Genomic DNA, 57,671 nt, shown 5'->3' with positions numbered 1-57,671 from the left:
GCTACCGCTCGATCCACCTGGCCCGTATATATCGTGTCCAACCCGAATGCCGCCGCCAGACCAGACAGCTCCTCCTGCGCCACAAGCACCTTACTGCCACTATCCGCCAACATAACTTGTATACGCTCCCACGGGTATTCCGGGTCCAAAGCAAGATAAGCAGCACCAGCCCGCAATACCGCCAGGATAGCAATGACCATATCAAACGATGGCAGCGCCAATATACCGGCAACATCGCCTGCCCCCAGCCCACCATTGCGTAAAACACTGGCCAGCGAAGCTACCCGCTCACCCACCTCCGCATAAGTCAGCTGCTCACCACAATATACCAGCGCAGGATGCATGGGCTGCCGCCTCACCTGCATATCAAAAAGGGTGGTGATACTTTCTTGTGGGTAGGAGGTGATAACCCCCTCTCCAGCCGCCAATACCGCCAACTGCACCTCCCCCGGAAGCAGGGGAATAGCCCCAATCCGTATCTCCACATCACGACTGATCACTTCCAATATCTGTAGGAAATGTTGACCCATATCCGCAATAGCAGATGCATCAAACAATCCGGCATAATACTCGATCGAAAAACTCAATACCCCATCCCGCTCAATAATACCAAATGTCAGGTCCACCTCCGCCTTATGATGTACAAACGCCATGGGCGATATCACCAACGCACCAATATGATAGGTCTGCTGACGCTGGTAGAAAAATAACACGTCATAAAGTGGGTTCCTGCTCACATCCCTATGCGGACAATAAGTTTCCACTAACTGACCCACGTCATGATAATAGTATCGCCGGACCGCACGTACAGTCTCCGTTACATTGGCCAGCAATTGACCGAATGTACTGCTCCTCCGCGGATAAGACCTGACAGGCAGCGTATTGATAAACAAACCTACTAAACGGTCCAGCCGGAGATCTGACCTGATCTCATGCGGCAGCCCGATAATAATATCCTCCTGGTAACTGTACTTACTGAGTAACACATAGACCGCACTGAGCAACACCTCGTATAAAGAAACCTGCTGTCGATCGGCCAACGCCTGCAACATACCGGTCAGCTGGCCCGTAATCGGAAAATGAAGGATACTACCCCTGAAATCAAAAACCGCCGGACGCGCACGTTGCGTAGGCATTTCCAGCAATGGCAGTTGCTCACTCAATTGTGTATCCCAGAAACTAACCGCCGCAACGCCGTCTTCAACGGCCCGCCTATGCAACGTTTCCACATATGATCGGTAAGTAACCGGCACCGATGGCAGCACCGCCTGATCATACAATTGAAAAAGATCGTAAACAATCACCTCTTCAGACCTGAGATCAGATATGATATGATGCATATCTACGATCAGCACATGCCCCCCTTCGCCTCTCAGGCTAAATAATCCCACACGTATCAATGGGCCATGCTCCAGCGTAAATGGTCGGATAAAGTCAGCCACCAACTCGCTGATCTCTTCTTCACTAACATCTTCCCGGTGAATAAAGGGAATATGACTGTCCTCCTGTATATACAACATAGGTCGTTCTCCGGCTAACCGGAATACCGCGCGCAATTGCTCGTGGCGCCCCAATAACTGGTGCAACGCCCGCTTCAGAACAGACACCTGTATCAGACCATCGACCTTCCGGACCACAGGAGAATTATAAGCAGTACTATCACGGTTTAATTGGTAAATGACCCACATCCGCTCTTGAGAGGGGGTCAGGGCATATACGTCCGCTTGCCTGTCTGTCGGCGACAACACAGGTGGCGTAAAAATAGAATGGAACATGGATGTCGGTTAAATTATATGAACAATGGATACTATTCGGTTATTCAATGATTTCCTTTACTACGTCGTAGAACAGTCCGCGTAGCATGTCAATATCTACAAGATAGCTGGTACGAAAAGTGTATATGAGTTGATCGCCGGCAGATACCGCAATACAATTTAAAAGGCTTTGAATGGGTAACGGATTAGGTTGAATAGATACCTCCGTCGTAACAGGCGCAACAGGCCCGTCCGCATTACCCAGGAAATTAAACATCAATAAGTCAAATGCATGATATCCCTCCCCTCCGTCTATCAGCCCCCACAATGTCGGCCACTTGGTCTTATACTTAGGGTCGTGCTGCAAATGAAGAAAATTCAGGTTATGCCGCTTCAGCCCCTCCAGGCGTGTTACAACAACATGCCCAATCTCCTCCGCACTACTCCGCGCATCTATCACCATAGGTACCATATCCGTGAACTCCCCCACCGTATTATAAAAGCGTACGTCTTCATACTGACGACCCTCACATACAAATAACAAAGGCACAGCTCCAACGTCCAGGTAGCGTTGCAACACCCTCCCGTAAATAAGCAATGCCGTCCCAAGCGCCCGATCACTATCATGACGAAATGCCGGCACCACAATATTAAACTGGTAACTCAACGGCGAAGCCTTACCTGCCAACCCTTGCAGTATATACTGCCTGCTGGCATAAAAGCGGTGTAAGTCAAACATCGTCATCACCGCAACCTCATCGATCGCTTGCGGACCCTTATACAGCTGACGTACATACATATCAAACGATACCGGCTGCTCCTCTGCCAACAGTTGCCCCGATCGCAGCGCCGTATAGTAACGCAATAACTGGCTCCGCAGGATCTCCGCCGTTACACGGTCAAAAATGACATGACTGATGATCACCGCCAGGTAACGCTCCGCAGCAGATCGCCGGAAATAGACCAATTGGTGCAGAACAGTATCGTTGTCATATACCCGGCTGGTCAATGCCCCCATCAGCGACAGTAACTCCTCCGCTGTCCCCGCTCCATCGCTGAAGTCAAGCACAGGAATAACAGGCTGCAACAATGGTTGTTTCCCATATTCCTGCCAGCAATACGATCCGGCCTCCCGCACAGGAATACTCCTCAACAATCCATGCTCGCAGATCAACATACCATATGCCCGCTCCAACAATGTCACATCCAACTCCTCATCTAATGGCAATAAGTCTACACTGGCCGGCGTACGGAAAGACAACTGCAACTGCTGCATACCTGGCAAGGCATATCGCGGCATAACAGCAGCCCCGCGGATCAATGCATCATTGTGCAATAACGCCTTCGTAAGTAAACGCTGACAAGCGCCCACATCCACCGCAGACAAATCACCGGATGCTACCTTCAGATGCCAGCCGCCGACAGCAACCGATAATACCGGCGAACAAAACGGCACAGCGGCCACCAGCAATACCTGCTTCACGATCTGCTCAATGGATTGATAGTGCATGATATCCCGCAACGTAACCGGGAATCCTGCCTTCTTCATTTTAAACATCAAGGGAATCGCCTTGATAGAATTCCCTCCAAGTGCCGTAAATCCTTTTGTAACATCAATGGTGGATAGTGCCAGTACATCCTTCCAGATAGTAGCAACTTGATGCATGATCGCAGCAGCCGATGGGTCAGATCCACCGCCTTGATCTAAAGCGTTGACATTGGTTTTCATAAAGTGTCTTTTTGCAGATTATTGACGATTCAATGGTTAAAAGTGAACAGTTTTCAATAAATACTAATGGATAACTAAATACAAAAGAACCGGGTAAAGTACCCGAATGATCTAAAAGCGTATTATGCTACTATTCCAAACAATAATTAGGTGTAACTACTAGCGACTTAAAACATAGGACGCTTAAGCATGGTTCCAACGGTATCATCTCAAGGTAAAAAATGTCACCGCTCCCATATTGCATTCTAATATTACCGTCATCTTACCCATTAACTAGCGCAATCGAACAAACGAAAAAATCAGCAATTATATATACCAGAAATAGAGAGGGAATAAAAATACAGGCGTCTGTCACCAAATACTTTTGGCATAGTCAACCGTTTCAGCTAACTTAATAAGAAACAACATCCCCATGGCCAGGCAAACAGGATGGCTCACATTCACGGGCAGACTAGGTAACCATATCGGCTATCGCCGCAATGGCACCTATTTTCTCCGTAGCATGCCCTCCTCCGTTCACCAAACCACCGCCACCAAACAGGCCGCCCGCCGATTCGGTATCGCCAGCAGAAAAGCCCGGCTCATCCGGCAAGCCTGCATACCTGCCATCAATATTCCACAAGATGGCCACATCGTCAATCACCTCAATAAACATTGCCTCCGGGCTGGCTCAGATATCACCGCCCTCAATGGCTTCCGGTTCAATAAACATAACGGTCTCGATAAGTATTGCATCGCCATCCCCCAGCTCCTACCACACCACCAGCTGTTGATCCCTCCGGGAGCTTTCCATACCAACACTCCCTCCCTGCAACTAAAACTGGTAGCCGTACGACTCAACTTTAATACCTTACGGATCACCGCATCCCGCACCTCCATCATCCACATAAACACACAACAGCCCTTCCATGGCCTCCTGCTCGACTGCTCCCTCCCAGGCCATGGCTCCCTACTGCTCATCCTGCAAATAACCCCCTCTTCCCCCCAACGCAGGAAGACAAGCAAGCGCGCCATAGTAGCAGATATCATCGCCGTCATTCCTCCAAGCCAACCTATCAGCCCCTCCACCTACATACCTCGCACACAACAGGAACACCCCACCGCTCAACAGCTTGTTGAACTCCCCAAAAGTGGCTTCCACCGAACGCTAGCCGTTCCCAGGGAATGAAATAACAACACCTCCCCCCCTCCTGACATGGTTGAATAAATGCCCGGCCCCCTTACCGGCTCCCCTACCCATTCCCTCATCGACATTAATACTCCTTTTCACAGGCAACGCATGCCCTCACATCCGCGCGCAATGACGATCCTCCCATAAAACAACTCCGGTTTTACGCCAACCTCCTTCCATTCCCCTCCCAACTCCAGCTAATTGATCAAGTCCACCTCTCCCGTAGCTCTCCTATATCATGGCTGTATTATTCCTATAACCCGCATATATCTCCTGACTCACCCGTTTCGTCATTTATAACTTAGCAACGCCACATTTCTTTGTAAGTTCGCCGCGTTATATCACAACCAACACCCAACAATGACCAACAAAATGGAACAGACCTATTTGATGCCCTCGCAAGAATCAGGAAGAGACTTTATTGCCAGGAAGATACCGGGCAACGTTATCATGCTGAATCTCCTCCGGTTCCGCAAATGGGCAAATTATACCCATAGCCCCGAACTGGCGCCCGCTACACCCATCACAGGAAAAGAAGCCTATCAGCGATATATAGACCACACGCTGCCCTTCCTCCGGCAATCCGGTGGTGAAATATTATTTATGGGAGAAGGTGGCAACTTCCTCATAGGCCCCGCCACAGAAAAATGGGATGCCGTATTACTCATCCGGCAAAATAGCGTGAACAGCTTCCTCGCCTTCGAATCAAATGAAGAATATATGAAAGGAATAGGCCACAGGACCGCAGCAATAGAAGATGCCCGCCTGCTACCCATAGAAGAAACACTACAGAATAAATAACATATGTATATACCACCCGGTTACAGACAACACATCGTTGCCCGTAATCGGGAATATCTCGCCTACCGTTCTACTTACCTTGCACTAACTTACGGTGCGCCTTCCCCCACTTTATCATCGCCAGGATAATATGGCCAAATGTCTTACAATAAGCCGTCGACTCGTATTCCACCAACGCCGAATCCTCATACGTCTTCCGCACAATCAGCTTGTTCAACTCCATCTCCTTCAACTCACGCGATAACATCCGAGTCGTAATCCCCGGAATACTCCGCTCTATCTCGCGGAATCGCTTATTCCCGTTACAGATAGAATTGATAATAGGCAACTTCCACTTCCCCCCGATCACATAGATCGTGTCCTGCAATGCCTGCACTTCCTCCGCTTGATTTCGCTTCATAAATAACACTTCCCTTTTTTGGTATACTCCATGATACTGGTTACAAAGTTATACCATTCCGGATTTACTTTTGTAACACAAAATTCAAATCATCATGAAAAGAACAATATTGATCACAGGAGCCAGCTCCGGTCTGGGAAAAGTGACCGCAAAATATTTCGCCGGACAGGGCTGGAACGTCGCCGCTACCATGCGCTCCCCCGAAAATGAAACTGACCTCACCCAATACGATAATATCAGCATCTTCCGCCTCGATGTAACCAATCCCGCCCAGATCCGGGAAGCCTTACATGCCGCCATCAACACCTTCGGTAAGATCGATGTCGTACTCAACAACGCCGGAATGGGCGTATATGGCGCACTCGAACTGGCCAGCGAATCAGATATCGACCAGCAATTCACCGTCAACGTAAGAGGCGTCATCAATGTCATCCGGGCAGTCCTGCCGCATTTCCGCGCCAACAGAAACGGAAAGTTCATCAACGTCAGCTCCTTCATGGGCATCACCACCGCCGTCCCGCTGGGATCACTCTATAATATGTCCAAGTTCGCACTGGAAGGCCTCACAGAAGGTCTCTACTACGAACTGAAACCGCTCAACATCTCCCTCCATCTTATCGAACCGGGAGGTTTCACCGGCAACAACTTCACACAAAACATGATATGGAACGATAATGACGAGATCATAGACTATAACAGCATCTCCCAAAAAGTACAACACCTCTTCAATACCGCAGACCGCAGCCAGATTGATGATGTCATGGTACTAGTCAATAACATCGAAGACATCGCAACAGGCAAAAACAACCAATTCAGGACCGTTATCGGCCAGGCCGGCAACCAATTGATGAATATGCGCAACAGCATGCCCATCGAAGAATACCTCGACAAAATTGCCGCTTCCTTCTCCTGATACACAACAACACCTCCCCCTAAACGACAACAGGTAAGTGAATGACTTCACTTACCTGTTGCTGATAATACGATGATATAACAGCCGATACGCCTAATCCCTTACTTCACAAGCTTGCCATTCAAATACCGGTAATATGGACTATCTGGCTAACACTAACGGGGAGAAAATCACAAATAAAGCCACCATCGCCAGTAATAATAAAATCGTATACCAATGCCGCCGCTTCCAGGGCTTTAAGTCTACCACATTGTTCCACTGCTGCACAAATGGTTCCTTACGGGGATATAGCGCGCCTATCCCTAACATCAGCAATACCGTCACGACAAACAATATCGCCAGCACATGCAGGAAATGTAAACTCGTATCCACCACCAGCTGGGAAAGAGCATAAGTAATAATGAAAAAGGTCAACCCTATTTTCGCCGCAATAGCAGGCATACGTTTATGCAACAACCCCACCACCAGTATCGTAAAGATCGGCACACTGAACAGGCCGCTTACCATCTGAATATAAGTATACAAACCCTTCGGCGCAAACGCAATAAAAGGAGCAATGATCATCGCCAACAGGCAAACCAACATCTCAAACCGCTTCCCCACCCGGATCAGCTGCCGCTCACTCACCGCCCGCTGCCGCCATTCATGAAAAGGTTTATAGAGGTTAAGCACAAATAGTGTACTCGTACTATTAAGTCCGGCATTGAAAGTAGTAAGCGCCGCCCCAAAAGCAATAGCTGCCATAAAACCCGTCAGCATCGGCGAACATACATCACTCACGATCCGCGGAAATACCTCCGCCGTGTTCTGCAAATGAGGATACAACTGCACCGCAATTAACCCCGGAATATTCAACAACAAGGGAGAAATAATCTTACCCACACAAGCTACCGCTATCCCCTTCTGACTCTCCGCCAGACTACGCGATGCCAGCGCCTGCTGCACAATATACTGCTCCGTACCCCAGTAATAAAGATTGACCAGGAACATACCAGTAAAAATAGTACCAAAGGGCACCGAATCCTCAACACCCCCAATCGCATTGAAATGATCCCGACGCGAAGCCAGCAAAATCTCAAGCCCATCCCCAGCAGACCCCTGTCCTAAATACTTCAACGCCGCATACGGCAACAAAATTCCTCCCGCAAACATACCCACCCCCAACACCGTATCCGAAATAGCCACCGCCTTCAATCCCCCCAATACCGTATACAAACAACCTATCAACCCGATCAGCCACACCAGCATCCAGATCGAGACCCAATGATCAATATGCAATAACTCCGATACATGAAACAGTCCGTTAAAAGTAACAGCACCGCTATACAGCACCGAAGGCAACATATTCACAATATAACTCAACAGGAAAATAGCAGAAACAAATCGTTTCGTACCCGTATCATAACGCTCCTCCAGGAAATCCGGAGTAGTAGAGATCCCACTTCGCAGATACACCGGCATAATAAACTCCGACACCAGCAACATCGCAAACACAGACGATAACCCCCATGCCATCACACTCATGTTATTCGTATACACAAGCTCATTCTCCCCGACAAATTGTACCGCACTGATGTTCGTAAAAAATAAAGCGCCCCCCACTACCAGGAAACCCAGGTTGCGGTTGGCAAAAAATAAACCCGCAGCAGTCTGCAGGTTCTCCTTCCGGGTCTTATACCAGGAGATCCAGGCCACCAGCAAGGTAACTAACAGAAAACTCAGTAAAGCACCAACATTCATAAGATCAAAGCGAATTACGTCTGATCAGCCGCGTAGGCAACACCTCCTGCACCGGCTCCCGGCGAAGCACTGCCTGCGCCGCCCGCTTACCCATCTCACTAAAACTAACCGAATAAGTCGTAATACCATTACCCACAAGCTCCTTCACCGGCTCGTCATTATGGGAAAGGATACCAATATCCTTTCCCGGTTTTATCTTTTGAGCAATACAATCCCTTAACAAGTTCCATAACTCCGCATTCTCATTCACATAATACACCACCCCCTTCTCTACCGACCCAGGCTCATACTCCCGCAATACCTCCCCCTTGATCTTATGCTTTTGAATAAATCGCTTGAAAGACCGCACAATCTCCGGCGGAAACAACGAATCAGGATTATGGAAGAACATCATCTTGTCAAACTGTTTGATCACACCCGCCAGCTGCTCAAACACAGCATACGAAGATTTCTCAAACTCCTGCACCACATAATTAAACGCCCCCTCCAACGGCTCATATCGGTCAAACATCAGCAACTTCTGCTGCGGGATCGTCTGCAACAACTGCCGCGTACGGGGATGATGGATCGGAGATATCACATACATACCATAATGACGGTTCTTCACCAACGAAAACATCGTCTCGAATACTTCAATGTTACCGTGATGAAAAAACACATCCAGGTGCACATCTGGCCCCAGCTCATTACGAAAACTACGGTAAAACTGCTCCTGGAAAGTATCTATAGTATACATCAGCAACGCCACCTTCAGCGACTGACGCGTATTATCATCCGAAACAAAATAACCCAACCGGTTCTTTGACTCGATCAATCCCCGGCTCTGCAACTCCCGGTAGCCCTTCATCACCGTCTCACGCGCATACCCCAACCCCGATATCATAGCATTCACAGATGGCAATGGATCACCCACCCCAATGAGCTTCTCATTGATAGCGTTCACAATACCCTCCACAAATCGCTCATGCTTAGAATAAGAGGGCACCTCCTCCAACTCCTGTATCTTTTCAAAAATTGCTTCCATTCCTGCTTATTGATCTGTTAAATAGCTACTTCACTACCTCCAGCTCCAGTACACGGCTATGCAGCTTCTTGGTCGTAAACACTTCCAGCCCCACCTTCATCAGGTAATCTCCCGAATACACCTTGCTGCCATTAAATGCCTCCTCCGGCTGTACACCAGGCATCAGATTAATCTCCTTCACACGGTACTTTTGCCGCGGATCTAACCCCTGGCAACGCACCGCTAAAAGCATCTCTCCAAAACGGGGATAAACATCATAAGCATACAAAAGCGCCTGCTCCCGCGACTCACTCACATACATCAACGCAGTATGATTACCTTCATATGGAGAAACAAGCCGGTACTGATCACCGTTGAAGTTAGTATTTTTCACCCGATTGTAAGTAGCCACCGCCGACCGGCAGAATGCCTGCTCCTCCGGACGCAACTCCTTCACATTAATATCAAATCCCAACTTACACTGCATAGCCACATCCACACGGAATTTGATGCTAGCATCATGATTCCAGCTCGTCACATGCGCCGCCATAGACTTAGAGGGGAAAAACTGGGAATACCCCCACTGAATAAACAACCGCTCCACCGGATCAGTATTATCACTACACCAGAATTCGGTAAAGTAACGCAACCCCTCATAATCCGTACGTCCACCGCCACCAGAACAAAGCATCATAGGCAGATCAGGATACTTCACCTTGATCCGGTCCAACACCTTGTACAAACCACGCACATACTCCACATAGAAATTGTTCTGACGGTCCTTCAGATATGGCGAATAAATATTGGTCAACGGACTGTTACAATCCCACTTCAAATAAGCCAACTGCGGATTTTCCGTCATCAGGTGATCCACCACCCCAAATACATGATCCTGCACCGCCGGATTACTCAAATCCAGTACCAGCTGGTTACGGAAGTAATAATGCTCCCGGTTCGGCAACAATACCACCCAGTCAGGATGCTGCTCAAACAACTCACTCTTCGGACTCACCATCTCCGGCTCTATCCAGATACCAAACTTCACACCATTACGGGTAGCCGCCTTTACCAACGCAGGCACACCATTCGGCAACTTATCCTTGGTAGGCGCCCAGTCTCCCAACCCCTGCGTATCACTATGACGGGGATACTTATTGCCAAACCAACCGTCATCCAACAGGAACATATCTACGCCGAGATACTTAGCCTCCGCCGTCAACGAATCCAGACTGGTCTCGTTAAAATTAAAAGCCGTAGACTCCCAGTTGTTCAACAGCGTCAACCGGTCTCCCTTACCGTCCTTCAGCTGATAACTGCGTGCCCATCTATGCAGATCCCGGCTGCCCTTACCGACCCCCTCGTTACTGAGCGTAAATATAAAAGCCGGAGTCGTAAACACCTTACCTGGCTCCAGCGTATAATCAGATGCATAAGGATTAATACCCGAAACCACCCGCAGGTTATGCTCATTATCTACCTCAAACGTAAAACTGAAATTACCGGTCCACCCCAGCGTACCCATCAGCACCTGGCCCTCCTGCTCACGGGGCGTATCCCCCAATCCCACCGTAAAGAAAGGCGACACATGCATGTTAGCCCTCGCTCCCAACTTCGTATCCACTACCTTCTTACCAAAACTCAATGGCGTAGTACTCATATTCGCCTCCTTCGCCCAGTCACCGCTAAACTCCGTCAGGAAATAACTGGACCGCTTCCAGTACAATATCGAAGAGGCATAACGGTTAATATTCACCGCCCGCTTTTCCTTATGGCTGATCTCCGTCCAGGACTCAATAACATTATCCCTCGAATAAGCACGGTAATACAACTTCACCTGCACCGGGTACAACACATCCTTCATCGTAATCACCGTCTCCGTCACATCATCCGATATCTTTCGCTGATCATGCGACACATACGTTAATACCGTCGCCGGATTACCGTCATTATGCCGTATCCCGAAGGCCGGCTCAAAATAAGTCTCCGTACCCGACACCGGATACACCTCCCAGGCCTGACCATCACTACGCGCCTTCATCGTAGCCGTCAGGTTAGCATACTCCTCTGGCTTAGATAAACGAGCCCCTAGATAAAGCTGATAAAGACGCCCGTTCTGAGCCGTCTGCAACACCAACTCAGTCTCACGGGTAGATACATGGATAGTCTCCGATTTAACCGCTGTTTGCAACACAGCAATCAGGAATAACAAAATGGATAGTGTCTTTTTGATCATGGCTATAATTTATTGCTAGCTATTTGCTGCTGATTTTTAAAAAAAGAACGTCCTTCGCCGGCACTTGCAACGGCTGCGCCGCATCAATATCCGCATGCGCCCATAAATTACGCAACTGGTAACGTTTACGTACATCCAATCCCAACCGCGCCAAAGAAAGCTTCACAGATCGCAACTCCTCCGTATAATTGAAAATGGCATAGTAAATATTTCCTTTCCCGTCTTCCAACACAAACTGATCCTCAGATCGCTCACCCGTACCTTCCACCGGACGGAAACTACGCCCCATCGCCGCTGCATTCACTTCCGCATTCGTCAGGAACTGCTTCGCCCTCACCTTACCTTCCTCACTTCCCTCCTTACTGAAATCATCCCCAGAAATAAAAAGCCCCGTAACAACCGCCGACGTAACACGGGCCCGGTTTTCCCCTTCCGATGCCTGCTGCAATACCACATGGTCCGCATCATTGTACCGGTAGATCTTGTCAATCCACCAGCCATACGATACCGCGTTCAGCGTATACTCCGTATCCTTGATCTTATTCCACGCATCACAGGCAATACGGCGCGACTGTGCATACTGCGCCGGGAAAATAGGCGCAATAGACAGGTTGATATACATATCTCCAAAATACTTGTCCAGCAACTGCATACCATAGTTATAAGCAGCAATACCAGATCTCACCCCAGTATTATACCACTTATCACCGTTGATAGCGCCGTGCGCCATAAAGTCTACCTTCACATACTGGAAACCACATCTGCGAAAGAGCGCAGATACCTCCTTCATTCGCTGCTCAATAGCCGGATGAGTAGGGTCTATGGCATAAGCACCATCCAGCTCCTGGGGTTGGCCGTTAGCATAAATATAAACATCTTTAAATCTATATTGCGGCGCTTCTTTAATAGCAGCATCCGGTCGCTTACCCCAGTCCGTAAATGGCGTCCAGTAAATACCGGCCATCTGCCCGTTCGCCTTACAGTGGCGTACAAAATCCTTCAGCTGCTCCTCCGTAAAACGATCCCACCCGGAATCCAAACCAATCACCACCTCACCGTCACCATTCACAAAATGATGCGGCTGCAACTCCTCATGGAAAAAATCAGATACCTCCAACGCCTTCTGATAACTGATATTGAACTGCAACACCCCCCAACTATTCCACCCCATCGGCATAGCCTTCTTCCAGGCCCGCGGCGGAGCAACGATCGCATTAGCAGCCCCATACGCTTCCATACCTACCCGCCAGTCACTAAACACGCCCAATAGCACCTTCGGCGATTTGATCACCTTCCCCTCCCTGGCGCCGTGAGGCAATAGATCACGGGTAGTAGAATCCGCCACACCGCCATAACAGGTAAGTGTATACGCACCCCCTGCCTTATCCATGAGCACCGCCGACTTCCAAAAATCATGCTCCACCGAGCCTACCACCAGCCCCTTACGGCTGTCACCGTCAAAAACAGCAGTCGTCTCATAACTGGTAAGCGTAGTAAAATCCAATGGGTGCGACTGGAAACGGATCCATTTGTCATTGTCAAATGGCACAAAAAGCGCACGCCCACGTCCCTCCCCCACCACAGGTGTAATATCTGCCAGGTTCACCGGCGCCATATAATTGGAAGCAATACTACCACCAGCACCTTCCAGCGTAAAATCAGTCAACAGGTAATCCTTCCCCGCATACTGATAAAATGACTGCACCAGCGTAGGCAACTGCCCATCCCGGTAAGTCACCTGCAACAGGCTGCCCCTGCCAAAAGCATCACGCACCGCCTTCACCGCCACCGTATGCCTCGCATAATCCTTCGCCGTCACCAACCGTCCATTCCACTTATACGAAGCATACAACTGCAAATCCACCTTGGAAGCCCCACTCGTAATCCGCAATGCCTTGCTCCCCTTGTCGTATACGATCTTCCAATCACCGGGCACCGCCGCCTGAACCGTACATACCAATAATAACATAGCCACCGCTGTCATAATACGCGGGGCAATCCGTAGTATCTTTCTCATAATAATGGTAAAAGCAGGCCGCCGCTTACGCAACGACCTGCTCGGTTTTACAATAATGATCAATTATATCCAGGATTCTGATCCGAAGGTTTAATGTCCTGGTTCAGCTTTATTTCCGTTTCAGGAATAGGGAATATTATCTGGAATGCCTGAATAGTACCAGATTGTCTGGCCCACTTATTACGGGCTTTCACATACTCCACAAACTTACCCGTACGGATCAGGTCTATACGACGCCAGTCCTCCGCAAACAACTCGCGCATACGCTCATCCATAATATCCCTGCGGAAGTTCTCCTGCGAAGTCACCTTCCATCGCTTATCATCCGGTAAATTACCTCCCCAGGCACGCGTACGAACCTCATTCACCACATTCACCGCCTCACCCGTACGGTTCAGCTCATTCAAACATTCCGCATAACTGAGCTTAACATCCGCCAACCGCAATACCGGTATGTTCTTACCAGAGTTCCACATATTATCGATCTTGTTGCCGGAATGTTTATCCGTACGGAAATCCTCATACTTCTTAACATGCGGCAACAACTCGTCATGATCAGGACCCAGATCCTCCCATTTAATAGGGTCCAGCGTAGGCGTCTGACCATAGTAAGTAAAATCATAACGGATACTCTCCTCCTTACGCAGATCCCCGGCTTCCCAAATACCACCATTATCCACAGTAGCATAAGCATACTGGGTCGGCACGATCTTGTCATATCCCGAATAATAACAGCCGTCCCCAAAAAAAGCCTGCACCGCACGGGAGCCTATCTGGAACTGTATCTTATTATTGTTAGGATAATTGAAATCAAATTGGAACTCCAGAATAGACTCCGGCGTATTAGGCTTGTTATAATCCCACAGATCCTTGTATGGTACCAACGAATAATTACCCATCATCTTCTCAAAACAGGCAGCTGCCTTGGAAAAATCACGTAGCCCGGTAGACACAGGCGCACACATATATGCCTTGCCCAACATCGCCCATGCCGCACCTGCCGTCGCACGGCCCGGCGTATTGCTCTTCGGACAGTTATCCGCCGCCCGCTGCAAATCCGCAATGATATACGCCCATACATCTTTCAAAGGCTGCCGGCGAAATCCCAACTCCGCCTCCCGGTTCAGATCACGGATAGGAATTTCCCCCCAATACATCGCCAACTGCAAATCCACAAAACCGCGGATAAAGGAAGCCTCCCCTACCAGCTTCGCCTCACGGGAATCAGGTACCAGCGTACCCGAACCTAACCCCTTTACGATCTTCGCAGCCTCATTCACAATCAACCAACGAAGATTCCATTGATTCGTAAGATGATTCAAAGTAGCATTCAGGTTACCGTCAAAACGGTCCAGCCCACCCTTATTCGCATCCCCCTTCATCTGGAAAGCTCCTTGCTGGATCTCATCCGTACCCATCATCATAATCAGGCCTTGCTCATCCGTACGGATAGCCTTCCAGCTGGCATACAGCCCCTTCAAACTGGTCTCCACCAGGTTCACATCGGAATACACCTGGCTCTCATCAAGTTTGGTCTGACTCCGCTCATCAAGGAATTTATTACAGGAGGTAGTGAACAGTGCAAATCCCACTACCAGTGTCCATTTTATTGTGCGTTTCATAATAAGCTAGTTGTTGATGTTAAAAACCTACATTCAGTCCGAATACAAACGATTTAATAGGAGGATATCCATAATCACCGGTCTCCGGGTCCATACCCTTATATGGCGTAATACAGAACAGGTTAGAACCAGTAACATACAATCGCAGATTGTTCAGCTTCCAGGCACTCAACAAACGCGCTGGTAAATTATACGAAAGCGTAACCGCCGACAACCGCAGGAAAGAGGCGTCCTGCAACGCATAATCAAGATCAGATGGATTATACCGGTTGTAGCTCGTGTTCGCTATCACACGGGGAATATTCGTATTCGGATGCTCCGGCGTCCAACGCTTCAACAGATCCACAGAGGCCATACTCTCCCCTACACTATTGATCAGCGTCTCATAATAACTACTGGTCTTCTTCGCACCGTAAGAATAAGTGAACATCGCGTTCAACCCGAAAGATTTATAATTGAGATTAGTCGAGAATCCGCCGTAGAACTTCGGATCCGTCTTCGCAACCACCGTCCTGTCATATTGATCCACAACACCGTCAGGCACCCCGTTAGGACCAGAAATATCCCGGGCAAACAAATCACCCAATCCTACCGTCTTACCATTATAGTTCAATCCTTCCCACTCCTTACGGTTCCACTCCTGCGCTATACCACCGGATACCAGCGTATAAATAGTATGCAGCGACTGCCCCAGGAACACGTTACCTTCCCGCTGGATCGAATTTTCGTTTAAGTTGTAGATCGCCGTCAGGTCACCATACAACCGCGTCACCCTGTTCTTATCAAAAGAGATATTACCGGATACCGTCCAGTTAAGATCTTTCTTCTGAATGATATCACCTGTCACGGAAAACTCCATACCCCTGTTGTTCACACGGCCAATATTCTCCCATTGCTGATTATAACCGGTAGTGCTGGCTAGCGAACGGTTCAGCAACAGGTTATCATTGTTGATATCAAAGAAGTCAGCAGTGATCGTCAACCTGGATTTGAGTAGGCTCATGTTCAAACCGATATTGCTCTGCTTCTGTTTCTCCCAGGTAATATTCGGATTCCCACGACGACCGTCATTAGAGATCAACGCATTGCCGTTATCTATCTTCGAACCATACAAGGTCTGGAAAGCGTAGTTGTTGATATCCTGGTTACCTACCACACCATAGCCTACACGTAGCTTCAACTGGCTGAACAATGTCACATCCCGCATAAAATCCTCCTTCGTCACATCCCAGGCCGCAGACACAGAGGGGAATATACCCCAGCGATTTCCTTCAGAAAAACGGGATGACCCATCGTAACGGGCAGTCGCCGTTAGGAAATACTTATCCTTATAGCTGTAGTTAGCACGGCCAATAAAAGACATCAAAGTATAGGCATAAAAATCAGACCCGATCACCGTCTTCGGAATCGCCGCAGCGCCGCCCAGATCGTGATAAGATAGATCATCGCTGGCAAAACGGTCCCCTTGCGCTTTCGTATAGTTAGACTGACGTTTGCTCGTACTCGTTCCCGCCAACACCGTCAACCGGTGATCATTCGCAATAGTAGTATTGTACGTAACCGTATTGTCCCATTGCCAGTAAGTATCACTCCACCTTTCATGTTTGGCACGGGCATCCCCGTTATAATGACGTACCGCCTCCTGGATATTATGCGGCGTGAACTCAAACCAATCCTGCGCACCGTAGTCAAGAGAATAGCTGGAACGGATATCCAACCCTTTAATAGGCGTAATGTCTATATAGTTAGAGGTGGTAAGACGGTTGCGGGAACGGTCACGCTGGATCAATAATGAGTTAAATGGATTGAAGTCATTATTGTTCTGCTCCCCGTGAGAACGGTAATAAATAGTCAGATAATTCGGCGTAAACCGCGTCGCCGGATCACGATATCCGTCGTAACTGAGCAGCGGATTAGCATTCAGCGCCTTGCCATATACATCGTCAGAAGGGATGCCGTCATTCGTACGGGTAAAGCCCGTATTAGTACCAACCTTCAACCACTTCTTCACATTGTACTCCGCATTAAAACGTCCGGTATATTTATCCTGCTTGGTATGCTCCACCACACCCTTATTACCGGCATATCCAACACTTAGATAAAATATCCCCCGCTCAGAACCGCCGGAAAAACTCAGCGCATGATTCTGCTGAAAACCGGTACGTGTCACCTGGTCCAGCCAGTTATAACTTTTCCTCTTATTATACGTATCAAACTCCTGCTCAGAAAAAGCAATATTCGATTTCAAGAGCGTATTGTCAATGTAATCCTGGCGATTGGCTGTCGGATGATCCTTCATATAACCGTTCGCATAAGCATCCAGACGCAACGCAAACAAATCCTGCGCATTCAGCGTCTTAGGTATCCGCGTAAAATCAGATACCCCCGCCCAGCTATCATACGTCACCAACCCGTCACCTCCACGGCGCTGCCCCCTCTTCGTCGTCACCACGATCACTCCGTTCGCACCCCGGGAGCCATAAAGCGCCGTAGCAGAGGCGTCTTTAAGCACCTCTATCGATGCGACATCGTTTACGTTAATAGCGTTAAAACCGCCCTGGTTATTCTCCATAATCACCCCGTCCACCACATAAATAGGTGAAGAGCCGGCATTGATCGTATTGATACCGCGGATCCTGATAGAAGCATCATCGCTGGGACGCGTACCATTACTCACAAAAACACCGGCAGCATTACCTTGCAATGCCTGGTTAATATTCGTCGCAGGTCGCTCCAACAGCTTTTTCGAATCCACCGTCGCCACCGCACCGGTAAGATCCGATCTCTTCATACGCGCACCCACTACCACCACCTCATCTACATTGGCAGTAGCCTGCTGCATCTTAATATGCAACGCCGACTGCCCCGAAAAAGATACCGCCTGCGTTTCAAAACCTAGGAAACTGAACTCCAGCGTCCCCTTATCCCCGCTGGTACTCAACTCGAAAGCACCGCGCGTATCCGTAACCATACCGGTTTTAGTGCCTACCAGCTTCACCGACACACCGGGAAGCGGCTCTCCTTTAATATCAGTGACGTTCCCGGAAATTTTGCCGCCCTGGGCAAAAAGTGGCGCAGTCCCGGTAAGCATAGCTATGACGAACAGCAGAAAACATAGCCGCTTAGAAGCATTTTTTGCATGCATAACGTGAAGCATAAAGTGTTTTGTAAAAGATACTTTTAATGACAGGTGTAATAAATAATTGGCATTCCCCCAATAAACGTGAAACTTAAATTTTTGTACCCGATTCCCACAAATTGACGCCACATACAAACTAAATAGCCGACAGTAGCTTCATTTCATAGATTTTGATTGGTTTGTTCTATTCTGTTCTACTTAACAAATATAATGTTAGTTTGGGATTTCCAAGTTTTATTTTTTTAGCTGGCAAAGATGAATGCCAAACACACACACATCACGCCTCACCGCCCACACCTTACCGCCTTTCAATACACAACGCTACGTACCGCCCACCAAAGAAGACGAACAGGCACTCTGTCCACCGATATCCATCAGACAACTGAAAAGAAAAAATACCCGCATTTTGCAATATCGTCGCCGTAGAAAATACAAAACTGGTACAGATATCCAATTTAGCCCTCGCACTCGCATTCATCAGTTAACTGACAAGTATAATTATGCAACATTGTTTCAAATAATTGAAATATTCCTTAGTTTTGCACTACCAGGGGGAACGAATAACTTACTCCTCTCCTGCTAAACTGGAATATAATGACTACACATAAGCTATTTGATGTAATTATCATCGGTGGTAGCTACGCCGGATTGGCTGCTGCTATGTCACTGGGCCGCTCATTAAGAGACGTATTGGTAATAGACGCAGGAAAACCTTGCAACAGGCAAACACCGCACTCCCACAATTTCCTGACCCAGGATGGTAAAACACCCCAAGAGATCGCTACCGTCGCCAGGCAACAGGTAGAACAATACACGACCATACAATTCTATGAGGGTACAGCCGTAGAGGGCCGGAAGACAGAGAAAGGATTCGAAATTACAACACAGTCCGGAGACCGGTTTGAGAGCAAGAAGTTATTTTTCGCAACCGGCATAGTCGACCAGATGCCCGATATCAAAGGGTTCACCACCTGCTGGGGCATCTCCGTGATTCACTGCCCCTATTGCCACGGTTATGAATTCCGTGGACAGAGAACAGCGATCATGGCCAATGGCGAAAAAGCCATGCACATCACCTCACTGGTACACAACCTCACAAAAGATCTCACCGTCCTGACAAATGCAAAAGCCGACTTCACCGACGACCAACGCAGTAAACTCGAACAACAAAACATTCCCGTCATCGAAACGCCGGTCACCGAGATTATCCATGAGAACGGGCACGTCCAACAGGTCGTTTTCAGCGATGGACAACAGATGAACTTCGATGCCGTTTATGCGGCCATTCCATTTACACAATCCTCTGATATACCCGAAAAATTAGGCTGCGAACTTACAGAACAAGGCTTTATCAAAGTAGGTCCGTTCCAGCAAACCAACATCGAAGGTGTCTTTGCCGGCGGGGATAATACCACCCCCATGCGCTCAGTCGCCAGTTCGGTAGCCGCAGGTGCATTAGCCGGCGCAGCAATAAATGCAGAACGCTGTAAAGAACAATTCTAATCGCTGATCTGTGCCACCCAGTCGTATATCACCTGCATCACTTCCCGTAATTCCACTTCGCTGATGATATAAGGCGGCATGACATAAAGAATGTTCCCAATAGGGCGTAACCATACCCCCTTTTCCATGGCATAGGATTTGAAGCCATTTAAAAGTGCTGCATCCGTGAACTCAATAGCACCAATAGCGCCTATGATCCTCTTCTCCACGATAGCAGGAGATACCATCGTTGAAAAGACTTCGGTAATAAATCCGTTGATATTTTTGACCTTTTCCAGGTAGTTTTCCGTTTCGATGATGTTGATACTCTCCAACGCAATAGAACAGGCAAGCGCATTACCCATAAAGGTAGGTCCATGCATCAGCGCCTGTTCATAGCTATCACCCAGGAAGCTGTTGTACACCTCAGAGGTCGCAAGTGTGGCCGCATGCCCCAGATAACCGGCCGTCAAGGCCTTCCCAAGTATCATCAGGTCCGGAGTTATACCAGCGTGTTCCGCTGCAAATAAGGTACCCGTACGCCCAAATCCGGTAGCCACCTCGTCAAAGATCAGCAATACATCGTATTGACTACACAGCGCACGGGCTGCTTTCAGATATAAAGGAGAATAAATATTAAATCCACCAGCACACTGCACTATAGGCTCTACAATAAATGCCGCTATATGCGGTCCATTTTCCTTCAACAAGGTTGCCAATGCATCTACCGCCGGCTGTATCTGTGCCGCCGTAGCGTCAAATCCACCCGCAGGTATATCCAGCGTATATCCCCGGTGTAACACCCCGGAAAAAGCCCTGGAAAAATCAGAGTCATCACTCACTTCCATTGCCTTAAAAGTATCACCATGGTAACCATTCTTCAGCGAAATGATCTTATGTTTACCGGCAACGCCAACATTACTCCAATACTGAATGGCCATTTTTAATGCCACTTCCACCCCTACTGACCCGCTGTCAGAGAAAAACACATGATTAAGCCCGGCTGGTGTTATCCTGACCAGGGCTTCCGCGAGGTCTAACGCTGGCGCATGTGTCATCCCGCCCAACATCACATGGGAAAACTTACCTGCCTGCGCCATCAGCGCCGCATTCAACTTCGGATGATTATAACCGTGTATAACAGCCCACCACGACGAAATACCGTCTATCAATGACCGGCCGTCCTCCAGGTGCATCACTACGCCATTACCAGCCGTCATCTTAGGTACACGATCAACGTGCCGCATTTGCATATAAGGATACCACAACATAGATCTGCTTTATAGTTCTTGCCAACACTCAATGGCACCGCAAAATAAATCATTCTACCCTTCATTGACAAACCTATATCTGCGGACCATCCGGTAAGAAAGCAATCGGAAGATTTAATACAAAAATGGGAAGTTGAATTCCCTTCTTTTTGGAATAATTATTTATCTATGATACCATGTCGCCGGCCATTTTACGATACTAAAGGGAAACCATAGCAATGGAACCAGAACATATTTAGGAGTGGAGGTTATAGTATAAAAAAGAATAATTATAATACTAATGACATATAATAAAAAAAATATTTGATGATGGGTGATCGATATATTAGGGGAATTGTTTTATCTTTCCACCAGATTGAGCATGCCGTTACACCAACCAAATATTGATTTACTGAAAGGAGTCATTGAGAATAACGAACAGGCCATACACCACTTGTTTCGCTTATATTATAGCTCATTGGGGTATTATGCGCAAAGTTTGGTGCAGCAACAACAAGAAGCAGAAGATATAGCCATCGATGCTTTCTTAAAATTCTTACAACGCAAAGAACAGTTCCAAACATTAGCAGCTGTAAAATCATTTTTATTTACCACAGTAAAAAATGCTTGCATTGATTATTTGCGGAAGGAGAAACGCCACCAACAGGCGCACGCAGAAATCGTGCATATAGAACAAGCACCCGCAGCAGAAGATACCTTAGAGATTACGGCCATGGTATTACAATCGGTGTACGAGGAAATCGAGAACCTACCTACACAATGTAAGTTAGTATTTAAGGCTTTGTTTTACGAGGGTAAGAAAACCAATGTTGTGGCCGAAGAACTGGGCCTTTCGCCACAAACCGTACTTAACCAAAAAGCAAAAGCTATCAAGCACCTGCAATGGTTCTTGCAACAAAAAGGATATATGGACACACTCCTTTGGGGTACCATCTCTTTACAGGCCTATTTGTTACACCAGTTTCATCCCCCGCTACAATAAATTTCTATCCCCCCTATTAACAGGCTCAAAATTACGCCTGTAGCCATTATAACAAGCCACATCCGAATCCGTTTTTTAGTCGTTCCATTTTTTTTTCGAAAAGGGATGGTTAAAATCATTCACTGTTCGTTTACCTGATAGAGGGCATTCATATATCAACCAAAAAACATGGAGCCACAACAAATACACTTGTTTATTATAGCATATTTACGCGACGAGATCAACGCGGAAGATCTGGCACGGCTCAACGAATGGCGCCAGGCCAACCCGCAGCATGAACTTACTTTTACACGGCTTACGGAAAAGAAATGGCTAACGGCTAACATCATTGAGTTGCAGCAACACTTTCCTACTGATAAAGCGTGGGAAAAAATAAGTGCACAAATGTCATTTGCCAAACCTACACCGCCTCGCATATTTGCCATGCGAAAATGGTTACCAGCGGCCGCTGCGTTAATATTACTACTTGCAGCCGGTTGGTGGTTGCTGCAAGATCATTCACCTGTCAATTTACCTATAGCGCAACAACAGCGTTTTAAGAACGACGTACCTCCAGGCAAGACGGGTGCCGTGCTTACATTATCCGATGGTTCCCAGGTTTCATTGGACGACGTTAACAATGGGAAGTTAACGGATCAGGGAGATGCCGCCGTAACCAAGGAAAATGGCGCATTGGCTTACAATAAAAGCGGGACAGCGGGGCAGATCATTTACAACACACTCCATACACCTCGCGGCCGAAAATTTAAGTTGCAATTATCAGACGGTACCATGGTATGGTTAAACGCTTCATCATCAATCACTTACCCGGTCAACTTTCCCGACTCGGCGCGTAACATCACATTAACAGGAGAAGCCTATTTTGAGGTGGCCAAATCTTCGGCTCCGTTTAAAGTAAAAATTCCACAGGTAGAAATCCAAGTATTAGGTACACATTTCAATGTGATGGCATACGAAGACGAAGCATTATGGCGTACAACATTGATAGAAGGGGCTGTACATGTTAAAGGCCCTAAAACAGCCGTGCTGCTTACAGTGGGCGAACAGGCGGGATATGATCCCGTTACACAAAACTGGAAAATTACAAAGCCCGACTTAGAGGCTGTATTGGGCTGGAAGAACGATATCTTCTATTTCGAGAATGCAAATATTGCGGCGGTGATGAAACAACTCGTACGATGGTATGATATAGAAGTTGTATATGAAACACCGGTAGATATTCACTTTTCGGGTACACTCCCCCGCAATGTAAACATCAGTACTATTTTAAAAACTTTAGAATCAACTAAGAGTGTAAAATTCAGCATCGAAGGGAAAAAAGTATTTGTATCAAAACCAATCTAGGTCGCCGTTCAACGCATAAAAAAGCCGGAAGTGCTGCTACACCGCCGGCAAACATTTGAGTCGTTGACAAGCTATTAATGCATCTTAATCGTAAACTCAAACACTGCAAAAGTATGAAATTGACTTTGCATGGGAAAATGCTATACCTAGCCACTCCCATTCGCCAAAAACTGCTGGTTATGAAATTAACAACCGCATTTATTTTAATCGCTTGCTTAAAGCTAAGCGCCACGGGAATCGCACAAAATGTGACCATCTCCTTCCGCAACAGTTCACTTGAAAATGCAATCCGGGAAGTACGAAGGCAAACCGGCTATAACATCTTGTATACTAGCGAATTAATGAAAACAAGCAAACCAATTTCTCTCGATGTAAAAGATTTGCCGATCAACCAATTCCTGGACAAATGTTTGATTGATCAACCTATTACTTATCACTACATTGAAGATAAAATCATCGTTCTAAAACCACTTGTCAGCTCTTCTGTCAACAACACCGAGATAGCAGAACCAGAGGTAAAAGGTAGTGTCGTAGATGAAAATCTCCAACCATTAGCCGGCGTATCTGTAAAAAACGTAACAAATGGTGTAATAGCTGTAACAGATGCGAAAGGTCAATTTTCCATTAAAGGCAGCGCGGGAAACATGCTTGAATTTACCTTCGTTGGCTTTAGGAAACAACGCTACCGTATCGCTAAAACCAACACTAAAGATGACGCCACACAGACCCATTCACAAATATTGATTCAATTATCTATCGAGCCCACCGAATTATCGGGATCGGTAGTAATTGGATATGGCACAGCGAAAAGAAAAGATTTAACGGGTTCTGTTGCTTCTGTGAGCGCTGCCGAAATAAAAAACGTACCATTTACAAGTGTAGACCAAGCCTTGTCAGGAAAAGCAGCAGGTGTACAAATAGTGCAAGCCGATGGTTCACCAGGTGGTGTAGCCAAGATCAGAATCCGTGGCGGGGCTTCTTTAATGGGCACTAACGACCCGTTATACATTATAGACGGTGTACCAATGCTGAATCAAAATAACTATCAAAAAAATGCAGTAGAAATTGTAAATCCAGTCGAAACCTATAGTGGAGATAACATGAATAGTAGCGTTTCGGGGGCATTCGCTCGTGGTTTAAATAGCTTAGCAGGATTAAATATAAATGATATCGAAACGATCGATATTCTGAAAGATGCTTCTGCGACTGCTATTTATGGTTCTAAAGCTGCAAATGGGGTGGTTATTATCACAACCAAAAGAGGCAAATTTAATCAAAAACCGGTGCTGGAAGGTAATTACTACACTGGTTTGTCAACACCACTAAAGGAAAAAGTACTCAATGCACAACAGTACATCAGCATTGTAAAAGAGGCTGTGCAAACATTAATAACAGAACGTGCGCGCTTGGGCGAGCCACCTAGTAATAATCTACAGTCTATAATCAATAATCCCGATTTCTTTGGCAAAGCCAATACCGATTGGTTAGGCCTGGTACTGCGCAACGGGTTCACCCAAAACGCAGATATCAGTGTACGCGGAGGTGGTAATGGGTCTCGTTATTTTACCTCATTAGCATACACCAAGCAAGAAGGAGTGCTAATTGCCACCGATTTTAGCCGTGTTTCAGGTAAGCTTAACCTTGATAATGAAATCACGAAGCGATTACGTTTGCAAACTAACATGGACTTTGGCTTCACTACTAATAATTTAACCAATGGAGTATATGGTCAAGCCATGTTTGCACCGCCTACAGAAAGCCCATATGATCAATTTGGCGCCTATTCTACTTTAGGCCGTTTAAGCACCGCTTACCAAGGCTTCCAGAATCCTTTAGCATTGGCATCAGGTATTAACAGAACAAAAAGTACGATCTTGCTGGGCTCTATAGCATTAGACTATGACATTCATAAAGACTTACGTTTCCGTTCAGTTGTATCAATCAACTATAACAATTATAACCAGCTGAACTATGTACCTAGTTATGTAGACATTGGAGGCGTCTTAGGTCGTGAAAGTTCAGGGGGCGGAACGGGATCTGAAGCAACAAGTACATCTATTAATTCTTTCTTTGAAAATACTTTATCGTATAATAAATCCTTCAATGACAATCATCGCATCAATGCAGTATTAGGTACCTCTTGGGAGAAATTTACAAAGAAAGAATTTTCAGCTATTGGTAAAGGTTACCCTGATGACGACTTCTTAAACAACCTGAATTCTGCTGCAATTCCTGTCGCTGTTAAGGGTAGTGATCCTTCGAGCCAATATGCATTGCTTTCCTTTTACTTACGCGCGAATTATACGTTAAAAGATAAAATTATTTTTACATTCACCGGTCGTTCCGATGCTTCTTCTAAGTTTGCAAAGCGCAACCAGGTAGGTTATTTTCCTTCAGGAGCAATTGCCTACCGTATTTCTGAAGAAAACTTCTTAAAGAACTTGAAATGGCTCGATGAATTAAAGTTTCGTGTTAGTGCCGGTAAAACAGGTTTGCAAACTTCTCGTGAAAACTTATGGCGCACTTTATTTGCACCGGTAAGTTATAATAACAAAAATGCCTTCATTCCATCGCAATTAGGGAATGAATCCCTCAAGTGGGAATCATCTTTACAAAAAGACATAGGGCTTGATTTTTCTATGTTCGCTGGCAGGCTACGTGGTACTTTGGGATTGTATGAGAAAACGACTGATGGCTTATTGTTGCCTGTTTCAACGCCATACAGTTCATCTTTCAGCAGCGTGATTTTAAATATTGCGAAAGTGCGTAATAGAGGTTTTGAAATTGACGTGCGGGGTGATATTATTCGACGAAAAAAGTTTCAATGGAATGTTGCCGTAAATCTGTCTAGCAATGTATCTAAAGTTCTAAACATTAATGGCGGCCCCTTTAGTGATCCACAGAACAGAAATGCAAGGCTAAACACCAGTATAATTAAAGAGGGTGAACCATATGGACTTTTATATGGTACGATTGCAACAGGTATTATCAAAACCAAAGAGCAATTAGAAGCATATAAAAAAGACTCTCCAGATTGGCAAGCTTATAACCCTTATTTAAATATAGGCGATATGAGTTACAAATTTATTCGAGACAGAAGGGAGGAAGATGTGATTGGCAATGCTAACCCTAAGTTCTATGGCGGTATCACCAATACATTTGGTTACGGCAACCTCAACTTAATTACCCTATTAACCTACTCTGTTGGCAATAAATTGATCTATCAAAATGACGTAAGCGCCATGTCGATCGATAATTTGGCCAATAGGAGTATACGAATTTTGGACCGGTATAATGCCGACAATACCAATAGTACCCGGCCTAGACTTATTTTCCCTATACCGAATCCTTTATCACAGGAGAATGTATATGATGCCTCTTATTTGAAATTAAGATCAGTAACGCTTGCATACAATGTGCCACAGAAACTATTGGAACGCATACGGTTCAAATCTGCTTCTGTATATTTTACTGGCACCAATTTATTCACGCTCACTAAATATCCAGGGTTAGATCCCGAAGTAAGTGATAACCCCGGTAGTATAGTTGGTGGCGGTAGAGATATCAGTGCATTTCCAAGTGTTCGCATGTATGTGGCTGGTTTACGTTTTGGTTTATAATTTTCTAAAGAAGAACAACATGAAAAACATATTTAGCCTTATCACAATAGTTATGATAGCATACGCGCTTTCTTCATGTAAGGATCAATTAAACGCGTTACCGAGCCAGGAGAAAGTTGATGGTAACGTTGTTGTTGATCAAAAAAGTGCAGAAGTGGCTTTGAATGGGGTATATTACCAGTTCGCCGAAGCGGGCACTTACCGCAGTGTGCCAAGTACTAAGACGGCTGATGGTCACGAAGTCACACAAGCACATTTAGCCGGTTTAGTTGAAGATCCCAATGGTAACAAAAACTATTTTAAAAATAATCTCATTACGCCTAACAGCTTTGTTGCTACTAGTATCTGGGCGCCTGCTTACAATTTAGTGAACACTGCTAATAGTGTAATAACCGCCGTAACTGACTTACCTACAAGTAAAATCACCGAATCTCGCAGAAAATCAATCATTGCAGAAGCCAAATTTATGCGTGCTTACGGTCATGCCAGGTTACTATGGTACTATGCCGAATATAAAGACCCTGATAGTAAATATGGCGTATTCTTACACACGAAGCCTATAAATACAGATAATATGGCAGGAGCCAGGGGCAGAGTAAAAGATGCTTACGATTTTATATTAGCAGACATTGACGAGGCTATTCAAAACGCTCCTACTTCATTTGCTAATATTACCGTTACAAGTTGGACTGCAAAAGCACTGAAAGCACGCGTGCTAATCAACAGAGGCGCTGCTGGCGATTATAACAATGTTATCACTTTAACTGACGATATTATCAAAAATTCGCCTTACACACTCGAAACAAATCTCAAAGACATTTTTTTATCTAAAGGATTAAGTAGTAATGAAGTGATGCTGGGAACTGTCCCCTATGCCGGGCAAGTTAATAAGCGGGATAATTACTTATATTTTGGTACTCCTCCTATTGTTGCTACTTCAACATTAAAAACACTGTTAGAAAACGATCCGCGTGTAAGTTGGCTACTCAAAAACAACCAAAACTACATCGGTATTGCAAAGTATCTAGGTTCGCAAGTGGAAGTAGGCTATATGTTTCGTTTAACAGAAGTATACCTGATGCAAGCAGAAGCTATTACTAGAAACAATGGAAACCTGTCAACAGCAAAAACGTTACTGAAAACCGTAATGCAAAAAGCAGGAATCAGTGATTTTAGCATCGTAGAAAATGCTAATACTGCAGATAATTTAATGATGGAAATTTATAAAGAAACATGTAAAAACTTATTGTGTGAAGACGGACAAGAATGGCAGGCATTACTGCGGTTCCCGTTATCCACTATTCAAACTTTACGACCATCAATTAAAAGTAAAAATCAATTTATTCTTCCAATTCCTAGTGGAGAATTTTTACTAAACCCATCAATTGGCGAACAAAATCCAGGTTACACAAAATAATTACTATCATGAAAACAACCCTTTCCTGCCTTGCGCTCATTTGTAGCGCATTGGCAGGTTATTCGCAAAAAAATTTGCATTTAAAAGCCACTATTAAAGGATTACAAGCAGGTACTATCATATATATTAATCCAATATCAGGTGAGGATATGATAGATTCGGTTGTTTCCAAAGCAGGAAGTTTTACTTATCATAAAACATTTCGCCCTGCTACAGGAGGTTATTACTTACTGCAAATTGGCAGAGGATACGACGAGCAAAATTTTATGCGGTTGTACTTAGATAACGGCCAAGTAACCATTACCGGTAATGGCCCGGGATTTAAAGATGCGAAAGCTAGCGGTGCCTCATTTATCAAAGATATGAACGACTTTGAATCATATTTGGATAATCATGCCGACATTAAACCTAGAAAAGACCTTTATGCAAAAGCCGAAGAATTATACTCAAAAAAAGACACTATAGGTTTTGCTGCCTTGCGGCCAGCCTTATATCGCATGGATTCTATCGTCACGGTTGTTACAAAACTGTGGGTGATGCAACACTTACATTCACCCATTAGCAGTGCCGTAAGCCAATTTCAACTCGGCAGCAAATTGTCGATTGACGAAATGGAAAAGCTCTACAATTCATTTGGTAGTGCAGCAAAAAATAATATACCGGGGAAGAAGATCTTGCATACAGTAACCGTAGTAAAGAAAACAGCCATTGGTCAACCTGCGCCAGTGTTTAGTCAGGCCGATACTTTGGGCAACTTGGTTTCGTTGGCAGATTTTCGGGGGAAATATGTGCTCGTGGACTTCTGGGCAAGCTGGTGCGTACCTTGCAGGCAAGAAAATCCCAACGTTGTCAAAGCTTTCCAAAGCTATAATAGCAAAGGCTTTACCGTACTAGGTGTTTCCTTCGATCAACCCAATGGCAGAGCCAAATGGTTAAAGGCAATCCACGACGATCAATTGACCTGGACACACGTTTCTGACCTGAAGTTCTGGAACAACGCCGCCGGTAAAATGTATGATATCCAAGCTATTCCCGCCAACGTATTAGTAGACCCCAATGGCATCATCATTGCTAAAAATTTACATGGCGACGAGTTAATGCAAAAGTTGCAGGAGCTACTGGGAGCGCCACAAATGAAAACCAGCAGAGCATTTATTATAAACGGTACAGGAGGTAAAGAAGGCAACTGGTACTACTTTTACCTGAATAAAAAGAAAGATAGTATACAGGTTAAAGATGGACAATTTACTTTGAAAGGCGAAATCAACAATGCAAAGCAACTCACCATCGTCGAAAAAGATGATGCTAAAATAGCGGATGATAGCTATGTGCGCTTGTTTATTGAACCAGGTACTTTGCAATTAAGGCTCGATAGCAACAAATTAAGCAATTCCGTTTTAACAGGTAGTAAAACGCAAGCTTTATACCAAAGCCTTGAAGCAAAAAATAAGATCACTGCTGACAAATACAAGTACCTCCTCGAGCAATCGAATAAGGCTGACGAAGCTTATGATGCCGGGTTCAAATATAAAACCTCGGAAAAAGAAATGGAGGCCTTAAAGGATGCAGCCTATGCGGCACGCGCGGCGCTATCACCTTACTTTGAAGAAACACGTCAAAACGCGATGCAATTCTTTAAAGAGCACCCAACCTCTATGCTGACGGCTACCATGCTGCGTTTTTACATCCCCAGTATGACGGCTGACGAAGCACAAGGCTATTACGATCGTTTGGGCGAGGCACAAAAAAGTGAAGAAGGGAAAGAATTGCTGGCAGAGATCAACAATTTGCGTTCGGGATCACCAGGCAGCATGGCCACTGAATTCAGTGGAAAAGACATCAATGGTCAAAATTTAGCTCTCAGCGATTTCAAGGGCAAATATGTGTTGATTGATTTTTGGGCAAGCTGGTGCGGTCCTTGCAGAAAAGGCAACCCACATCTATTGAAGTTGTATACACAATACAAAAAGAAAGGTTTTGAAATCATTGGCGTGAGTGATGATGATAGTAACGTAACCGCTTGGAAAAAGGCCGTGGCCAAAGATGGTATCGGCGGTTGGAAACATGTGTTGCGTGGATTAAAGCGTGTGGGCGATGATTTTGATAAAAGTGAAGACAAATCCGAAGCCTATGGTATTCATTCTTTGCCAACAAAGATATTGATTGACCCTAGCGGTAAGATCATCGGCAGATACGGTAGTGGAGGAGAAAATGATGCCGCTATGGATGCTAAATTAGCAGAGATATTCGGTAGTTAAACCTACCATTATCATAACAAACCATTAGGGCCACCGTTTTATACGGTGGCCTTTTATATTATACCGTCAATGTACTGCTAGCAAACAGATGGTGCTGTTGAAAGAATTGGTTCCCCTGATGGAAAAGGCGGGCAAGCATGTCACGCTGGTAGCGCCCACGGTTTCGGAATCAAGAGGTACTCTGAAGGACGAAGGCTTCCAAGATGCCGAAACGGTAGATAAACTCCTTTCTTCTCCTGACATGAAAGCCGCACTGAAAGGGCAAGTCCTGATTTGCGACGAAGGCGGTTTACTCGGAACGAAGAAAGCCACGGCACTCTTGGAACTGGCCGAAAAACAGGATTGCCGTTTGATCTTTGTAGGCGATACCCGCCAACATTCGAGCGTCGAACGTGGCGACGCGCTTCGCATCCTGAACACGGTCGGCGGAATCAAGACGGCGGAAGTGAGCCGCATCTTCCGGCAAAGGAATATCCATTACCGTGCGGCTGTTGAGGATTTATCGAAAGGCGACGTCAAAACCGCCTTTGAAAAACTGGACGGGATCGAATTCATTAAATCCGTTGATCCCATGAACCCACACGCAAGATTGACGGACGATTACGTCGCCGCTTTGAAAAAAGGCAAGACCGCCCTCGTGATTTCTCCGACGCATAAACAGGGAGACGAAGCCACAAGCGCTATCCGGGAAAAACTCCGCAAAGCGGGGTTGATCGGCAAAAAAGAGATTGCCGCCTCCCGGTTGGTCAACCTCAACCTGACCGAAGCGGAAAAATCCGATTGGCGGAATTTTAAAGAAGGGCAGCAAATCGTCCAATTCAACCAGCATGTGAAAGGGGCAAAGCGCGGTAGCACCTGGGCAGTTGCTTCCGTTCGGGAAACCCTGGTGGAGTTACGCAACGATAAAGGGCAATCCCTCATCTTGCCGCAGGATAAAGCCGGAATGTTCGATCTGTTCCACAAAACCGAGATCGGCTTATCGAAAGGTGATAAAGTACGGATCACGCGTACCGCCTTCGATGAACAAAACCGCCGCATGGATAACGGATGGATGTTCGATGTCGTTTCAGTGAGCAAAAATGGCGGGATTACCTTACGAAACCCAAGCGGCAAAACGACATATGTTTTGGGTAAGGAATTCGGCCATCTGGCGCACGCTTACTGCGTCACCTCGCATAACTCTCAAGGGAAAACGGTGGATGAAGTGTTCATTCACCAACCCGCCGCTACCTTCCCCGCGACGGATGCGAAACAATTCTATGTTTCCGTGTCGCGTGGCCGGGATGCCGCGCATATCTACACGGACGATAAAGACGCTCTGCTCGACCATGCGGTGCGCCTGGGCGACCGTCAATCCGCCTTAGAGCTTGTCGGGGGGATGGATAAACACCTCGAACATATCCGGCAGCTTCAACGCCAACCGGACGCGAAATCCGCCGTCACCAAACAGCCGATAAAAGAAACACCATTGAAATACACCATAGACCGCGATTATGAGCCAGGGCTTTAAGTTTAAATTCGATCAGATGCGCGAGGGCAACCCGACGCATGGCGGCGCATCTTCCGGCGACGGATCGGACGCGCAGGATGAGGCGTATTTCGCCGGAAGCAACGTACGAAACGTGAATTTCGTACTGGCTAATGGGGATGAAGTCTTTTTAAACTATGCCTATCTGGTGTCTTGCAGATATTTCATCGGTGAAAATAAAATCGTTATGACCTTTACCTCCGACGCGGTTACGTTGACAGGAATTCACATGAAAAATCTGCATGCCGATCTTCGGCGGCATATACCGGAACAAATCGTTTGTTCCGATCCGCGCTACAACGCCACCACCGAAAAGGACAAGCCCGTCGTGAATGAAATTCATATTACAAATAACGCCTAAATGAAAAAATACTCTGTGATCGGTGCCATGCCCTAATTGAAAACCCATGAGTTATTGGCAATAATTGGATTATATTGCTTATGCAAAAACACCCCTGTACCACATGACCCAAAGCAGAAAAGTTGATATTATAAAATCCAAGTTGCAAACCTTTACTCCCGAGGAAGTAGTAAAGAATAATATTCCAATAAATAATATCATTTTCAAAACGGATAAGCCTGAATTGAAATGGATTGAAGAATCGACAAATAGTCTTGCTGATTGGCGACAGCGTTTTTTAAGCACTTATGCCCGCTGGGCAATGTCGATTAATGGGCTAAACTTAGCGCATCAAAAATACTCTAGTCCGAATTTCTATCAAAGAATGCAATTTGCTGTCCGATCCCAAAGACGAATGAAAGAAGGAGGAATAACCCGCGAAAATATAATTGTATGGGATGGGAAAACTGCCGCTGAAATGCACATGCAAACCGTAAACTATTTGAGCGAATATGGAATCGTTGATCTATATGCGGCATTAGAGGACTTCGTTTTCCACATATATAAAATTTATCTTAACGCACATCCCGAAAGATTGTTACAAGGAGATGAATTCAGACCATTAAAAAGACTTTTTAGAGATAAAGATACAAGTGATGAAGCAAAACAGGCATGGGAAACAGGTTGGGAAGAAAGATTGCTAAACTGGCAGAGAAGAAAGCTCTATGATGGATTGCACAAAGTATTCCTTGCATATTGTAATGATGCAGGTTTGAAAACCCCTAGCCACTATAAGGATACAGACCCAGAAAAATGGGCAGATAGCATCGAGTTTATTGGGCTTATAAGAAACCATTTGGTACATGGCGCAGTGAAAGTAAATAAGGCTTTGGGAGAATTCTCTAATGACAAACCTTGGATACCAGACATGTTTACCGAGGGAGATGATTTAACATTAGACCTAAGTCATTTAGAAGCAGTTGAGCTATTTACCGCACAAATTTGCGACGCTTTAAATTTCTCTCTTATGGAGAGAGCCTAAAAGATTACAGTACCAAACATCATATCGATATTGGAAAGCGCCCCGTGATCACGGGGCGCTTTTTGTTACTTACAGGTACAAGGTTGTACGAATGTCGGATCGGGGTGACTCGCTTCTTCATCGCTTATCACGTAATCGACTTCTTCCGTCGTGAAGGTATCCATGATGGAGTAATCGCCATGAGGATTAGGATGACGTGCATAGTCGTTGTTCAAGCATAATTCCTGCAAATCTTCGACGATTGCAAGCCGAGCTTCTTCAATGGTTTCATAACCGTTAGGGATGATCGTTCCATCCTCCAATTTTTTATACCAAGTCAACTCGCCGCTTCTTGCCATGAATTGGCAAGAATTTGATAACGAACGGTCGAGTCTTTGTTGATCCAACAGACCCGGTTTGCTTCATCAACGGATAGACAGATCGTCAAAGTTTCTTTCGTAATGCTGTCGATGATGTGATAGTCGTCGGACTGATATTTTATTGCGTAAGCCATTGTAGCTTCCCTTTCTGTAGGTGTTGATGGTTACAGGGGAGAAAACCGCCGAAGGTTAAGTGACCGTCCGGCAAGAATTTTGCCGCGCGAGGAATCCCCGCAGGGGTGGGGAAAATTCTTGTTGGAAGCAAGGGAACGCCTTCGGCATTCTCACCCTGTATCCATCCGTCAACACCAAGGAAAGAGAATAACCGATGGCATGAGCATAAAAAAACAGCGCCCGAAACGGACGCTGTTTTGCGGATAGCGGATTAATTTGGCTCTATATCGAGGATATTGTCAATCTTACGATCCAACCAGGGCGGCTGAAGATCGAAGCCGCACATATCGGCGGCGTTCAATACATACTCAACGTCTTCTTCGTGGAGATCATCAGGATCGTTTTCTTCGATCAGGTCGGACAAGAACCCTTCTTTACCGCCATAAGGCAATGTGTGGAATAACTCCAATGTATCACCGTTCATCATGGCAACCTGATAATCGTCGTTGACAAGAAAAACGTAACCGCTGCTCATGTTCATAGCCGGACGTACATTGTCGAAGCTGAATTCTTCCGGCAAGCCGTTTTCAACCCATGCGACGAGTATATCTTTCAACATACGGATTTCGCGGAAGCCGAATTTGCCTAAGTTTTCGGTATAGTAATCGGTCATGTTTGGTTTCTCTTTCTGTAGGTGTTGATGGGTACAGGGGAGAAAACCGCCGAAGGAGCGTGACCGTCCGGCAAGAATTTTGCCGCGCGAGGAATCCCCGCATGGGTGGGGAAAATTCTTGTTGGAGCAAGGGAGCGCTTTCGGCATTCTCTCCCTGTTCCATCCATCAACACCGCAAAGAAAGCCGGGTGACGGATGGAAACGGCGAATAGGCAAAAGAAAAGCGCCCCGGAATCCGAGGCGCTTGAGAGGTTCGATTACAGCTTATATCCCGGCCATTTTTTCGGTACATGCTGTATCAACACGGTATCGTCTTCCGTGATTGCATCGCATACCCGTGCGGCACTGGCGTAAACGCTGATCGGATATTTACCTTTAAAATCCAAGTCGCGTTCAACGCTCCAAATGCCCTTTATTTTAACGCTGTCCATCTCATTAAGATCGACGTAGCCTAGTTCGGGAAAGCCCATGCCGAGATCGCATAAACCGAATGCAAGACGCGGTTCGTCCGGGTCGATCTCGGTTAAAAGCCAGGTGCATCCCGTTCCCGGATAAAAGAGCTTTACGACCGGGACATGATCTTTTTCACGGTTTTCAGGTGATCCGTTTTGCCAAAGCTGTTGATGTTGAGCGATCGTAAGAAAGCGGTACATCATTTTATTTCCTTTCTGTAGGTATTGATGGTCACAGGGAGAAAAACCGCCGAAGGGTCGTGACCGTCCGGCAAGTATTTTGGTCGGGCGGGGAGTCTCCTGCGGAGACGGCGAAAATACTTGTTGGAAGCAAGGGAGCGCCTTTCGGCATTCTCCCGGTAACCAAAACATCAAGACCTATAGAGAAAGGAATTCCGCCCGCTTGAGACGACGAACGGCTTAACGCGGATCAAAGAAGCCGAGTTCCTTCATGTGCCAAGCGCTGACGCCGAGATACGGCGCATAGACACGGTTCATCGGCATATGCAGGAGCCGATCTTCTGTTTTGAAAAAGTTATTGAGGGATTGCGTAGCGTCCTTGCCTGTTTCGCAATTATCCATCCAGGTATGAGCGACCCTATAACCGTAGCCTTTTATATAAGGCGTGGGCCTTGGGAGATTGGCCATGCAGTTTAGAACGATAGCATCGTCCTTGAACATTCGCCCGTTTTCCAACCGGATCAGCGCCGCCATGAAATCCGCATCGTCTTTGAAGATGTGAATTCCGTCGGGCTTGACTTGCGTGCCGCGAATAAAGGTGATGTAACGCTTGCCGATAAATCCCTTGCGGAACGGATTGCTGTAAGACCAGCCACCGACTTCGTTGCGAAATCCGAGCGCAAAGAAAGTCTCTTTCGTTCCCCGTTGGCAAATACGAATCTCCTTCATGTAAGACTTTGCGACGCTAAGAGGAATGCCTTGGTTTTCGAGATGATGAATGAGGATCGGATTTGAGATCGGTTTGATCCCGTCAACGAAAAGGCTTTTTTCTTGCAGTGTGACGGGAATGGGTTCGACGACTGGCCTAATTTCCGGCGCAAGTCGGCTCATAATCGTAATCCAACGTACCGCATCGGCTTCCGTAGAGCTTTCGCCTCTGTTCTCCAAATAACGGCATACATATGTAATGACGTCGGATTCTTCGGCATTTTTCGGTTGCGTTGCTTTTAAACCTAAGATATTCAAGATAACACGAAGCGGGACACGCTTCGCCTGTTCGATGTTCATTACGAACTCCTAACGGAAAGTAGTGAATGTGTGGGGACACTGGAATTGAGCAGGAAAGAAAGGCCGTTGCGCAAACAACGGCTTTTCTCCTTTAAGGGTTGAGTTCTGCTTCCAGAATTTTATCCAAGTTGGATTTTCGGTACAAAACGATACGCTTCCCCATTTTCAGGGGTTTCAAATCATATCGTTTCGTACAATCTCACACGGCCAATGTGCCGGGGGATTTCCTTAGATATTTTGCAGCTTCTTTGCGGGTGAGTAACGGATCATCATCTTTTCATTGCGCCATGCGCACTCCTTGGAAATAAGATTGAGAAAATTGGTAAGGAGAGGTTGCGGCCTCTCTTTCGGGAGGCGCGTTGTACGGCAAAACATAATCATCGTGCAACATAAAAGTGCATCGCTCATTAAAATAAATAGCGACGTACTAAAACATGATTGTTATACGATTTTATTGATCGTGCATATTTTCGATGACGGGATTTTCAGCGTTGAAAGATCATTTTTAAAATACTGCTTGTGAATATGATGCGTTGCGCGAGAAACGAAAAAATCGTTTCATCGTTTCGCGTTATTTTTTTCGCTGCCTGTGCCAACGTAGTTATCCAGCCCGTGCCTCGATGCTTATTCTGACCTTCAGATATAAAAAAGAGGCCCATAAAATGGCCCCTCTGATTCGAGAACAAAGCATTGAACCGTCCCAAACGGTGAGCCAGACGTCCAAAACGAAAAGAATTATTTTATTGGTGCTGTATAGTTCTTAATCTTTGCCATAGCACTAGCATAGCATTTCAAGAGACAACGCTGTCCGTAAAAGCATTAGTGAGCTATTCAACTATTTGAAAACATTGGTCGGGTAGATAGGATTCGAACCTACGACCTCGTCGTCCCGAAAAATTATTCCCTATCTTTTATGTATATTATTCTTCTTGAAGAAATAAATTATTTCATTCTCTTAATTGAAATTTGTGATACAAGCGCATTAACAAAGCCGGACGGCTTTTAACGTTCGTCATAGCACTGGCATAGCACTAGGGAACTGTAGTGAATAAAATCAATTTTAGAAAAGATGCCCTGGATGGCCTTGTAGGACAAGGTAAGCGATATACCGTTTTTGACGCAAAGACGCCGAGTCTTTGCCTAATCGTCTATCCAAGTAATGCCAAAACCTTTTTCTTATACCGGAACGTCAAAGGGCGACCCAAACGGATAAAAATTGGCCGATACCCCGATCTCTCAGTTGAAAACGCCAGAAAGGAAGCCGCCAGACTTAACGGCCTTATTGCCTTAGGCCGTGATCCGCATGAGGAACGTAAGGCAGAACGTAAGGAAATGACCTTCTACGAGCTGTATGAAACCTACCATAATCAATACTTGGTTCCGTTTAACAAGAAGAATATCAACCAGGACAGAAAAAGGCTGGAACAACATTTCTTTCCATTTTATGGCAATCACAAGGCCAGCACGATAACGCCCGAAAAAATCCGTCAAAGACATGCAGAAATAGGTTTAAAGTCAAAATCGAGTGCAAATCGCGTTATTGAAATCATTAGCCCCGTGTTTAACTTTGGTCGAAAGATTGGAGCTTACAATGCTAATAACCCTTGTTCTGCATTGACCAAATTTAAAAAGACAAGCCGAGATCGTTTTCTGAGTACCGAAGAGCTGACTTCCTTTTTTACAGCCTTGCAGTCGGAAGAGCAGCTTTATCAAGATTATTTCTCTCTCCTTTTATTCACTGGCGTTCGTAAATCAAATCAATTGTCGATGCGCTATGCGGCTGTTGATTTTATTTTAAGTCGTTGGCGGCTGTCTGATGCACAAACAAAAAACGGAGAGGTAAATATTATTTACCTACCCAAGCCAGCCCTTGAAATTCTAAAGCGTAGAATGGAGGAAAATAAAAAGTCTGAAACGCCTTCTTTATTTGTGTTTCCTGGAAGCGGGAAAATGGGCCATTTAAAAGACCCCAAAAAATCGTTTCAACGAATCCGTGACCGGATGAAAGTTCAAGATATTCGTATTCATGATCTGCGCCGAACGTTGGGTAGTTACATGGCGATTACCGGGGCAAGCCTACCTATTATCGGAGGTGCGCTTAATCATAAAAGTCAGGATTCAACTGAAATTTATGCGCGTCTTTCGCAAACCCCCATCGACAATGCAGTTAATAAGGCTGTAAATGTCATGATCGGCAATAATATCTTTTCGCGCTTCATGGAAAACAAAGAGCTTTTAGCGGTCGCGTTAGAAGGAAACGAAACAATTAGGTTTAGTGACCTGATTGCGGCTTAGCGCCCAAACAACAAAAGCCATGTTATAAATCGCTTAAATAATCAACTATTTTATCATATATTGAGATAAGAAATCACAGTTATCTTAGTGGAAAGTAACTTTTATGGAATTGGATTCAACAAACGTTCATATCTATATTGGCGCTCCGGTAGAAGTGGAGTCTGAGCGGAAATTGCTTATACACCTTCTAAAGATACTTTCAACAAATAGAGAACATGCATTAATATTTGCAAACCTGCATATTAATAATACACAAATTGATTTTATTGTTGTTACCGAAGAAAAAATCATAGTAATTGAAGCTAAAGGTCAATTAGCTGCAATTCATGGCATTAAAAATGGAGCTTGGAAAACCCTAGTAACCCCTGGCGTGTATAAACCGACAAGAAATTACTATGAGCAAACTCTTAAAGCAAAGCATGCTGTAAAAGACGCCATAACCTCCTTTTTCGGAGTAGAACCTGATTATCCTGATGCTGTATTGGCATTTGTTCCTCGCATCCCTTTAAACTCATCTCTCCCAGAGAGTGATCATAAAGTTAAAATTGAACATCAAGAATCACTAACTGATTTAAGTGGGTTTAAGAAAAACAATACATTTAGCCTTGAAGATTGGAAAAAATTTGCAATCAAAAATGGTCTCATAAATATCAGTAATGTCAATTCTGCAATTGATAAAAAGATTTTTGATGCCGAAGCATTAATAAAAAAATACTTGAACAATTTTAATCACGCGTATGAATATTATATTTCGGAATTTGTAGAATTTGAGTGTTCTCTTGAAAATACTATAATAAACACTGGCGATGTAGTTAAACTAAGTAACATTCATATTCTTGGGCCTTCTGGATGTGGGAAAAGCCTTCTTTCAAAAAAAATTGGTTTTAAAAATTTAGATACGGAAAATGTCCCTCTTATTATTGAAGCAAAATATTTTGGAACGGCCTTTCGAGCTTTGCTTGAGAATGAAGTACTACTTCTAGGCGCTCCTTCATTAAAGGAATTTCTTAATGCCTGCACGAGACTAAATCTTACCTTACTGATCATCTTAGATGGATATAACGAATGCCCTCTATCTGAGCAAAGACGATTAGCCAGAAGCCTACTGGCACTTGGATATCGTTATTCTACAAAGTTTATAGTTACCTCTCAGAAAGAGCACGAGCATCTAAAAATCTTAAACCTAACGCAAATAGCGGTTATTGAGCCTAGTTTAGAGGTAAAGAAGCAAATTTCTGGATTAATCTCCGGCAGTCCGGATCAGGAGATTTATAACTCTTTACTAATGACGGTTAGAAGTGGATTGGAGTCTCGAATTATAGGACAAATTGGTAATGATCTCCCCAAAGGAACAAGTCAGTTTGCGCTTTTTGATTTTTATGCTCGTATTAAACTTAATGAATATGCAACGGATGGTATCCAAGCTCTTGCTCTTTTCGCTAATTGCTTGTCTGATCGCGTTGCCTTCAGTTTGACCATACGTGAATTTGATCGATTCGCAATTCAAGAAGGAGTTTCTACAAAGATATTAGATCATCTTTTTAGAACACAATTATTAATCAAGCACGGTGATAGAGTAAGTTTTTATCATGAACTTTTCTTCCACACCTTTATTGCAGAGAACATCATAAGAAATGCACAAAACAATCCCGAGAAAATCGCCTCAGCTCTAACATCGCCTAAGCACCAGGATGGAAAGACGTTTATTTTAGGAGCAGTGGATAATGACATGCTACTTAAAGATATTTTGGAAAGAACGGAAGATTATCGTTTAATTATTTCCATTGCTGTAGGAGATTGCGGAAAATTTGCAGATGAATGGGTAAAATATGAATACGGCATTTTATTAGATAGCATACGAACGGAGATAGAAGGTTTATCATTTAAAATTTCAGAAACGGAATTAAATAATATCCTTATTGAAAATGTAAAAACATGGACTAAAAAAGAACTTGCGCTAATAAATGCCTTACCTGAATTGATAATCCAGGGAAAATATTTTTCGGAGATAATTGATATGATTTATCTCATGGATGAAAAGTTAGACAGCGCACATGGAGAACTGAGAGAACAAGCTAAAAAATTAGACATCGCACTACGGTCTTCTCTCTTTTCAACTATATATGTCGGTTTTGGAAAAATGTCGGCTGCGCTAGGCTTAATAGTAAGCAAAATTCATTCAGGGATATTATTGTTCTCCAACATTCGCACTAATAATATTGTTTACGACGTTGAACGAATAGATAAATTAAATCTTTCAAATGGACAGTTGTATTTTTTATTGGCAATTTGCCGTGTTACAAGAGATTATCAACCTCTAATTCCACATTTTGCTTATTGGATTAATGAAAAATGGCGATATATACCTTATCATCTGAAATTGGACTTACTTCATAGCTGTATGTATTGTAGAGAAGATGAAAAAGAACGTTTAGCCGTTATAGATGCATTACATAGTCTTCCGCAGGATATGCACGTATTCTTATCTACCTCGCTTTTCGAAGCCCTTCAAAGTTTAGGGGCTTTAGATGAAGACGAAAAACAATATGAGTCAGTCGTAAAAAATGAAATCAACCAAGTCTTAATTGACCCTCTAAACAATGATTCCGAGTTGCTTGCATATCGAATTTATTCTTCCTTTTTTGATCATCCATATAGCGGCTCCTATTATTCTGTATATTCTGAATTACCTCCTGAAAGTCAAAAAATATTGTTGACATCGGCATTAAGAGGCGGAACTTCCTCGAACTTTTTTATCAATCCTTTAATTCGAGACTTGTCCGCATTTAATGACTTTGATTCCGGTGACATTATTAAAGAATGGACTAAACTTCCTGAAAGAAATAATTCATTTCCTCAAGATAGTATGCGAGTATTATTTACGGCATATGCAACTTTAGGGAAATTAAATTACCCACTCGAGTCAAGACTTGATGATGCAAATGAGAGTACTGCTAACGCTTTAATAGCTTGTGCCGAAATACTTTATTGGTGCAACAGAAGTGACTTAGCTAATAAAGAGAAACATTATAAAAGAATTTTTGATGTATTAGATAGACATGAGTTAGGGGCATCATTAGATGCTATAAAGCAAGTCGAGCGCGAATTTAACTCTGAATATTACAAAGACGAAAATAAGATAACTTCAATTGCTAAGAAATTTCCAGAGAAAGTGGCAGAAATTTGTCGAAAGGCATTATTAAACAGATCAAAGCAGAAATCGTATTTAGAATGGGAACGTATAGATCAATCTCTAGACTTTGCAGTTCAGATATTAGGCATTTATGGAAGCAAAATTGACTTACCACTTTTGCGCAGTCTAGTAGACGATAACCTATTAGGTCAAACATCCATTAAATCGATTAGATATTTAGAGGCCAATTAAAGTTTCTCTTGCTCGTGTTTCTCTAATTGTTCCACGATGAAATGAGCACGTTCACTCAATAACACCATAGTTAAAGTAAACCTAAATCATATTTAAGTTCAGGACAAATCTCTGCTGCGCGCTCTTGAATGGTTTTAATTAGACTAATGGTAAACCATGGGTCTAATTTAAGCGCGCCTAATTTTTCAAAATAATATCTCAACCTTATAAAGAGTTGCGATATCATCACCAGATTTGTGAAGAAATTTTCTCCTTGCTGCGTTGGCTGCAAATATTTGCTCATGGAAAGAAGCTCTTTCTCATCTGTTGGAAGGGCATTAATTAATTTAGAGATGTCATGCCCCGTTTTTTCAATACCATGAAGACGAAGAAGCAATTTTATGTGCAACTCCAAGGAAAATGACAGACACATGAAAGCAGGACTTGAAAAATCCATATCATGGCCCGTTAGAAAAGCTCCAGTATTAGACTTTCTTGCCTTTTCTTGAATTGCTTGATATTTTTTTACTCGATCCTTAAATAGCTTCTCTTGTTTTGGGGCCAGTTCCATATAAGCGTCGTAGAAGCTACGCGCATCTTTAGCTAAAATTTGTAGTGATAAATCTATATTCATTCGGCGAATTTCACTATTACTGATCATATGGGGTTGATTTTATAATATTACGCTTAGTATTTCCATTCCAGTTAAAATCTGTCTTTGGCATTTTCCTCTAAATATTCCCCGATAGAATCGGCGTCGTAAAGGATGATCTTCTTCTCGGGTTGGGAATAACGTATTTTCCCTTCATCGCGGAATTTCTGTAATGTCGTTTTGCTGGTGATATTCAAACGCCTCATGGCTTCCTCACCGGAAATCCATTTATCGGATTTAGATTATTTTTTTCTTTAATGCGTTCGACAACCTTCTCAATCAGAGCATAGAAAGCGTCGTCTTCAAGACAAATGACCTCCATTCAAAAGAGTTTATAGCTTCCTAATATAAGAACTATTTGCCAAGAAGCATAAACGCGCCATGTGTTTATCGTAAGAAGTTGATGTGCGAAAATGTTGTAGGATTGTTGTAGTGAGGTTTTGATGTTGTAGTAATTTTGCACAAAAAACATCACCCTATAAAACGACAAAACCCGCGACTAGCGCGGGTTTCATTTTTGTGCCCAGAACAGGAATCGAACCTGCACTCCGTTGCCGAAACAAGATTTTGAGTCTAGCGCGTCTACCAATTCCGCCATCTGGGCAATCAATTGACAGCGACCTACATACTGTATTGCTATCAATTGCGGGTTGCAAATGTATGTATTAGTTTCTGAATATTCAAAGAAATTTGAAAAAAAATTTAAGATTTGTTCCCCATCCCGCTGCTTAAGGTAGTACCACTGAATTTAGAAAGATCTTTACAAGTATAGACAGCATACAGGCAATGCAGCGAAAGGAATGCTGTATACCCTGAAAATATTCCGGATCTTCAGCAGCATTTCGCGAGTTACGGTCAATTATATACCGCTGCCAATAGTGTATTGGCTCACGTAGCCATTGAAATTGAATCAAATGTCAGAAGAGAAGCCACATCTTCCAAAGACGAGTAGGAGGCAATATAAGCATCTGGTCTTATCAGAATGGCTATATTGTTATATGGAACACTATCGGTCCAATAATCCTCCGGCCGTTGGTTGGCGTAGACCCGGATGACTTTTACAAATGCAGGAATGGTAAGTACACCTTCATATACTCCACAAATCAGCAGGGTGAATTGTGTATAATCGAGGAGAGAATAAAATCTCGTTTCACTATCCCCACTGTAAAGTTTAAAATCATACACCCGCGTGCCAATTAGCTCCCCGGTTCCATATCGGATTCCCATCCCCGTTATATTCCCCGCATATCTTTGCACGATCTTTACATAGTCCTGCGCGTGTGTACCCTGCGCTGAAAACTTCGTAGAGCGCACCAGCTTGCCAGAGGCCTCGATAACACTTTGTGCAACAGGCCGGCGCTCCGATTCATATGTTGCCAGCAGCGATGCAGAAACACCGAAATGTTGCACCATATGTAGCTTCCACATAAGGTTAAATGCGTCTGCAAGCCCCGTATTAAGGCCCTGTCCGCCATTAACAGAATGAATATGACAGGCATCTCCCACAAGAAACACCCTTTCCGCTACAAAGAATTTTTCAGCTACTGACTCCTTAACGGAAAACTGGGAAAACCAGGCAACTTCTTTAAAGCTCAACGTATGCGGCTGCAAAGCACGGTTGATCTTGCCGATGGCCTCTTCAATAGTAAAATCTTTCGTATCCATCCGCACATAAAACCGGTCAATATCTCCCTCCCGTGGAATCCACGCCACATCAGAAGTTTCCGCCTGGAAGGCAATGATCTCCGTTACCTTGGGAAAATCCGTATCAATAACCCCATCGATAACTGCCCATACAAGCTGTGGGCGTATCACTTCAAATGGTATACGGAAATGTTCACGGACAAACGAACGGGAACCATCTGCTCCAATCACATAACGGGAGGAAATTTCCTCTCCGTTTGAAAGCCGGGTAACACATCCATCTGCCGTAACCCGGATATCCTCCACCGCCGTCAAACGCTTTACAGCAGCGCCTATCTCCTCGAGCTTCCTGTCCAGTAATTTTTCCACAAAAGACTGCCCCAGCATAAGAAAATGCTTATGCAGACAGCCTTCCAGTTCATCCCACCAGGTCGATTGCCTGGAAATGAACTCACCATGGGCCCAAACAGAACTCGTATTACATTGTTTTCCTTGCGGATAGAGCTCCTCAAATAGCTTCACTACCTCCAGCAGCTGCAACGTACGGGCATTGAGCGCGTCCGCCCTGCCAACTTCCAAAGGACCGGGAGTTTTATCAACGATTACAGTACGCAGACCACAAAGCTGGCCCAAATAGGCGCACATCAAGCCCACAGGCCCTGCGCCAACGATGACGATGTCAACTATCGGTTGTTTCATTTGTATGCCTCCAAACCAGGGTTTTTAAATGCGGGCGAACTGTTCACATGTACCCGCTGCAAATGGCGGTAAGCATCTGCAGCATAAGCTTCACGACCGTGCAAGAGGGTAAAGTTATCAGCAATAACTACATCTCCTTTTTGCCAGGTGTGTGCATAATACACCGCCGGATCATAAAGAGCGGCCTTTAACTCCGACTGAATTTCTTCCAGTGCATTTTCCGACACGCCCAGAAAATCGATAACAGGTGGATTTATAAAATCAGGAATATCTCTTTCAGGGGGCTCATTATAACGCATCACCAACCGGTCTTTATAAGGATGTTTCGTTACAATAGGCGACAATGTGGTACTCTCATAGAATTCCATTTTTCGCGTATATCGCACCTGAATGTTTTCCCATAATTTCACCTGTTCCTCCGTGGCTTTCTCCAGCAGAATAGCAGTATTGGAAAAAGTGGTCCTGCCCCCCTGGTCTATATCTGGCGAATCTACACAGCGAAAGATCTGGTACTCCGGAACTTCCGGCCTATACATACCATCCCAATGTAACGGCACATAATTATTGTCAAAAATGTGATCTTCAGGGTTAGGCTGCTTCTTTAATTCAAGGACCTTACCGAAAGGCCATAAACTGATCTCACCCCAACGCTCACAATAATCAGCAAAATCATCCGTAGTATTAAACGCCTTAAAGCCGCGCAACACAATCAGCTGCCCGCGCTCAAAACAGTCCTTGAGCAATCCGGTACTGATATCTTCAACGTTATCATCATTACTATATGCCTCTATTAAGAAGCCAAATGGTTGAAGAGCTGTAACTGTATATTTCATTTTATGGTAAGTTTATGATCATTAAAGTTTATAATAATCCGGACGGCCATTTTCATCATTGATCAACTGCGCAGCTAATTTTTCCGCCTCATGCCGCTTGACCAATGTAATGGCTCCCCCAATATCCAATGCCACACCATGCCATGGCGTAATCCGGCTTTCTGCAGATAGCCGGATACCTAGTTTAAGATCCCCGCACGTTTGCGGATGTATGGACAACCGGACATGTTCGGGAAACTGACCGGCAATAAGATTGCTCCACGCATTGCTGCGTTGTATTACACCATATGCACGCACCTTGGCATCCTTTTGAATTTCATTCCTGGACTTTAACTGACCGGGAAACAAGGCATCTTCAAACAAAAATTTTGTAATACCACTATACATTCGATTGGCTTCCCTATCCTCTCGCGATGCATATTCATTTGCACCCCGGCGTACCTTTTCTTTTAATAATGCAATGGGCTGACCGAATACATCCAGCAGCTCCTGCCTCATACAGTCAAAGTCCTGCCCCGTATACAACTGGTCCAGGTTAAACGTCGATAAATTGGTAAGGTCAAGCCGGGTAATGATAGCGTCTATTTCCCGTTGATAAGCTGTAATATCCGCATCTTTCATACCGATTATATCGCTGAACACCCTGCCATCCGAACATATAAGTATATGTGCCCCGGGAGGGTATATCTTCTCTATCGACTTACATAAATCATTTAAAAAAACTAGCGAATACCTTTCCGCCATGTCCGGCAGCGTTCCTAACACTTTAGAAGGATTGGGAGATTTACCCGGAAAAGCCGGTAGTACAAAGCTTACCGGCTTACCCTGCAATATAGAGGTCACAATTTTGGAGATATGGGGCTGGTAACAAGCCTCGCAGGGAAGACTACATACCTTCCCTTTTTTACTACTCACTATACGGAATCGCATGATATCAGCAAGAACATTTCGCGCTATCGTATAATTTGATTCCTGAGCATGCATAGGCTGGGGCCACACATTATGTCGGTTTTCATTAGTCATATAGCTGGTGCATTGATTGGATAGATAGAAATTGCTTCTCAGGCCAGTTGCATAGCTGAGACGAAAATTTTTTGTCGTCACGGTGGTTCCATAGATATGCCCTGCCTCATTGGCTGCTACGGGACTACACTGCAGAAATGATTGAGCGCAGCAACTGCATCCTGAATAAGAATAACTGCCTACTGAAAAATTAACGCGGAAGGCTCGTTAAAACTGGGCAACAAACTGACTACCAATCCGGTAATCGTTATTTTGGCATATTATAATCACCTTGCTTGTACGTGAGCATAGTTAGGATCTATTGGATAAGTTTTTCATGAGGTGAAATATTTAAGACGATTGGTTAACAGGTTAACGTAATGATTAAACGAAAATAATTGGTTTTTTTATAACCTCCAATTCTTCAATAACATTAATTTCAATAAACTAAATATTAATACATATCGAAAACGCCTGCTGAAAATGATGAGTAAAATATAACACATATAGCCCTTTATCAATTCGGATAATCCGAGCCAGCCCCACTATACTTCTTAGGCTTTTCACCCAAATGACTTTCAAACAATCTTGAAAAATGGCTTAAATTCGAAAAACCTAACCTATAACCAGCATCTGCTACAGAAAGTTTCTCTTCTCTCAATAACCGCGCGGCTTCTTGCATCCTGAACCGCTGGTAATAATTATAAATACTGTCGCCGAATATTTGCTTAAATAGATATTTTAATTTAGAGGTACTTACATTCGCAAAGGCTGCCAATTCAGCAATCACTGGGGGCGTATCCAGATTTTTTAAGATCCTCTCCCGTACCTTGTAAATATGCTCCACATCAATGTCCATCAAAGGATAGATCCTCGTCTCCTCTCTCTTTAACAGCTCCATTAATAACCTGCAGATCAACTCCTCTGCCTTCACACGTAGGAAAAAGAGCTTAAATACCTCATCCACCACATTCGTCATTATCTCATCCACAATCTTTTGCAACGGTGCCGTTATCATTTGCTCAAACAACAAGGGCTGCGTACTCAAGAGCAAGCTTTGTAAAGCAGCCGATCTTTCCGGCACCTCAATAAATCCCTTCAGGTACTTCGTATCTACTTCTATGTTCAAAACTTGCTTGTTTGTATGGATCTCCAAAGCATCCGCCTTAATACCGCCCGTAATCATTAAAACAGAAGGAATGTCCTTTACCAGCTTTTCCGCATCTAACTTTTCCTTTTTATCTATAACGTTTTGGAACTTGAAAACAACTACATCAGAAGGGATCTCAAAATTAAAATCATCGACAATAACCTTGTCTTTAAGTTCATAATTCATGATCAACATCCGTATATGCGCATTAAAAATAAAACCGCTGCAATAACCTCGGCCAAATTCTTCCGGAATTAACAGGGTATGACCGCTAACAGCAGCACCAAGCGCCTCGGCAAATACCTGTAGCACCTTGGGCAAATGACGAGACTTTTTGTCCATGTGTTGTCTTATTCGACTATTTTATGCACTAATATAGCTATTTTAAACCATAACAGATGCCGAACTTTGACTTATTAATCTGACAAATAATGAGCATAACATCAATAGGCAAAGTAGCCATCATAGGCGCCGGTCCGGTAGGACTCACAATGGCAAGATTACTCCAGCAAGCTAACATAGCAGTAACTGTCTATGAAAGAGATGAAAACCCGCAAGCCAGGATCTGGGGAGGCACACTGGACCTGCATAAAGAATCAGGTCAACGGGCCCTGGAAAAGGCCGGTCTGCTGGATGCTTATTACTCAATAGGCATACCCATGGGAAGAATAATAGTCGACCAGCAGGCCAATCACCTGTTCACCAAAGAACCGGGCCTGGAAAGCCCCGAGATAAACAGGAACAACCTGAGAAAACTGCTGCTGAATAGCCTGGCAGATAACACCGTCATTTGGGACAGAAAATTCATCGCTCTCGAAGAAAACAGAGGGAAATGGCTCATACATTTCGAGAATCAACCAGATGAAACAGCAGACTTTGTCATAGGCGCCAATGGCGGAATGACCAAAGTCAGACAGTATGTTACCGATGCCGAAGTAGAAGAGACCGGCACTATTATTATTCAGGGAGAAATATTGCAACCCGAAATCAATTGCACCCGTTTCTTCGCCCTTTGCCAGGGAAAAATACTCATGGTCGCCTACAATGGTATCCTCTTCGCCGCCAATCCCACAAACAATGGCGCATTAACTTACAACGTCATCTTTAAGAAACCCGATGAATCGAAGACCGGATTCGATCTCGACCTCCACAAGAAAGAGACCATATGCAACTTCCTGTTAGAGAAATTCGCTGATTGGGACGATGTTTTCAAAGCCCTGATCCATGCTACCTCTTCTTTCTGGGGACTACCTACCAAACAAATCCCATTAGATAAACCCTGGATACACAAACGTCCTTTACCTATAACACTCATTGGTGACGCAGCACACCTGATGGGACCGTTCGCAGGCCAGGGCGTGAATACGGGACTACTGGATGCACTAACGCTGGCCGATAACCTTACCCAGGGTAAATTTGAAACCATCGGGCAGGCAATCGAAGATTACGAACAAAAAATGTTTGTATACGCTTCCGCAGCACAGCGCGATTCCTGCCGCAACGAACTGGAAGTCCTCAGTCCAGGGTTTTCCATTCAGCAACTCCTGCAAAAATTCATCAGGAAATCCTAACATCTTAGCACTTCATCACCTTTCTCCGTAATTTAGCCCCTGGCTCAACAATATCAACGACAATCCGCTAGCAAAAATCCTGACAAAAAAAAGCAAAATGAAAGTCATCGTAAAAACACTATTGGTAGTTCTATTCACTGTCGCCATTTTAAAGGGTAACGCTCAAAACAAAGCGCAATTCAAACCCAAAGTAGTTTACAAATCCAAAGACTTAATTATAACCCAAATTACCAAACATACTTTTGAACATGTCTCCTTTTTGCAAACCAATGATTTTGGCAACGTGCCTTGCAATGGCCTCATCATCACCAACAACAAGGAAGCAATTATCTTCGACACCCCTACCAACGACGAAAGTGCCCAAAAGTTGATCAAATGGCTAAAAGAAACATTGCATTATAAAATAAACGCCATCATCCCTACCCATTTTCACGACGACTGCCTGGGCGGACTAAAAGCTTTTGATGAAAATAATATTCCCTCCTATGCCTATTTCAAAACAATCGAGCTGGCAAAAGAAAAAGGGTTTACAGTTCCTAAAAATGCTTTCAGTGATTCACTTGCCTTAAAAGTAGGTACCCAAAATGTTACCGCTAAGTTCTTCGGAGAAGGACATACAAGAGATAACGTAGTAGGTTATTTCCCGGCCGAAGACATAATGTTTGGAGGTTGCCTGATAAAGGAATTAGATGCCAGTAAGGGATATTTAGGCGATGCCAATGTTACCGCCTGGTCAAATACCGTTGAAAACGTAAAAAAGGAATATCCAAATGTAAAAATCGTGATCCCAGGACATGGAGCATACGGAAATAAACAACTACTCGATTATACAATCACCCTGTTTAAGGTCAAATAAAATATCGACCTCCAAAGCCAGGGGTATTGTAATGGTAATCCTCCTTCACATTACCCCTGGACAACACCTCAAACTCCTAATTCCCCTGGCACCCAACAAAAATACAACATGGATACCACGCCCACCCATCACCAGCGCATCGCAAAGATGACCTTCGCCTCCGTCTATCCCATGTATATCGCAAAAGTCGAGAAGAAAGGCAGAACAAAAGCAGAACTGCACCAGGTAATAGAATGGCTCACCGGCTTCGACAACAACCAACTACAGACCCTCATCAACGATAACGTAACCTTCGAATCCTTCTTCCGGCAAGCCACATTGCACCCCCATGCCCACCTCATCACCGGTACCATCTGCGGATACCGCATAGAAGAAATAGATAACCCGCTGACAAAACAGGTCCGCTATCTCGATAAACTGGTCGATGAACTGGCAAAAGGCAGAAAAATGGACAAGATCCTACGCGGATCATAAAAACAACACACCAACCAACGCTTAACAGCCCCTCCAAGGATATTTAACCCTTTCACTTACCCATTCCTATAGCTCTCCTGTATCATTCCTATAGCATTCGTATAGGCATTGTATAAGCGAGGCATATAGTTGCATATACAATGCTTATACAACGCTTATACACCCTATATGCAACAAAATTGCAACTAATTGGTTATCAAATATATAATCGAATAACAACTTCCAATTATATGTCCCCCCCCATACTCTTCGACACCGGCACCAAAAAAGAAGGCCATATCTCCACCCTGCAACTTTCAAACAGACAAGAGAGCACATGGTATCACCATGGCCCCCAGTTCGGGATCAGGTGTCTTTAAACCCTCTTCCCTCCTTCCCGATCGCACAAAAACAATTCGCGGGAAATGAAGTAACTTAACTGTAAACGCGGCTTATGACCATAGCGGATAAAATATGGGCTTTTAACCAGGACCGGTATCCTACCACCGTCAGCAGAAAATATGCCCTCCTGCGTCAAAGTGCTTTCCGCTTCTTCCGCGGTACCTGCCACCTCTTTTATGAAGAACTGGCCCAAAAGATATCCTGGGAAGACCCTACCAAAGCCTGGATATGCGGAGATCTCCACCTCGAAAATTTCGGCTCCTATAAAGGAGACAATGGTCTGGTGTATTTTGACATGAACGACTTCGACGAAGCATTACTCGCTCCTGCCACCTGGGAACTGGTACGCATGCTGACCAGCATCTATATAGCGTCAGATGAACTGGCCTTCCGGCAGGAAGACCTCCAACAACTATCACATACCTACCTGGACACCTACCGTCAGGTAATGCAACAGGGAAAAGCAATGGTCATCGAAAAAGAGACCAGCCACGGCCTCCTGAAGTTTTTCCTGGAACAGGTAGCCCTGCGCCGGCACAAAACATTTATCCAAAGCAGGATCATCACCAGGAAAAAACAAAGCACCCTCCTCATCGACAACGAAAAAACACTGGCCCTCAACGAACCGGATAAAACTAAAATAAAACAGCTGCTGGATAAAGCACTGGCCCGCTGGCGGCCGGACATCACCGTACAAACTAAAGACGTCGCCATACGTATCGCCGGTACCGGCAGCGTCGGACTACTACGCTACGTAGCCCTCGTATACAACCAGACAAACGACAAATTCCACCTCCTCGATATAAAAGAGGCTAGAACATCCTCCCTATCCCCCTATGTCTCCATTCGCCAACCTGCCTGGCCGGACCAGGCCACCCGCATTATAACCCTCCAACAACGGGTACAACACGTGTCGCCCGCCATGTTGCATACCTTACCCATAGACAACAGAAGTTTCGTGGTCAAAACATTACAACCTACCCAGGATAGAATGGACCTCACACTTTGCAAACGCCGCCCCGAACGACTGGCCGACATCCTGAAAACAATGGCAATCATCAACGCCTCCGGACAACTACGAGCCTCCGGAAGACAAAAAGCCTCCAATGCAGACGCCCTTATCCAAATGGCAGAAAACCGACATTGGGTACGCCCACTGCTGCAATACGTTAAAGCCGCCGGCAAAAAGGTACAACAAGACTATACCGCCTATTGCAAAGCATACGACACAGGCTTTTTTAATAGCTACTGAAATGCCATGAGAAGCACACCGTGTGAGACATCCACTGGTGAGCCACCTAATGTCTACTTGCTGGAATAACGTCTTACCCAATCCTGGTACCACCCTAAAAAGCGGAAGCTGTCTTTGCCAAACTGCGGCGTCCCAACGTATGTTTATTTGTGAAGTATTAACTCCATCTGGATATTACATCGCTCATAAGGGGTCGGACGTCCCGTCACTTTCTGAAACCCCAATTTTGCCTGCCAAAATATTTTTTAGTCCCCGTAAATGCTCATTCCCGAAAAGACCGGAAATATGAGAGAAAATGGATAAAATTACGCCAGGCAAGCGTGTTACCTGCCTATCTCGGGCAAACCGACAGTTCCCGGACAATACCCCTCACCGATGATCTTACCGGTCTGACCGTCGGGGCCGATCATCCCATATATAACAATACGCTGCCCCGTCCCCTCCACCGGCAACCCTCAGACCATGCCGCCCGATACCGGGAATAGGATATTTTTTTAGCCCTATTAAGCCAGAAACGATAATTTTGCAGTCCTAATCATACAAAATCAGGTGAAAGATTGTCATAGTAGTAGGATTTCTTATCTGCCACAGGCCGCTATAGCCGGCATAACATTACCAGAGAAGTTCACTTTCCCCTTTTATTACGAACCACATCCACTTGCCCAATTAGCCGCCGCCGAACTGCAACACTACCTGGAAACACAAACAGACCTCGATCATAACTTCGGACTAGATACCAGTAATAAAGCTTCCGCTATCGGCAAGATGTTTGGCGTCCTGGTCGTACAGGATACCAAAGGCAAACTGGGCTATTTGTCCGCATTCTCCGGTAAACTGGCCGGTACCAATGACCACCCGGGATTTGTTCCGCCAGTATTCGATATGCTCACGGAAAACAGCTTCTTCCTCAAAAAAGTCGAAGTAATCAACACAATCAACACCCAATTAAAGGCAATAAACGCAGATACCAGTTACAAACACCTGCACCACAACCTGGAACAATCAACCTCCCGGTCCCTGCAGGAAATAACCGCTTTAAAAAAACAACTAAAAACAAATAAACACAACAGGCAGACACTGCGCCAGGCACTAAAAAGCCGTCTGGAACAGCAAGAATATGAAGCCGCCGAATCGGAACTCGTCAAACAAAGTTTGTACGATAAACGCCAGCTGAGAGACCTCACCAACAAATGGAAAGAGGTGCTGGAAAACATCCAGACAAAGCTCGCACAATTCAATACAACTATCGAAAACCTGAAACAGGAACGCAAAGAAAGATCAGCAGCCCTGCAACAACAACTTTTCGATCAATATGTCTTTTTAAACAAAGAGGGCAAAAGCAAAAGTTTACAGGAAATTTTCAGCACAACCGCTTTGGGCCAACCACCGTCCGCAGCAGGCGAATGCGCCATGCCCAAGTTGTTGCAGTTTGCCTTCTTGAATGGCTATAAGCCAATTGTTATGGCAGAGTTCTGGTGGGGAGCTTCACCCACCTCAGAGATAAGAAAACATAAACACTATTACCCCTCCTGTACAGGTAAGTGTAAACCGATTCTGGCACATATGCTGGAAGGAATACCTGTCGACGAAAACCCACTTTTACACAACCCGGAGAAAACCAGCCCCCTTGAAATACTCTTTGAAGATGAAAACCTCGCTGTAGTCAACAAGCCGGAAGGACTACGCTCTGTCCCCGGCGTAAACATACAGGACTCCGTATATACAAGACTGAAAGCGATATGGGGAGATACAGAACCGTTGATGATCCATCGCCTGGATATGGATACCTCCGGGCTGTTGGTCGTAGCTAAAACCGTAGGCACACACAAACATCTCCAAAGACAGTTTTTACAACGCACCGTAGTCAAACGCTATACAGCCTTGCTGTCCAAAGTGATCGAAGAATCAGAGGGAGAAATAAACCTCCCGCTATGCGCCGATCTGCTAAACCGGCCCAGACAACTGGTCTGTTTTCAATCCGGCAAAAAAAGCGTCACCCGGTGGAAAGTGATCAAACGGCTGGAGGCTATGACCAAAGTTATTTTCTGGCCACTTACAGGAAGAACACACCAACTAAGGATGCACTCAGCACATGAACTTGGACTCAATGCCCCCATAGTAGGAGATGACCTCTACGGCGCCGCATCCGAAAGAATGTACCTGCATGCTGCATACATCGAATTTCTACACCCGCAGAAAAGAGAACGGATCAGCTTCGAAGTCCAGGAAAATTTCTGATTGACTACCGCATGCATACGAATGCCTCCAAAGCCAACTCAATCAAAAACATAAGAAAAATTTACCGTAGCCTATAAACAGCATAAAAAAAGCCAGGGAAATTCCCTGGCTTTTTTTATATATCAACCACTGACCATAAAATCAGCGTAGAAGGTATATGAATGCTATCTCATGCTACAACACATCGTTATTTGCCCTGTCAATATCCGGAATTATTGATCGAAATGTACAAACTGCTCTTCCGTATGCAGGTTAAAGAAGCCATCATAGCGTTCTGAAAAACTGGTGAGATCATCAAACCATTTCGGGTTATCATTGACTGCCTTGGCCTTAAACAAACGATAGGCCGTATCAGGTATCCTATGCTGCAAAAACCGCAGGTGAAATACATCATCTTCAATATCCAGTAGTTCTACTTTGCCGCTCGTCATCGACATTACAGGCCCTCTTACGGTCCTGCCCAATCCACTGACATTATGTATAGCCTGCCGGTAGATAGACAAAGCATTCTGCAAAGGCTCAGCGAAATAATGTTGAGCGCCGGTATCGCGGGGCAGAAACATATAATAAGGGATACAGCCCAGTTGCACCTGATAATCCCACATCCGGGACCATACAGCCGGATTATTATTTATGTTACGCAGTAACGGCGCCTGGGTACGGATCTCCACCCCTATTTTCCGGAGGTTACTGATTGCATCCCCGACCACCGGTGGCATCATTTCCACCCAATGATTGAAATGTGCCATGATCGCCAGATGTTTTCCTCCTTGTACAATTCGCTGCAACACCTGAAGCAGCTCCTCTTTCTCAGGATCAGAAGTGAACTTATTCGGCCAATAAGTAAGAGCCTTCGTACCGATCCGGATCGTTTTAAGGCTTTTTACTTTCATCAATGGCGCAATATAAGCATCCATGATCCTAGGCGACATGATCATCGGATCTCCGCCTGTCAGCAATACCTCCGAAACATGCGGATTGGCCTCCAGGTAATTTACCAGCAGGTTTACCTCTTTGGCCTGTATCTTGAAATCCAGATCGTTGATAAATTGAGGCCAGCGGAAACAAAAAGTACAATAAGCGTGACAAGTTTGACTGTGACTGGGAAAAAAGAGGATCGTATGCCGATACTTATGTTGCATACCTTCCAGTCTTTCACCTTCGAGAAATGGTACATTGTGAAATGTCTGTCCTGCAGGATGTGGATTAAGTTCCATCCGGATATCATGCACCAAAAAACGAAATGCTTTATCATCCAGGTTCTTCTTTCCCCAGACGATCTTATCATAGTGCTCCTCAATCAGCATCTCGCGATGAGGGAAGTTCAGCCGGTATATCGGATCATGTGGAACATCATCCCAGTTGATGAGGTTCTCCAACACATAATTGTTCGTTTTAAAGGGATATACCTCGCTTACTATTTTTATTTCATCAAGCAGTTGAGCATCTATATGTCTTAACTGTGGAATATTCTCCAGATTATTGATGTTAAATGATTTGAACTTAGTCATTGTCTATAGATTATGGGCATAGCAATGGGATTTCAGGGCATTCTTTTCTCTAAAAGGTGGGGCTTTTTTACAGACTTGCGGGCAAATAACTAAAGACAGAACCCCGGTATGTATATTTTATATCAGGTCATAGATACCAGCACTTTCCGTTCACCGGTAAATGGTAATCTACCATGCAGCGACAACATATTATCGACCATTAGCAGATCTCCTTTCTGCCAGGGCACAGGTATCAGCACTTCATCCAGTAATTTTACAATCTCTTCTATATATTCCTGCTGGATTTCCGTACCGTCACCATATCTGGCATACATAGGCAACGCATCATGCTCATTGTTACATAACTGCATCAGGGTATTGAATACATCTTCTCCATAAATGATCGGATAAAACTGATCTACCTGGTTAAACCATATCCTGTCGCCCGTAACAGGATGTCGCCTGATAGCGGGTCGTACCTGTACTAATCTCACAGCATCACCTGCCTTCCATTGTACTTCTATTGCATTCTTTTGGCAATATTCTTCCAGGAAAGTTTTACTTTTCGTTTCGAAAGCCTCCTGCCAGGAAGGACCAAGCCCGGCGCCTCCATGCAGATTACGGATATAGGTAATGCCCTTTCTTTCGAATTCTTCTACAATTTCAGGCGACAGCAGATCTAGCATTCGTTTAGCATCTCCAACAGTCGTCTCCCCTCCCGTCGTAGCCACGTTAATACAACAAAAGAAAATCCTCGACGGCCATAGATTGGAATATGAATATTCTGTATGCAATCTGATGATAGCTCCATTATCATATTCTGATGCATTGTATACATTCGATGTATGCTTACTCCTACTAGAATTCCCATCCAGAAAACTATCAGACTTCGGACAAATTTGCGCCATAAGCTGGCTAAAATCACCTATAGTATTTATTGCTACACCTCTTATCAGCAAAGCACCAGACTTCAATAAGCTGGTCTCCAGCCATTCTTTATTGCTATTGTGCCAATCGACAAATTCGGAGATCCCCGTATTGGCTTCAAGCGTTACTAGCCGGGGTAGTTGTTCCTCTCCAATGGTTATCTGATTTTTTTGTAAGCTCATAACTATATT

41 protein-coding genes and 1 tRNA gene (1 of these 42 only partly in view) are annotated in these 57,671 nt (G+C 44.8%); 19 read left to right on the top strand and 23 right to left on the bottom strand.

Annotated elements, in window-relative coordinates:
* Together KTO58_RS08125 and KTO58_RS08120 are read right to left on the bottom strand one after the other, a co-directional pair.
* On the bottom strand, window positions 1-1,775 hold the 5' portion of the coding sequence (locus tag KTO58_RS08125; protein WP_095839861.1) for a non-ribosomal peptide synthetase. The gene continues 5,845 nt to the left of window position 1, outside the view; only the first 1,775 of its 7,620 coding nucleotides appear in the window; its start codon is at window positions 1,773-1,775; its stop codon lies beyond the left edge, outside the window.
* Between the two features lie 40 nt (window positions 1,776-1,815).
* Window positions 1,816-3,483 (bottom strand): condensation domain-containing protein, encoded by a 1,668-nt coding sequence (locus tag KTO58_RS08120; protein WP_095839862.1) that lies wholly within the window; start codon window positions 3,481-3,483, stop codon window positions 1,816-1,818.
* Between the two features lie 412 nt (window positions 3,484-3,895).
* Between KTO58_RS08120 and KTO58_RS08115 the strand changes: the two genes are divergently transcribed.
* Together KTO58_RS08115 and KTO58_RS08110 are read left to right on the top strand one after the other, a co-directional pair.
* Window positions 3,896-4,651: a hypothetical protein gene (locus KTO58_RS08115; protein WP_095839863.1), complete on the top strand. Its 756-nt coding sequence runs from the start codon at window positions 3,896-3,898 to the stop codon at window positions 4,649-4,651.
* Window positions 4,652-5,026: 375 nt separating this feature from the next.
* Entirely contained in the window at window positions 5,027-5,455 is a 429-nt protein-coding gene (locus KTO58_RS08110; RefSeq protein ID WP_198314975.1) for a DUF1330 domain-containing protein, read from the top strand.
* A gap of 70 nt (window positions 5,456-5,525) precedes the next feature.
* Here KTO58_RS08110 and KTO58_RS08105 read toward each other — a convergent pair whose 3' ends face one another.
* Window positions 5,526-5,855: a winged helix-turn-helix transcriptional regulator gene (locus tag KTO58_RS08105; RefSeq protein ID WP_095841651.1), complete on the bottom strand. Its 330-nt coding sequence runs from the start codon at window positions 5,853-5,855 to the stop codon at window positions 5,526-5,528.
* A 94-nt stretch (window positions 5,856-5,949) separates the two neighbouring features.
* Here KTO58_RS08105 and KTO58_RS08100 point away from each other — a divergent pair, with 94 nt between their 5' ends.
* Complete coding sequence (locus KTO58_RS08100) at window positions 5,950-6,768, top strand: SDR family oxidoreductase (protein WP_095839865.1); 819 nt, start codon at window positions 5,950-5,952, stop codon at window positions 6,766-6,768.
* Between the two features lie 141 nt (window positions 6,769-6,909).
* Here the strand turns inward: KTO58_RS08100 and KTO58_RS08095 are convergent, their stop codons facing one another.
* Genes KTO58_RS08095 through KTO58_RS08070 form a run of 6 tightly spaced genes read right to left on the bottom strand, consistent with a single transcriptional unit; the run spans window position 6,910 to window position 18,528 of the window.
* A complete protein-coding gene (locus KTO58_RS08095; protein ID WP_095839866.1) occupies window positions 6,910-8,508 on the bottom strand; it encodes a solute:sodium symporter family transporter in 1,599 nt (532 codons plus the stop codon).
* Window positions 8,509-8,512: 4 nt separating this feature from the next.
* The gene (locus tag KTO58_RS08090) at window positions 8,513-9,532 is read right to left on the bottom strand and encodes a GntR family transcriptional regulator (protein WP_095839867.1); all 1,020 of its coding nucleotides are present in this window, start codon (window positions 9,530-9,532) and stop codon (window positions 8,513-8,515) included.
* 25 nt (window positions 9,533-9,557) lie between these two features.
* Complete coding sequence (locus KTO58_RS08085) at window positions 9,558-11,744, bottom strand: alpha-galactosidase (RefSeq protein WP_225860130.1); 2,187 nt, start codon at window positions 11,742-11,744, stop codon at window positions 9,558-9,560.
* A 19-nt stretch (window positions 11,745-11,763) separates the two neighbouring features.
* Window positions 11,764-13,761 (bottom strand): alpha-galactosidase, encoded by a 1,998-nt coding sequence (locus KTO58_RS08080; RefSeq protein ID WP_095839868.1) that lies wholly within the window; start codon window positions 13,759-13,761, stop codon window positions 11,764-11,766.
* A 59-nt stretch (window positions 13,762-13,820) separates the two neighbouring features.
* Window positions 13,821-15,383: a RagB/SusD family nutrient uptake outer membrane protein gene (locus tag KTO58_RS08075; RefSeq protein ID WP_095839869.1), complete on the bottom strand. Its 1,563-nt coding sequence runs from the start codon at window positions 15,381-15,383 to the stop codon at window positions 13,821-13,823.
* Between the two features lie 19 nt (window positions 15,384-15,402).
* Entirely contained in the window at window positions 15,403-18,528 is a 3,126-nt protein-coding gene (locus KTO58_RS08070; RefSeq protein ID WP_095839870.1) for a SusC/RagA family TonB-linked outer membrane protein, read from the bottom strand.
* Between the two features lie 588 nt (window positions 18,529-19,116).
* On the opposite strand from KTO58_RS08070, the gene KTO58_RS08065 reads away from it, so the two are divergent.
* Complete coding sequence (locus KTO58_RS08065) at window positions 19,117-20,025, top strand: NAD(P)/FAD-dependent oxidoreductase (protein ID WP_095839871.1); 909 nt, start codon at window positions 19,117-19,119, stop codon at window positions 20,023-20,025.
* Here the strand turns inward: KTO58_RS08065 and bioA are convergent.
* The gene (bioA, locus tag KTO58_RS08060; RefSeq protein WP_095839872.1) at window positions 20,022-21,275 is read right to left on the bottom strand and encodes an adenosylmethionine--8-amino-7-oxononanoate transaminase; all 1,254 of its coding nucleotides are present in this window, start codon (window positions 21,273-21,275) and stop codon (window positions 20,022-20,024) included. The two genes, KTO58_RS08065 and bioA, sit on opposite strands and share 4 nt — an antisense overlap.
* A gap of 313 nt (window positions 21,276-21,588) precedes the next feature.
* On the opposite strand from bioA, the gene KTO58_RS08055 reads away from it, so the two are divergent.
* The 8 genes from KTO58_RS08055 (at window position 21,589) to KTO58_RS08020 (ending at window position 33,806) form a co-directional block, all read left to right on the top strand.
* Entirely contained in the window at window positions 21,589-22,257 is a 669-nt protein-coding gene (locus KTO58_RS08055; protein WP_157753105.1) for an RNA polymerase sigma factor, read from the top strand.
* Window positions 22,258-22,425: 168 nt separating this feature from the next.
* Entirely contained in the window at window positions 22,426-23,601 is a 1,176-nt protein-coding gene (locus KTO58_RS08050) for a FecR family protein (RefSeq protein WP_225860129.1), read from the top strand.
* A gap of 179 nt (window positions 23,602-23,780) precedes the next feature.
* Window positions 23,781-27,221: a SusC/RagA family TonB-linked outer membrane protein gene (locus tag KTO58_RS08045; RefSeq protein ID WP_095841652.1), complete on the top strand. Its 3,441-nt coding sequence runs from the start codon at window positions 23,781-23,783 to the stop codon at window positions 27,219-27,221.
* A gap of 19 nt (window positions 27,222-27,240) precedes the next feature.
* A complete protein-coding gene (locus KTO58_RS08040) occupies window positions 27,241-28,638 on the top strand; it encodes a RagB/SusD family nutrient uptake outer membrane protein (protein ID WP_225860128.1) in 1,398 nt (465 codons plus the stop codon).
* Between the two features lie 8 nt (window positions 28,639-28,646).
* Window positions 28,647-30,896: a redoxin domain-containing protein gene (locus KTO58_RS08035; RefSeq protein ID WP_095839876.1), complete on the top strand. Its 2,250-nt coding sequence runs from the start codon at window positions 28,647-28,649 to the stop codon at window positions 30,894-30,896.
* Between the two features lie 88 nt (window positions 30,897-30,984).
* Window positions 30,985-32,406 (top strand): ATP-dependent DNA helicase, encoded by a 1,422-nt coding sequence (locus KTO58_RS08030; protein ID WP_225860127.1) that lies wholly within the window; start codon window positions 30,985-30,987, stop codon window positions 32,404-32,406.
* Window positions 32,390-32,785 carry a hypothetical protein gene (locus KTO58_RS08025; RefSeq protein WP_095839879.1) on the top strand — a complete coding sequence of 132 codons (396 nt, stop codon included), beginning with the start codon at window positions 32,390-32,392 and terminating at the stop codon, window positions 32,783-32,785. The genes KTO58_RS08030 and KTO58_RS08025 overlap by 17 nt, the downstream gene beginning before the upstream one ends.
* Window positions 32,786-32,888: 103 nt before the next feature.
* Complete coding sequence (locus tag KTO58_RS08020) at window positions 32,889-33,806, top strand: hypothetical protein (protein ID WP_095839880.1); 918 nt, start codon at window positions 32,889-32,891, stop codon at window positions 33,804-33,806.
* Between the two features lie 65 nt (window positions 33,807-33,871).
* On the opposite strand, the gene KTO58_RS08015 is transcribed toward KTO58_RS08020, so the two are convergent.
* From KTO58_RS08015 to KTO58_RS08000, 4 genes are all read right to left on the bottom strand, one after another.
* Window positions 33,872-34,144 carry a hypothetical protein gene (locus tag KTO58_RS08015; RefSeq protein WP_095839881.1) on the bottom strand — a complete coding sequence of 91 codons (273 nt, stop codon included), beginning with the start codon at window positions 34,142-34,144 and terminating at the stop codon, window positions 33,872-33,874.
* A 406-nt stretch (window positions 34,145-34,550) separates the two neighbouring features.
* On the bottom strand, window positions 34,551-34,952 hold the full coding sequence (locus tag KTO58_RS08010) for a hypothetical protein (protein WP_157753109.1): 402 nt from the start codon (window positions 34,950-34,952) through the stop codon (window positions 34,551-34,553).
* A gap of 257 nt (window positions 34,953-35,209) precedes the next feature.
* Window positions 35,210-35,608, bottom strand: coding sequence for a DUF2958 domain-containing protein (locus tag KTO58_RS08005; protein WP_157753110.1), 399 nt, complete (start codon window positions 35,606-35,608; stop codon window positions 35,210-35,212).
* A gap of 216 nt (window positions 35,609-35,824) precedes the next feature.
* Entirely contained in the window at window positions 35,825-36,652 is an 828-nt protein-coding gene (locus tag KTO58_RS08000) for a DUF8464 domain-containing protein (RefSeq protein WP_095839883.1), read from the bottom strand.
* Window positions 36,653-37,696: 1,044 nt separating this feature from the next.
* On the opposite strand from KTO58_RS08000, the gene KTO58_RS07995 reads away from it, so the two are divergent.
* Window positions 37,697-38,947, top strand: coding sequence for a tyrosine-type recombinase/integrase (locus KTO58_RS07995; protein ID WP_095839884.1), 1,251 nt, complete (start codon window positions 37,697-37,699; stop codon window positions 38,945-38,947).
* A gap of 103 nt (window positions 38,948-39,050) precedes the next feature.
* Entirely contained in the window at window positions 39,051-42,332 is a 3,282-nt protein-coding gene (locus KTO58_RS07990; RefSeq protein WP_095839885.1) for an NERD domain-containing protein, read from the top strand.
* Window positions 42,333-42,402: 70 nt separating this feature from the next.
* Here KTO58_RS07990 and KTO58_RS07985 read toward each other — a convergent pair whose 3' ends face one another.
* The 7 genes from KTO58_RS07985 to KTO58_RS07955 all read right to left on the bottom strand — a co-directional run bounded on the left by KTO58_RS07985 (window position 42,403) and on the right by KTO58_RS07955 (window position 48,633).
* Window positions 42,403-42,972 carry a hypothetical protein gene (locus tag KTO58_RS07985; protein ID WP_095839886.1) on the bottom strand — a complete coding sequence of 190 codons (570 nt, stop codon included), beginning with the start codon at window positions 42,970-42,972 and terminating at the stop codon, window positions 42,403-42,405.
* A 44-nt stretch (window positions 42,973-43,016) separates the two neighbouring features.
* Entirely contained in the window at window positions 43,017-43,169 is a 153-nt protein-coding gene (locus tag KTO58_RS07980) for a hypothetical protein (RefSeq protein WP_198314976.1), read from the bottom strand.
* Between the two features lie 314 nt (window positions 43,170-43,483).
* Window positions 43,484-43,567 (bottom strand) — tRNA-Leu (locus KTO58_RS07975).
* 284 nt (window positions 43,568-43,851) lie between these two features.
* Window positions 43,852-45,306: an FAD-binding protein gene (locus tag KTO58_RS07970; RefSeq protein WP_095839887.1), complete on the bottom strand. Its 1,455-nt coding sequence runs from the start codon at window positions 45,304-45,306 to the stop codon at window positions 43,852-43,854.
* A complete protein-coding gene (locus tag KTO58_RS07965; protein WP_095839888.1) occupies window positions 45,303-46,139 on the bottom strand; it encodes a TauD/TfdA dioxygenase family protein in 837 nt (278 codons plus the stop codon). The genes KTO58_RS07970 and KTO58_RS07965 overlap by 4 nt, the downstream gene beginning before the upstream one ends.
* Before the next feature lie 21 nt (window positions 46,140-46,160).
* Complete coding sequence (locus KTO58_RS07960; protein WP_198314977.1) at window positions 46,161-47,069, bottom strand: L-tyrosine/L-tryptophan isonitrile synthase family protein; 909 nt, start codon at window positions 47,067-47,069, stop codon at window positions 46,161-46,163.
* A gap of 589 nt (window positions 47,070-47,658) precedes the next feature.
* Window positions 47,659-48,633, bottom strand: coding sequence for a helix-turn-helix domain-containing protein (locus KTO58_RS07955; protein WP_095839889.1), 975 nt, complete (start codon window positions 48,631-48,633; stop codon window positions 47,659-47,661).
* 89 nt (window positions 48,634-48,722) lie between these two features.
* Between KTO58_RS07955 and KTO58_RS07950 the strand changes: the two genes are divergently transcribed.
* The 5 genes from KTO58_RS07950 to KTO58_RS07930 all read left to right on the top strand — a co-directional run bounded on the left by KTO58_RS07950 (window position 48,723) and on the right by KTO58_RS07930 (window position 55,063).
* Entirely contained in the window at window positions 48,723-49,862 is a 1,140-nt protein-coding gene (locus tag KTO58_RS07950; RefSeq protein ID WP_095839890.1) for an FAD-dependent oxidoreductase, read from the top strand.
* Between the two features lie 97 nt (window positions 49,863-49,959).
* Window positions 49,960-50,718, top strand: a complete 759-nt coding sequence (gene bla, locus KTO58_RS07945) for a subclass B1 metallo-beta-lactamase (protein ID WP_095839891.1) — start codon at window positions 49,960-49,962, stop codon at window positions 50,716-50,718.
* Between the two features lie 108 nt (window positions 50,719-50,826).
* On the top strand, window positions 50,827-51,192 hold the full coding sequence (locus KTO58_RS07940) for a DUF2200 domain-containing protein (RefSeq protein ID WP_095839892.1): 366 nt from the start codon (window positions 50,827-50,829) through the stop codon (window positions 51,190-51,192).
* A 433-nt stretch (window positions 51,193-51,625) separates the two neighbouring features.
* Window positions 51,626-52,825: a DUF2252 domain-containing protein gene (locus tag KTO58_RS07935; RefSeq protein WP_095839893.1), complete on the top strand. Its 1,200-nt coding sequence runs from the start codon at window positions 51,626-51,628 to the stop codon at window positions 52,823-52,825.
* A 549-nt stretch (window positions 52,826-53,374) separates the two neighbouring features.
* Window positions 53,375-55,063: a pseudouridine synthase gene (locus tag KTO58_RS07930; RefSeq protein WP_095839894.1), complete on the top strand. Its 1,689-nt coding sequence runs from the start codon at window positions 53,375-53,377 to the stop codon at window positions 55,061-55,063.
* A 212-nt stretch (window positions 55,064-55,275) separates the two neighbouring features.
* On the opposite strand, the gene KTO58_RS07925 is transcribed toward KTO58_RS07930, so the two are convergent.
* Both KTO58_RS07925 and KTO58_RS07920 read right to left on the bottom strand, forming a co-directional pair.
* Complete coding sequence (locus KTO58_RS07925) at window positions 55,276-56,574, bottom strand: KamA family radical SAM protein (protein WP_198314978.1); 1,299 nt, start codon at window positions 56,572-56,574, stop codon at window positions 55,276-55,278.
* Between the two features lie 122 nt (window positions 56,575-56,696).
* On the bottom strand, window positions 56,697-57,662 hold the full coding sequence (locus KTO58_RS07920) for a TauD/TfdA family dioxygenase (protein WP_095839895.1): 966 nt from the start codon (window positions 57,660-57,662) through the stop codon (window positions 56,697-56,699).
* Window positions 57,663-57,671: the final 9 nt, after the last annotated feature.

The sequence above is a fragment of the Chitinophaga pendula genome (assembly GCF_020386615.1).
In the GTDB taxonomy this organism is placed as follows: domain Bacteria; phylum Bacteroidota; class Bacteroidia; order Chitinophagales; family Chitinophagaceae; genus Chitinophaga; species Chitinophaga pendula.
This window is presented reverse-complemented; position numbering and strand designations above follow the sequence as displayed.

What these genes read in the sequence shown, in the direction of transcription:
- KTO58_RS08120 (WP_095839862.1), bottom strand. Translation starts at nt 3,483, where the DNA reads ATGAAAACCAATGTCAACGCTTTAGATCAAGGCGGTGGATCTGACCCA.
- KTO58_RS08115 (WP_095839863.1), top strand. Translation starts at nt 3,896, where the DNA reads ATGGCCAGGCAAACAGGATGGCTCACATTCACGGGCAGACTAGGTAAC.
- KTO58_RS08110 (WP_198314975.1), top strand. Translation starts at nt 5,027, where the DNA reads ATGGAACAGACCTATTTGATGCCCTCGCAAGAATCAGGAAGAGACTTT.
- KTO58_RS08105 (WP_095841651.1), bottom strand. Translation starts at nt 5,855, where the DNA reads ATGAAGCGAAATCAAGCGGAGGAAGTGCAGGCATTGCAGGACACGATC.
- KTO58_RS08100 (WP_095839865.1), top strand. Translation starts at nt 5,950, where the DNA reads ATGAAAAGAACAATATTGATCACAGGAGCCAGCTCCGGTCTGGGAAAA.
- KTO58_RS08095 (WP_095839866.1), bottom strand. Translation starts at nt 8,508, where the DNA reads ATGAATGTTGGTGCTTTACTGAGTTTTCTGTTAGTTACCTTGCTGGTG.
- KTO58_RS08090 (WP_095839867.1), bottom strand. Translation starts at nt 9,532, where the DNA reads ATGGAAGCAATTTTTGAAAAGATACAGGAGTTGGAGGAGGTGCCCTCT.
- KTO58_RS08085 (WP_225860130.1), bottom strand. Translation starts at nt 11,744, where the DNA reads ATGATCAAAAAGACACTATCCATTTTGTTATTCCTGATTGCTGTGTTG.
- KTO58_RS08080 (WP_095839868.1), bottom strand. Translation starts at nt 13,761, where the DNA reads ATGAGAAAGATACTACGGATTGCCCCGCGTATTATGACAGCGGTGGCT.
- KTO58_RS08075 (WP_095839869.1), bottom strand. Translation starts at nt 15,383, where the DNA reads ATGAAACGCACAATAAAATGGACACTGGTAGTGGGATTTGCACTGTTC.
- KTO58_RS08070 (WP_095839870.1), bottom strand. Translation starts at nt 18,528, where the DNA reads ATGCATGCAAAAAATGCTTCTAAGCGGCTATGTTTTCTGCTGTTCGTC.
- KTO58_RS08065 (WP_095839871.1), top strand. Translation starts at nt 19,117, where the DNA reads ATGACTACACATAAGCTATTTGATGTAATTATCATCGGTGGTAGCTAC.
- bioA (WP_095839872.1), bottom strand. Translation starts at nt 21,275, where the DNA reads ATGTTGTGGTATCCTTATATGCAAATGCGGCACGTTGATCGTGTACCT.
- KTO58_RS08050 (WP_225860129.1), top strand. Translation starts at nt 22,426, where the DNA reads ATGGAGCCACAACAAATACACTTGTTTATTATAGCATATTTACGCGAC.
- KTO58_RS08045 (WP_095841652.1), top strand. Translation starts at nt 23,781, where the DNA reads ATGAAATTAACAACCGCATTTATTTTAATCGCTTGCTTAAAGCTAAGC.
- KTO58_RS08040 (WP_225860128.1), top strand. Translation starts at nt 27,241, where the DNA reads ATGAAAAACATATTTAGCCTTATCACAATAGTTATGATAGCATACGCG.
- KTO58_RS08035 (WP_095839876.1), top strand. Translation starts at nt 28,647, where the DNA reads ATGAAAACAACCCTTTCCTGCCTTGCGCTCATTTGTAGCGCATTGGCA.
- KTO58_RS08030 (WP_225860127.1), top strand. Translation starts at nt 30,985, where the DNA reads ATGGTGCTGTTGAAAGAATTGGTTCCCCTGATGGAAAAGGCGGGCAAG.
- KTO58_RS08025 (WP_095839879.1), top strand. Translation starts at nt 32,390, where the DNA reads ATGAGCCAGGGCTTTAAGTTTAAATTCGATCAGATGCGCGAGGGCAAC.
- KTO58_RS08020 (WP_095839880.1), top strand. Translation starts at nt 32,889, where the DNA reads ATGACCCAAAGCAGAAAAGTTGATATTATAAAATCCAAGTTGCAAACC.
- KTO58_RS08015 (WP_095839881.1), bottom strand. Translation starts at nt 34,144, where the DNA reads ATGGCAAGAAGCGGCGAGTTGACTTGGTATAAAAAATTGGAGGATGGA.
- KTO58_RS08010 (WP_157753109.1), bottom strand. Translation starts at nt 34,952, where the DNA reads ATGACCGATTACTATACCGAAAACTTAGGCAAATTCGGCTTCCGCGAA.
- KTO58_RS08005 (WP_157753110.1), bottom strand. Translation starts at nt 35,608, where the DNA reads ATGATGTACCGCTTTCTTACGATCGCTCAACATCAACAGCTTTGGCAA.
- KTO58_RS08000 (WP_095839883.1), bottom strand. Translation starts at nt 36,652, where the DNA reads ATGAACATCGAACAGGCGAAGCGTGTCCCGCTTCGTGTTATCTTGAAT.
- KTO58_RS07990 (WP_095839885.1), top strand. Translation starts at nt 39,051, where the DNA reads ATGGAATTGGATTCAACAAACGTTCATATCTATATTGGCGCTCCGGTA.
- KTO58_RS07985 (WP_095839886.1), bottom strand. Translation starts at nt 42,972, where the DNA reads ATGATCAGTAATAGTGAAATTCGCCGAATGAATATAGATTTATCACTA.
- KTO58_RS07980 (WP_198314976.1), bottom strand. Translation starts at nt 43,169, where the DNA reads ATGAGGCGTTTGAATATCACCAGCAAAACGACATTACAGAAATTCCGC.
- KTO58_RS07970 (WP_095839887.1), bottom strand. Translation starts at nt 45,306, where the DNA reads ATGAAACAACCGATAGTTGACATCGTCATCGTTGGCGCAGGGCCTGTG.
- KTO58_RS07965 (WP_095839888.1), bottom strand. Translation starts at nt 46,139, where the DNA reads ATGAAATATACAGTTACAGCTCTTCAACCATTTGGCTTCTTAATAGAG.
- KTO58_RS07960 (WP_198314977.1), bottom strand. Translation starts at nt 47,069, where the DNA reads ATGCGATTCCGTATAGTGAGTAGTAAAAAAGGGAAGGTATGTAGTCTT.
- KTO58_RS07955 (WP_095839889.1), bottom strand. Translation starts at nt 48,633, where the DNA reads ATGGACAAAAAGTCTCGTCATTTGCCCAAGGTGCTACAGGTATTTGCC.
- KTO58_RS07950 (WP_095839890.1), top strand. Translation starts at nt 48,723, where the DNA reads ATGAGCATAACATCAATAGGCAAAGTAGCCATCATAGGCGCCGGTCCG.
- bla (WP_095839891.1), top strand. Translation starts at nt 49,960, where the DNA reads ATGAAAGTCATCGTAAAAACACTATTGGTAGTTCTATTCACTGTCGCC.
- KTO58_RS07940 (WP_095839892.1), top strand. Translation starts at nt 50,827, where the DNA reads ATGGATACCACGCCCACCCATCACCAGCGCATCGCAAAGATGACCTTC.
- KTO58_RS07935 (WP_095839893.1), top strand. Translation starts at nt 51,626, where the DNA reads ATGACCATAGCGGATAAAATATGGGCTTTTAACCAGGACCGGTATCCT.
- KTO58_RS07925 (WP_198314978.1), bottom strand. Translation starts at nt 56,574, where the DNA reads ATGACTAAGTTCAAATCATTTAACATCAATAATCTGGAGAATATTCCA.
- KTO58_RS07920 (WP_095839895.1), bottom strand. Translation starts at nt 57,662, where the DNA reads ATGAGCTTACAAAAAAATCAGATAACCATTGGAGAGGAACAACTACCC.